At 74.3% G+C, this 56,141-nt stretch carries 53 protein-coding genes and 1 riboswitch (1 of these 54 cut by a window edge); of the genes, 34 read left to right on the top strand and 19 right to left on the bottom strand.

Annotated elements, in window-relative coordinates; all coding sequences use genetic code 11:
• The 4 genes from hpnH to ACSMX9_RS26205 all read left to right on the top strand — a co-directional run.
• Positions 1-876, top strand: partial view of an adenosyl-hopene transferase HpnH gene (hpnH, locus tag ACSMX9_RS26190; protein ID WP_445397545.1) — the 3' portion only. The gene continues 147 nt to the left of window position 1, outside the view; only the last 876 of its 1,023 coding nucleotides appear in the window; the start codon falls outside the window, past its left edge; it ends in the stop codon at positions 874-876.
• A complete protein-coding gene (locus tag ACSMX9_RS26195; RefSeq protein ID WP_445397547.1) occupies positions 873-2,306 on the top strand; it encodes an aspartate aminotransferase family protein in 1,434 nt (477 codons plus the stop codon). The genes hpnH and ACSMX9_RS26195 overlap by 4 nt, the downstream gene beginning before the upstream one ends.
• An 83-nt stretch (positions 2,307-2,389) precedes the next feature.
• Entirely contained in the window at positions 2,390-3,049 is a 660-nt protein-coding gene (locus ACSMX9_RS26200; protein ID WP_445397549.1) for a helix-turn-helix domain-containing protein, read from the top strand.
• The gene (locus tag ACSMX9_RS26205; RefSeq protein ID WP_351244123.1) at positions 3,046-3,225 is read left to right on the top strand and encodes a DUF6126 family protein; all 180 of its coding nucleotides are present in this window, start codon (positions 3,046-3,048) and stop codon (positions 3,223-3,225) included. The genes ACSMX9_RS26200 and ACSMX9_RS26205 overlap by 4 nt, the downstream gene beginning before the upstream one ends.
• Positions 3,226-3,249: 24 nt before the next feature.
• On the opposite strand, the gene ACSMX9_RS26210 is transcribed toward ACSMX9_RS26205, so the two are convergent.
• Positions 3,250-4,047, bottom strand: coding sequence for a tyrosine-protein phosphatase (locus ACSMX9_RS26210; RefSeq protein WP_445397551.1), 798 nt, complete (start codon positions 4,045-4,047; stop codon positions 3,250-3,252).
• A 498-nt stretch (positions 4,048-4,545) separates the two neighbouring features.
• Positions 4,546-4,664: riboswitch (cyclic di-AMP (ydaO/yuaA leader) on the top strand.
• Positions 4,665-4,666: 2 nt separating this feature from the next.
• On the opposite strand from ACSMX9_RS26210, the gene ACSMX9_RS26215 reads away from it, so the two are divergent.
• The gene (locus tag ACSMX9_RS26215) at positions 4,667-5,656 is read left to right on the top strand and encodes a M23 family metallopeptidase (RefSeq protein WP_445397553.1); all 990 of its coding nucleotides are present in this window, start codon (positions 4,667-4,669) and stop codon (positions 5,654-5,656) included.
• A gap of 204 nt (positions 5,657-5,860) precedes the next feature.
• On the top strand, positions 5,861-6,652 hold the full coding sequence (locus tag ACSMX9_RS26220) for an SGNH/GDSL hydrolase family protein (protein WP_445397555.1): 792 nt from the start codon (positions 5,861-5,863) through the stop codon (positions 6,650-6,652).
• Positions 6,653-6,671: 19 nt separating this feature from the next.
• Here ACSMX9_RS26220 and ACSMX9_RS26225 read toward each other — a convergent pair whose 3' ends face one another.
• The 5 genes from ACSMX9_RS26225 to ACSMX9_RS26245 are packed head-to-tail and all read right to left on the bottom strand — an operon-like array spanning position 6,672 to position 11,909.
• Entirely contained in the window at positions 6,672-7,568 is an 897-nt protein-coding gene (locus tag ACSMX9_RS26225) for an STM4011 family radical SAM protein (protein ID WP_445397557.1), read from the bottom strand.
• On the bottom strand, positions 7,565-8,947 hold the full coding sequence (locus tag ACSMX9_RS26230) for an STM4012 family radical SAM protein (protein WP_445397559.1): 1,383 nt from the start codon (positions 8,945-8,947) through the stop codon (positions 7,565-7,567). The genes ACSMX9_RS26225 and ACSMX9_RS26230 overlap by 4 nt, the downstream gene beginning before the upstream one ends.
• Positions 8,948-8,963: 16 nt before the next feature.
• Positions 8,964-9,785 (bottom strand): STM4013/SEN3800 family hydrolase, encoded by an 822-nt coding sequence (locus ACSMX9_RS26235; protein WP_351244159.1) that lies wholly within the window; start codon positions 9,783-9,785, stop codon positions 8,964-8,966.
• Between the two features lie 16 nt (positions 9,786-9,801).
• Positions 9,802-10,947 carry an STM4014 family protein gene (locus tag ACSMX9_RS26240; RefSeq protein ID WP_445397561.1) on the bottom strand — a complete coding sequence of 382 codons (1,146 nt, stop codon included), beginning with the start codon at positions 10,945-10,947 and terminating at the stop codon, positions 9,802-9,804.
• Between the two features lie 2 nt (positions 10,948-10,949).
• Positions 10,950-11,909 (bottom strand): STM4015 family protein, encoded by a 960-nt coding sequence (locus tag ACSMX9_RS26245; RefSeq protein WP_445397563.1) that lies wholly within the window; start codon positions 11,907-11,909, stop codon positions 10,950-10,952.
• Between the two features lie 202 nt (positions 11,910-12,111).
• Here ACSMX9_RS26245 and ACSMX9_RS26250 point away from each other — a divergent pair, with 202 nt between their 5' ends.
• Both ACSMX9_RS26250 and ACSMX9_RS26255 read left to right on the top strand, forming a co-directional pair.
• Positions 12,112-12,438 carry a hypothetical protein gene (locus tag ACSMX9_RS26250; RefSeq protein ID WP_351244107.1) on the top strand — a complete coding sequence of 109 codons (327 nt, stop codon included), beginning with the start codon at positions 12,112-12,114 and terminating at the stop codon, positions 12,436-12,438.
• A gap of 138 nt (positions 12,439-12,576) precedes the next feature.
• Complete coding sequence (locus ACSMX9_RS26255; protein WP_445403104.1) at positions 12,577-13,647, top strand: DUF6745 domain-containing protein; 1,071 nt, start codon at positions 12,577-12,579, stop codon at positions 13,645-13,647.
• Positions 13,648-13,669: 22 nt separating this feature from the next.
• Here the strand turns inward: ACSMX9_RS26255 and ACSMX9_RS26260 are convergent, their stop codons facing one another.
• From ACSMX9_RS26260 to ACSMX9_RS26270, 3 genes are all read right to left on the bottom strand, one after another.
• Entirely contained in the window at positions 13,670-14,302 is a 633-nt protein-coding gene (locus ACSMX9_RS26260; RefSeq protein WP_445397565.1) for a TetR family transcriptional regulator C-terminal domain-containing protein, read from the bottom strand.
• A gap of 86 nt (positions 14,303-14,388) precedes the next feature.
• Complete coding sequence (locus ACSMX9_RS26265; protein WP_445397567.1) at positions 14,389-15,546, bottom strand: Glu/Leu/Phe/Val dehydrogenase dimerization domain-containing protein; 1,158 nt, start codon at positions 15,544-15,546, stop codon at positions 14,389-14,391.
• A gap of 329 nt (positions 15,547-15,875) precedes the next feature.
• Positions 15,876-16,421: a carboxymuconolactone decarboxylase family protein gene (locus ACSMX9_RS26270; protein ID WP_445397569.1), complete on the bottom strand. Its 546-nt coding sequence runs from the start codon at positions 16,419-16,421 to the stop codon at positions 15,876-15,878.
• Positions 16,422-16,641: 220 nt separating this feature from the next.
• Between ACSMX9_RS26270 and ACSMX9_RS26275 the strand changes: the two genes are divergently transcribed.
• Entirely contained in the window at positions 16,642-17,862 is a 1,221-nt protein-coding gene (locus ACSMX9_RS26275; protein ID WP_445397571.1) for an MBL fold metallo-hydrolase, read from the top strand.
• 16 nt (positions 17,863-17,878) lie between these two features.
• Here ACSMX9_RS26275 and ACSMX9_RS26280 read toward each other — a convergent pair whose 3' ends face one another.
• On the bottom strand, positions 17,879-18,658 hold the full coding sequence (locus ACSMX9_RS26280) for an alpha/beta fold hydrolase (RefSeq protein ID WP_445397573.1): 780 nt from the start codon (positions 18,656-18,658) through the stop codon (positions 17,879-17,881).
• Positions 18,659-18,936: 278 nt separating this feature from the next.
• On the bottom strand, positions 18,937-19,782 hold the full coding sequence (locus tag ACSMX9_RS26285) for a methyltransferase domain-containing protein (RefSeq protein ID WP_445397575.1): 846 nt from the start codon (positions 19,780-19,782) through the stop codon (positions 18,937-18,939).
• Between the two features lie 348 nt (positions 19,783-20,130).
• Between ACSMX9_RS26285 and ACSMX9_RS26290 the strand changes: the two genes are divergently transcribed.
• From ACSMX9_RS26290 to ACSMX9_RS26300, 3 genes are all read left to right on the top strand, one after another.
• The gene (locus ACSMX9_RS26290; RefSeq protein WP_445397577.1) at positions 20,131-22,266 is read left to right on the top strand and encodes an APC family permease; all 2,136 of its coding nucleotides are present in this window, start codon (positions 20,131-20,133) and stop codon (positions 22,264-22,266) included.
• 442 nt (positions 22,267-22,708) lie between these two features.
• The gene (locus ACSMX9_RS26295; RefSeq protein ID WP_445397579.1) at positions 22,709-23,974 is read left to right on the top strand and encodes a nucleotide sugar dehydrogenase; all 1,266 of its coding nucleotides are present in this window, start codon (positions 22,709-22,711) and stop codon (positions 23,972-23,974) included.
• 146 nt (positions 23,975-24,120) lie between these two features.
• Positions 24,121-24,651: an EF-hand domain-containing protein gene (locus ACSMX9_RS26300; protein WP_351244089.1), complete on the top strand. Its 531-nt coding sequence runs from the start codon at positions 24,121-24,123 to the stop codon at positions 24,649-24,651.
• 153 nt (positions 24,652-24,804) lie between these two features.
• On the opposite strand, the gene ACSMX9_RS26305 is transcribed toward ACSMX9_RS26300, so the two are convergent.
• The 6 genes from ACSMX9_RS26305 to ACSMX9_RS26330 are packed head-to-tail and all read right to left on the bottom strand — an operon-like array spanning position 24,805 to position 30,588.
• Positions 24,805-25,227: a DUF6917 domain-containing protein gene (locus tag ACSMX9_RS26305; protein ID WP_445397581.1), complete on the bottom strand. Its 423-nt coding sequence runs from the start codon at positions 25,225-25,227 to the stop codon at positions 24,805-24,807.
• Positions 25,224-26,183 (bottom strand): Gfo/Idh/MocA family protein, encoded by a 960-nt coding sequence (locus ACSMX9_RS26310; RefSeq protein ID WP_445397583.1) that lies wholly within the window; start codon positions 26,181-26,183, stop codon positions 25,224-25,226. Before ACSMX9_RS26310 ends, ACSMX9_RS26305 begins: the two co-directional genes overlap by 4 nt.
• Positions 26,180-27,310, bottom strand: coding sequence for an Ldh family oxidoreductase (locus ACSMX9_RS26315; protein ID WP_445397585.1), 1,131 nt, complete (start codon positions 27,308-27,310; stop codon positions 26,180-26,182). The genes ACSMX9_RS26310 and ACSMX9_RS26315 overlap by 4 nt, the downstream gene beginning before the upstream one ends.
• Complete coding sequence (locus tag ACSMX9_RS26320; RefSeq protein WP_445397587.1) at positions 27,307-28,665, bottom strand: M20/M25/M40 family metallo-hydrolase; 1,359 nt, start codon at positions 28,663-28,665, stop codon at positions 27,307-27,309. Before ACSMX9_RS26320 ends, ACSMX9_RS26315 begins: the two co-directional genes overlap by 4 nt.
• Positions 28,662-29,543 carry a sugar phosphate isomerase/epimerase family protein gene (locus tag ACSMX9_RS26325; RefSeq protein WP_445397589.1) on the bottom strand — a complete coding sequence of 294 codons (882 nt, stop codon included), beginning with the start codon at positions 29,541-29,543 and terminating at the stop codon, positions 28,662-28,664. The genes ACSMX9_RS26320 and ACSMX9_RS26325 overlap by 4 nt, the downstream gene beginning before the upstream one ends.
• Positions 29,536-30,588: a Gfo/Idh/MocA family protein gene (locus ACSMX9_RS26330; RefSeq protein WP_445397591.1), complete on the bottom strand. Its 1,053-nt coding sequence runs from the start codon at positions 30,586-30,588 to the stop codon at positions 29,536-29,538. The genes ACSMX9_RS26325 and ACSMX9_RS26330 overlap by 8 nt, the downstream gene beginning before the upstream one ends.
• A 318-nt stretch (positions 30,589-30,906) precedes the next feature.
• On the opposite strand from ACSMX9_RS26330, the gene ACSMX9_RS26335 reads away from it, so the two are divergent.
• From ACSMX9_RS26335 to ACSMX9_RS26425, 19 genes are all read left to right on the top strand, one after another.
• Positions 30,907-32,136 carry a DegT/DnrJ/EryC1/StrS family aminotransferase gene (locus ACSMX9_RS26335; protein WP_445397593.1) on the top strand — a complete coding sequence of 410 codons (1,230 nt, stop codon included), beginning with the start codon at positions 30,907-30,909 and terminating at the stop codon, positions 32,134-32,136.
• Positions 32,133-33,320, top strand: coding sequence for a DegT/DnrJ/EryC1/StrS family aminotransferase (locus tag ACSMX9_RS26340; protein WP_445397595.1), 1,188 nt, complete (start codon positions 32,133-32,135; stop codon positions 33,318-33,320). Before ACSMX9_RS26335 ends, ACSMX9_RS26340 begins: the two co-directional genes overlap by 4 nt.
• A gap of 75 nt (positions 33,321-33,395) precedes the next feature.
• The gene (locus ACSMX9_RS26345) at positions 33,396-34,370 is read left to right on the top strand and encodes a UbiA family prenyltransferase (protein ID WP_445397597.1); all 975 of its coding nucleotides are present in this window, start codon (positions 33,396-33,398) and stop codon (positions 34,368-34,370) included.
• Positions 34,367-35,719 carry a protoporphyrinogen/coproporphyrinogen oxidase gene (locus tag ACSMX9_RS26350; protein ID WP_445397599.1) on the top strand — a complete coding sequence of 451 codons (1,353 nt, stop codon included), beginning with the start codon at positions 34,367-34,369 and terminating at the stop codon, positions 35,717-35,719. Before ACSMX9_RS26345 ends, ACSMX9_RS26350 begins: the two co-directional genes overlap by 4 nt.
• Complete coding sequence (locus ACSMX9_RS26355) at positions 35,706-37,274, top strand: class I adenylate-forming enzyme family protein (protein WP_445397602.1); 1,569 nt, start codon at positions 35,706-35,708, stop codon at positions 37,272-37,274. The genes ACSMX9_RS26350 and ACSMX9_RS26355 overlap by 14 nt, the downstream gene beginning before the upstream one ends.
• Positions 37,275-37,299: 25 nt before the next feature.
• A complete protein-coding gene (locus tag ACSMX9_RS26360) occupies positions 37,300-38,103 on the top strand; it encodes a methyltransferase (protein WP_445397604.1) in 804 nt (267 codons plus the stop codon).
• A complete protein-coding gene (locus ACSMX9_RS26365; RefSeq protein ID WP_445397606.1) occupies positions 38,100-39,794 on the top strand; it encodes a CoA transferase in 1,695 nt (564 codons plus the stop codon). The genes ACSMX9_RS26360 and ACSMX9_RS26365 overlap by 4 nt, the downstream gene beginning before the upstream one ends.
• Positions 39,791-41,473 (top strand): class I adenylate-forming enzyme family protein, encoded by a 1,683-nt coding sequence (locus tag ACSMX9_RS26370; RefSeq protein WP_445397608.1) that lies wholly within the window; start codon positions 39,791-39,793, stop codon positions 41,471-41,473. The genes ACSMX9_RS26365 and ACSMX9_RS26370 overlap by 4 nt, the downstream gene beginning before the upstream one ends.
• Positions 41,474-41,547: 74 nt before the next feature.
• On the top strand, positions 41,548-42,159 hold the full coding sequence (locus tag ACSMX9_RS26375; RefSeq protein ID WP_445397611.1) for a TetR/AcrR family transcriptional regulator: 612 nt from the start codon (positions 41,548-41,550) through the stop codon (positions 42,157-42,159).
• Positions 42,160-42,169: 10 nt separating this feature from the next.
• Positions 42,170-43,345, top strand: coding sequence for a GDSL-type esterase/lipase family protein (locus tag ACSMX9_RS26380; RefSeq protein ID WP_445397613.1), 1,176 nt, complete (start codon positions 42,170-42,172; stop codon positions 43,343-43,345).
• Between the two features lie 121 nt (positions 43,346-43,466).
• Positions 43,467-44,501, top strand: coding sequence for a methyltransferase (locus ACSMX9_RS26385; protein WP_445397615.1), 1,035 nt, complete (start codon positions 43,467-43,469; stop codon positions 44,499-44,501).
• A 117-nt stretch (positions 44,502-44,618) separates the two neighbouring features.
• Positions 44,619-45,470, top strand: coding sequence for an alpha/beta fold hydrolase (locus ACSMX9_RS26390; protein ID WP_445397617.1), 852 nt, complete (start codon positions 44,619-44,621; stop codon positions 45,468-45,470).
• A gap of 237 nt (positions 45,471-45,707) precedes the next feature.
• A complete protein-coding gene (locus ACSMX9_RS26395) occupies positions 45,708-47,792 on the top strand; it encodes an ATP-binding protein (RefSeq protein WP_445397619.1) in 2,085 nt (694 codons plus the stop codon).
• A 48-nt stretch (positions 47,793-47,840) separates the two neighbouring features.
• Positions 47,841-48,281 (top strand): roadblock/LC7 domain-containing protein, encoded by a 441-nt coding sequence (locus ACSMX9_RS26400; protein ID WP_351244050.1) that lies wholly within the window; start codon positions 47,841-47,843, stop codon positions 48,279-48,281.
• Positions 48,278-48,655, top strand: a complete 378-nt coding sequence (locus tag ACSMX9_RS26405) for a DUF742 domain-containing protein (protein ID WP_351244048.1) — start codon at positions 48,278-48,280, stop codon at positions 48,653-48,655. Before ACSMX9_RS26400 ends, ACSMX9_RS26405 begins: the two co-directional genes overlap by 4 nt.
• The gene (locus ACSMX9_RS26410; RefSeq protein WP_351244046.1) at positions 48,633-49,232 is read left to right on the top strand and encodes a GTP-binding protein; all 600 of its coding nucleotides are present in this window, start codon (positions 48,633-48,635) and stop codon (positions 49,230-49,232) included. The genes ACSMX9_RS26405 and ACSMX9_RS26410 overlap by 23 nt, the downstream gene beginning before the upstream one ends.
• Positions 49,229-49,810: a GAF domain-containing protein gene (locus ACSMX9_RS26415; RefSeq protein WP_445397621.1), complete on the top strand. Its 582-nt coding sequence runs from the start codon at positions 49,229-49,231 to the stop codon at positions 49,808-49,810. Before ACSMX9_RS26410 ends, ACSMX9_RS26415 begins: the two co-directional genes overlap by 4 nt.
• Positions 49,811-50,003: 193 nt before the next feature.
• A complete protein-coding gene (gene tdh / locus ACSMX9_RS26420) occupies positions 50,004-51,032 on the top strand; it encodes an L-threonine 3-dehydrogenase (protein WP_445397623.1) in 1,029 nt (342 codons plus the stop codon).
• A 40-nt stretch (positions 51,033-51,072) separates the two neighbouring features.
• Positions 51,073-52,293 carry a glycine C-acetyltransferase gene (locus ACSMX9_RS26425; protein ID WP_445397625.1) on the top strand — a complete coding sequence of 407 codons (1,221 nt, stop codon included), beginning with the start codon at positions 51,073-51,075 and terminating at the stop codon, positions 52,291-52,293.
• An 8-nt stretch (positions 52,294-52,301) separates the two neighbouring features.
• On the opposite strand, the gene ACSMX9_RS26430 is transcribed toward ACSMX9_RS26425, so the two are convergent.
• The gene (locus tag ACSMX9_RS26430) at positions 52,302-53,315 is read right to left on the bottom strand and encodes a MerR family transcriptional regulator (RefSeq protein WP_445397627.1); all 1,014 of its coding nucleotides are present in this window, start codon (positions 53,313-53,315) and stop codon (positions 52,302-52,304) included.
• 6 nt (positions 53,316-53,321) lie between these two features.
• On the bottom strand, positions 53,322-53,981 hold the full coding sequence (locus tag ACSMX9_RS26435) for a HEAT repeat domain-containing protein (RefSeq protein ID WP_445403105.1): 660 nt from the start codon (positions 53,979-53,981) through the stop codon (positions 53,322-53,324).
• A gap of 129 nt (positions 53,982-54,110) precedes the next feature.
• On the opposite strand from ACSMX9_RS26435, the gene ACSMX9_RS26440 reads away from it, so the two are divergent.
• The 3 genes from ACSMX9_RS26440 to ACSMX9_RS26450 all read left to right on the top strand — a co-directional run bounded on the left by ACSMX9_RS26440 (position 54,111) and on the right by ACSMX9_RS26450 (position 56,125).
• The gene (locus ACSMX9_RS26440; RefSeq protein WP_445397629.1) at positions 54,111-55,037 is read left to right on the top strand and encodes a LysR family transcriptional regulator; all 927 of its coding nucleotides are present in this window, start codon (positions 54,111-54,113) and stop codon (positions 55,035-55,037) included.
• Positions 55,038-55,168: 131 nt separating this feature from the next.
• On the top strand, positions 55,169-55,717 hold the full coding sequence (locus ACSMX9_RS26445; protein WP_445403106.1) for a GNAT family N-acetyltransferase: 549 nt from the start codon (positions 55,169-55,171) through the stop codon (positions 55,715-55,717).
• A 48-nt stretch (positions 55,718-55,765) separates the two neighbouring features.
• On the top strand, positions 55,766-56,125 hold the full coding sequence (locus ACSMX9_RS26450) for an MmcQ/YjbR family DNA-binding protein (RefSeq protein WP_445397631.1): 360 nt from the start codon (positions 55,766-55,768) through the stop codon (positions 56,123-56,125).
• Positions 56,126-56,141 lie beyond the last annotated feature (16 nt).

Below are 56,141 nucleotides of genomic sequence, written 5' to 3' on the forward strand. Positions count from 1 at the left end.
CACCCGGCAGGGGTGTTGAAGCAACGGATGCCGGTCGCGCAGGCTGTCGGGGCGGTCCTGGAATCCGGGGCCCCGATGGTCTCCATCGCGGGTGGCGAACCCCTGATGCACCCGCACATCGACGAGATCGTGCGCCAGTTGGTGGCCCGGAAGAAGTACGTCTTCCTGTGCACCAACGCCTTGCTGATGCGCAAGAAGATGGAGAAGTTCACCCCCTCCCCGTACTTCGCCTTCGCCGTGCACATCGACGGACTGCGGGAGCGTCACGACGAGTCGGTGGCCAAGGAGGGCGTGTTCGACGAGGCGGTGGCGGCGATCGAGCAGGCCAAGGAGCGCGGCTTCCGGGTCACCACCAACTCGACCTTCTTCAACACCGACACCCCGCAGACCGTCATCGAGGTCCTCAACTACCTCAACGACGACCTCGGGGTGGACGAGATGATGATCTCGCCCGCCTACGCCTACGAGAAGGCACCGGACCAGGAGCACTTCCTCGGCGTGGAACAGACCCGCGAACTCTTCCGGAAGGCGTTCGCCGGCGGCAACCGCCGCCGCTGGCGACTCAACCACTCGCCGCTGTTCCTCGACTTCCTGGAGGGCAGGGTCGACTTCCCCTGCACCGCCTGGGCGATCCCCAACTACTCCCTCTTCGGCTGGCAGCGCCCCTGCTACCTGATGAGCGACGGTTACGTCCCCACCTACCGGGAACTCGTCGAGCAGACGGACTGGGACGCCTACGGCCGGGGCAAGGACCCGCGCTGCGCCAACTGCATGGCCCACTGCGGTTACGAACCCACCGCGGTCCTCGCCACCATGGGATCGCTCAGGGAGAGCCTGCGCGCCGCCCGCGACACGGTCTCGGGCAACCGCGCGTGACGGCACCGCCCCCCGGACCTGCGACGGAGGGAACGGAGGGCCGTCCGCGAGAGGCGTTCGACCTCGGCGCACTGCTCTCCCAACGCGGCGATGAGCGGTACGCGTTGCACTCCCGCCACCTCAACCACCAGCTTCCCCGCATGCTGCGCACCATCGGCTTCGACAAGGTCTACGAACGGGCCGAGGGCGCGCACTTCTGGGACGCGGACGGCAACGACCACCTGGACATGCTGGCCGGGTTCGGGGTGATGGGCGTCGGCCGGCACCACCCCGTGGTGCGCAAGGCCCTCCACGACGTGCTGGACGCCTCCCTCGCCGACCTCACCCGCTTCGACTGTCCGCCGCTGCCGGGGCTGCTCGCGGAACGCCTGCTCGCCCACAGCCCCCATCTGGACCGGGTGTTCTTCGGCAACAGCGGCACGGAGGCGGTGGAGACCGCGCTCAAGTTCGCCCGCTGCGCCACCGGCCGGCCCCGGGTGCTGTACTGCACGCACGCCTTCCACGGGCTCACCGCCGGTGCCCTCTCCGTCAACGGGGAGTCCGGCTTCCGGGACGGCTTCGGGCCCCTGCTGCCCGACACGGCGGTGCCGCTCGGCGACCTCGATGCGCTCGCCCGGGAGCTGGCGCGCGGCGACGTGGCCGCGCTGATCGTGGAGCCGATCCAGGGCAAGGGCGTCCACGAGGCCCCGCCCGGGTACCTACGGGGCGCCCAGGAGCTGCTGCGTGCGCACCGGGCGCTGCTGATCGCGGACGAGGTGCAGACCGGGCTGGGCCGGACCGGGGACTTCTACGCCCACCAGCACGAGGACGGGGTGGAGCCGGACCTGATCTGCGTGGCGAAGGCCCTGTCCGGGGGGTACGTCCCGGTCGGGGCGACCCTGGGGCGGGACTGGATCTTCCAGAAGGTGTACGCCTCCATGGACCGGGTCCTGGTGCACTCGGCGAGCTTCGGATCGAACGCGCAGGCTATGGCGGCGGGGCTCGCGGTGCTCTGGGTGCTGGAGTCCGAGCACCTGGTGGAGCGCGCCCGTACCGTCGGGGAGCTGCTGCGTTCCCGGCTGGCCGCCCTGGTGGACCGCTACGAGCTGCTGAGCGAGGTGCGGGGCCGGGGACTGATGATCGGGATCGAGTTCGGCCGCCCCCGGTCGCTGAAGCTGCGGGGCGGCTGGACCATGCTCCAGGCCGCCCGCAAGGGCCTGTTCGCGCAGATGGTGGTGGCCCCCCTGCTCCAGCGGCACCGCATCCTCACCCAGGTGTCCGGGGACCGGCTGGAAGTGATCAAACTGATTCCGCCGCTGGTGGTGGACGAGGCGGACGTGGACCGCTTCGTCACGGCCTTCACCGCCGTGATGGACGACGCGCACCGGGGGGGTGGCCTCATGTGGGACTTCGGGAGGACACTGGTGAAGCAGGCGGTGGCCGTCCGCTGAGCGGTGGAGCGACCGCGATCCCGGTTTTTTACCCCTCGGGCAAGAAATTTGCCCGAGGGGCATTTTTCTGGCTCAATCGAAGCATGAGCCACCCAGAGTCCGTCCCTCCCGAGGAACCACCCGCCGCCTCGGCCCCCGCCGCGGAGACGGAGGTCCCCCTCGTCGCCCCCCGGCTGCGGGAGCTCCGGCGCGGCGCGGGGCTCACCCTGGAGACGGCTGCCGCCGCGGCCGGGTTGTCCCCGGCGCACCTGTCCCGGCTGGAGACCGGTCGACGGCAGCCCTCCCTGCCGATGCTGCTGGCGCTCGCCCGGGTGTACGGCACCACGGTCTCCGAGCTGCTCGGCGAAACGGTCGTCGACCGCGACGCCGTGGTGCAGGCCGCCACCATGGAGCCCACCCGGGCCGGCGGCTGGACGTACTGGCAGGCCGGCGCCTCCGGCCGGGGGATGCAGGCCCTGCGGGTCCGGGTGCCGTACGGCACCCAGGGCGACATCGTGCGGGTCCACCCGGGCGAGGAGTGGCTGTACGTCCTGTCCGGGCGGTTGCGGCTCAGGCTCGGGGACAGCACCCACCTCCTCGGCCCCGGTGACAGCGCCCACTTCGACTCGCTGACCCCGCACCGGATCGGCGCCGCCGACGAGGACGGCACCGACCTCCTCTTCGTGCACACCCTGTTGCAGAGTCCGACCGCCGCGCTGTGCCTCGGCCCGGCGGACGGCCACACCCCGGGAGACCTCCGATGACCGAACCCGTACCCCCCACCGACCCCGCGGCGCCTCCGGTCGCCCCGCGGACCTCCACGCCCCGCATGGAGGACAAGATGCCGCCGAGCATCTGGATCCGACTGGTCATCTACGTCGCGGTCGGCCACCTGGTCGCCGCCTTCATCTGGCTGCTGTTCGAGGTCGGAGCCAAGTGACACCGCCGGCGGCCGGGTACCGGCTCAGTCGAGCAGTCGTCCGCGCAGCCGCTCGCGCAGCCCGGGGGTGAGACCGAGGGCCCGGCGCAGATAGGTGTCGGTGTCGCCCCAACATCGGTCGATCGTCTCGAAGGCGGCCGCCAGGTACTCGACCCGGGCGTCGAAGAGGGGGCTCAGCAACTCCATGGCCTCGGGCGCGGAGCCGTCGACGGCGTCCGCGTCGCGGCGCACCCGGTACCGCCGGTGCGCCGCGTTGGACTTGAGGTAGTCCTCCTCGATCGCGCTCCGCTCGACCCCGAGGGCCAGCAGCGCCACGGCCACGGTGAGTCCGGCCCGGTCCTTGCCCGCGGCGCAGTGCAGCAGGGCCGGCACGCTGTCCTCGGCGAGCGCGTGCAGCACCCGGGCGTGCTCCGCCGTCCGCTGCTCGATCATGACCCGGTAGGACGTCACCATCTGGTCGACGGCGCGCCCCCCGGCGAGCAGGGCGCGGAGTTCGGTGAGGTCGCCGTTGCGCACCAGGTGCCAGAACGCGGCGCCGTCGGCCGGGTCGCTGAGCGGGATGTTCACCTGGCGCACCCCGGGGAGCTCCACGTCGTGGCCGTCGAGGGCGCGGTCGGCGTCGTTGCGGAAGTCGAAGACGGTGTGCAGACCGAGCGAGTCGAGGTACCGGCTGTCCCGTGCCGTCGCGCGGGCGAGGTGGCCGCTGCGGAACAGCACCCCGTGGCGGATCCGGCGACCGTCCGCGGTCGGCAGTCCTCCCAGGTCCCGGAAGTTGCGCACGCCGGTCAGTTCGGGCTCGGTGGACGGGATCTGCTGCGTCACGGGGCTCCTCCGGTTCCCCCGCCGGCGCCGTCGGACGGCGGGCCGGTTCAGACGATACGACATCACATCGTCCGACAATCGGGATGTGATGGGCTTTTCTTGTGAAACACGGAGGGCGAGCCCTGGTCGCTATGTCCTGCAATGGTAATTTTTGTCGCTTTCACGAACCTTGGTGGCCCTCATCCCAACTGGGCCGGGAATAAAGCCGCCTGGGGAAGCCGGTCGTGACCGGGATCATAGAGGTCACCGAACGTGGTGGCCGGCCGTGCTCCGCCTGCCGTCCACAGCCCGGGAATTGAGTTCCGCGGCCCCCGCCGTCGTCGACGCAGGGTGACCGGGAAATCCCGCAAGGATCAAGGAATACCTGGTCATCGACGTGCTCGCGGTTGTCCGGGCCGTTCCGGCTCGCCTAGCGTCACGCTCACTCCGGGCGGACGCCGAGTCCTGCCACCGTCCGGCACCCACCGTCGTACCGACATCGGCAGGAGCGGGGAACCCACACGCAGTACGCCGAGTCCGGGCGACCGGACCGGCTCGGGGTGAAGCCGCGCGAGCGCGGCCGGGCACCTCCCGCCCGAATCCGACAGCTCACCTCGTAGGCGCCGGAGAGGAACGCACCATGCCCGCGACGGGTAAGCACCGCCGTCCCACGTCCGCCCGGCTCGTCCGCGCCATCGCCCTCACCGGGTCCGGTGGCGCGGCCGCCCTGGCGCTTCCGCTGATGGGCGCCGCCCAGGCCCACGCCCAGGCCGGGGAGGCCGCCCCCGCCCCCAAGGGTTCCGCCGCCGTCACCGCCCCGGCCGCCCCGCAGGCCCCCGCGGAGCGGACCGCCACCCCCCGCGCCGAGGTCACCACGTACTCCGTGAAGATCGGCGACCACCTGTCGAAGATCGCCGACGAGCAGGACGTGCGCGGCGGCTGGCAGCGGCTGTACCAGGACAACCGGGCCGCGGTCGGCGCCGACCCGAACCTGATCCGCCCCGGTCTGGAGCTCGCCATCGGCGCCCCGGCCGCAGCCCCGCAGTCCGCGGCCCCGAAGCAGGCCGCGCCGAAGGCCGCCGCGCCCGAGGCCCCGGCCCCGAAGGCCGCCCAGCCCCAGGCGCCCGAGGCCCGGCAGGCAGCCCCCGAGAAGGCACCGGCTCCGAAGCCCGCCGCCCCGAAGGCCGCTCCCGCGGCGGCCGAGGTGCCCGCCGCTGCGAACGCTTCCGGCTTCACCCTGCCGGTCGCCAGCGGGGTGGGCACCCCCTACCGGGCCTCCGGCAGCATGTGGTCCAGCGGCTACCACACCGGCGTCGACTTCAGCGTCCCCGCCGGCACGCCGCTCAAGGCGGTCGGCCCGGGCACCGTCGTCTCGGCGGGCTGGGCGGGCGCCTACGGCAACCAGGTGATCATCCAGCACGCCGACGGCAAGTACTCCCAGTACGCCCACCTCTCGCAGCTCGGCGTCAGCGCGGGACAGTCCGTCTCGGGCGGCCAGCAGATCGGCCTCGCCGGTTCCACCGGCAACAGCACCGGGCCGCACCTGCACTTCGAGATCCGCACCTCGCCGGAGTACGGCTCCGACATCGACCCGCTGACCTACCTGCGGTCCAAGGGCGTCTCCGTCTGATCCGTCCGGCGACCCGCCGGGAGCTCCCGCACGCGGGGCCGCATCCTCCGATGCGGCCCCGCGTCGCGCTGTACGCGGCCGGGCCGTCCCCCTATTCCCGTGTCGCGCCGGTCGACCGCATGGCCTTTCTCACGTCCCGTCAACCCCCTGGAAGGCATTGTTACGGTGGCGTAGGTCACGCCGGGCGAGGAAGGATGGGTCGATGTGACAGCAGAGTCGACGTTCCTCCCCCCTGACGGCATCCGGTCCTACGCGGCGCTCGGCGACAGCTTCACGGAGGGCGTCGGTGACCCCGGGCCCGACGGATCGTTCGTGGGCTGGGCCGACCGGCTGGCCGTCCTCCTGGGCGACCGGCTCCCCGAGCACGCCTTCCGCTACGCCAACCTCGCCGTCCGCGGGCGGCTCCTCGACCAGATCGTCGAGGAGCAGATACCCCGGGCCCGGGAGCTCGCCCCCGACCTGGTGACCTTCTGCGCGGGCGGCAACGACATCATCCGCCCCGGCAGCGATCCCGACGAGGTGGCCGAACGCTTCGAACGCGCCGTCGCCCACCTCGCCTCCACCGTCGGCACGGTCATGCTGACCACCGGGTTCGACACCCGGGGCGTCCCCGTCTTCCGTCGCCTCCGCGGCAAGATCGCCACCTACAACGGCCATGTGCGGGCCATCGCCGACCGCTACCACTGCCCGGTCCTCGACCTGTGGTCCCTCAGGACCGTGCAGGACCGCCGGGCCTGGGACACCGACCGCCTGCACCTCTCGCCCGAGGGGCACACCCGGGTCGCGCTCCGCGCCGCCCAGGTCCTCGACGTCCAGGTGCCCGCCGACCCCGACCAGCCCTGGCCCCCGCTGCCGCCCCGCGGCGTCCTCGAAGAACGGCGCGACGACATCCACTGGGCGCGCGAGTACCTGGTGCCCTGGATCGGACGCCGACTGCGCGGGGTGTCCTCCGGCGACCGGGTCGAGGCCAAGCGCCCCGATCTGCTCCCCCTCTGAACGGCCGCTGGCGCCGGGGTCAGTCCGGATCGCCCGGCGGCGGTAGCCACACCGGCCCGGACCGTGCCGGAATCCGCTCCAGCACGCCCCCGGCGAACACGTCGTACAGCGGCAGGGACTCCAGGTGCACGTACCCGATGTGGCAGTCGCACCGCGCCAGCGGGCACGGCCGCGGCGCCAGCGCCGCCCGGTACGAACCGTCGTAGAGGTTGCCCAGCACGGACGGGACGAAGTGACAACGCCGCACCGTGCCGTCCCCGTCGACCGACACCACCGACGCACCCGTCCGGCATGGCAGCCCTCCGCTGCGGTGCGGATGACGGCTGAACGGGAACAGCGGATCCACCTCCGTCCAGGCCGCGGCCTCCTCGTCGGTGTACACGTGCCTCTCGGCCGCGTTCACCCACAGGTACACCCGTTCCGGCAACGCCGCACGCAGTCGCCGGGCGTGCTCCAGGTGCTCCGCGAGCCCCACCACCCCGACGCTGAACCGCACCCCGCGCTCGGACAGGGCGCGGCACTTGTCGAGGAACCGCTCGTAGGGCGTCTGGCCCGGGTGGTACGTGCACCACAAGGCCACCGTGTCGAGGTCAGCCGCGTCGAGCCAGTCGGTGCGGCAACTCAGGTTCGTCTGGATCGCCACCCGCTCCACGTGCTCCTGCCGGGACAACTCCACCAGGGCCCGCCGGTACCAGGACCGCACCAAGCCCTCGCCCCAGGGGGTGAACAGCACCGACAGCCGGCCGTCCCGGTACCCCGTCGCCCAGGCGGTGAACCGCTCCAACGCGGCCCGGTCGGCCCGGAGTTGCTCCCGGCTGTCCCGGCGCTTGGCGAACGGGCAGTACGGGCAGTCGTAGTCGCAGGACGCCAACGGACCCCGGTACAGCACCGTGAGGTCGGCGCCCACGGCACTCACCGCGCCTCGTAGGCGGCCATTGCTGCCCGCACCTCGGGGGAGAAGAGCTCCGGGCCGACCGCGTCGGAGTGCGCCAATCCCTCCGCCGACAGCCGCAGCACCCCTGCCGGGGCCGCCGGATCGAGCCAGCCCCGGCGTGCGAACCGGGCCAGCTCGCCCGGGAAGTCCTCCTCCGGTTCGGCGCCGAACCGGGTGCGGTACTCCTCCCGGGCCATGCCCGGGGCCTGGAGCAGCGACTGGAGCAGATGGCGGCGCCGCGCCTCCCCGCCTCCTGCGCCCCCGGCCACGTACCGGCCGTGCACCGGCCGGCCGAAGTCCTCCGTCGTGGTGTACGCGTCGATGATGGACCGCACCTCGCGCTCGTTCACCGCGTAGTCGAAGGAGTAGTGCAGCGTCGAGGTGTACGAGCGGGCCCCGCAGCCCAGACCCACCATGCCGTCCGTCTGGCAGGCGTGGTCCTCGGGTCCCTCGGCCGGGGCGTCCGCCCGCCGGAACATCCGCATCGACCGCTGCTCGTAGCCCCGGGCCAGCAGGTGGTCCCGACCCGCCCGGTAGAGCCGCAGCCGTTGCTCGTCCCACGCGCGCTGCGCCACGTCCACCCTCCGGTGCAGCCCGGTGAGGTTCCGCACGTACAGCGGGTACAGGTACAGCTCCTCCGGGCGCCAGGCCAGGGCGGCGTCCAAGGAGCCCAGCCAGGACTCCTCGGTCTGCCCCGCGATCCCGTAGATCAGGTCGATGTTCAGCACGGGTATCGCGGCCTCCCGTATCCGTCCGAGGGCCGCTTCGACGTCCGCCCGTCGCTGGGGCCGCACCGCCGCCCGCGCCTCCTCGGGCACGAAGCTCTGCACCCCCAGGCTGAGCCGGGTCGCCCCGCGCTCGGCCAGCACCGCCAGGCGGTCCGCGGTGGCCGTCGCCGGCGACGCCTCCACCGACAGCGGCACCGACCGCAGGTCCGCGCCCATCCGCGACTCGGCGAGGTCGCACAGCCGGCCCAACTCGTCCGCGGTCAGGTACGTGGGCGTGCCCCCGCCGAACGCCGCCGTGGCGAAGCGCACCGGACCGTCCCCGTCGAGCGCCTCCCGCACCGCGTCCGCCTGCCGCTCCAGGGCGTCCAGGTAGCGACGCGTCAACTCCCCGGGCGCGCCGATCCGCGTGAACAGGTTGCAGAACCCGCACCGGACCTCGCAGAACGGCACGTGCAGGTAGAGCGAGAGCGCGTCCTTCGGCTCCCCGCGCCACAGCTCCGCGAGGCGGGGGCCGCGGGCGGGCAGCGGACGGTACGCCGTCTTGTGCGGATAGGCGTAGACGTAGTGCTGGTACGGGCGCGGCGGTGCCGTCTCCCGCGCCGTCGGGACCTCGGTCGGGAAGGTGGTGCTCATCGGGTGCCTCTCGGACTCACGGCGCGTCGGCCGGGGACGACGGCGGTAGGAAGAAGTGGGCGTAGGGAACGGTCCAGACGACGTCGTGACCGAGGCGGTGACCCGTGTAACCGTCCTCGCCGTACGCCGTGCCGTGGTCCGAGCAGACGATCGCGAAGCACCGGCGGCGGCTGCTCATCGCGGCGAACAGCCGGCCGACGTGCCGGTCGACGTACTCCAGCGCGGCGGCGTGGGTGCCCCGGTCGTCGCCCGCCTCCCGGGTCGCGCCCGGCAGGTGGAACCAGTTGGGCTGGTGCAGCGCCGACACGTTCAGGAACAGGAACAGCCTCTGCCCTGCGGGCAGTTTGGCCACCACCTCCTCCGCCCGGGCGACCTGGGCCTCGAACGAGGTCGGGGAGGCGACCCCGAACGCGGGCTCCCAGTGGCTCTCCTGGAACATCCCGGGCAGCACGTCCCCCAGGGCACCCCGCTTGTTGAAGAACCCGACCCCACCGATGCACACCGTGCGGTAGCCCGCCCCGGCCAGACCCGCGACCAGGTCCGGGGCGTCGTACACGAACGTGCCCCGCTCGGTCGTCTCGCTGCCCGCGAACCGGGCCGCGAACAGCCGGGGATGCCGACCGGGCGCCGCCGGAGTGGGCAGGAAGCCGGCGAACATCGCCTGGTGCGAGGCGTAGGTGAAGCTGCCCGGTGCGTGCCGCCGCTCCCACCTCCCGCCCGGCAGGTGGGCGGCCAGGTTCGGCAGCCGGCCCGCCGCGGCGAGCTCGGCGGCCACGTCGTGGCGCAGGGTGTCGAGGGTGACGAGGAGCAGGTCGTCCCGTCCGACCACCTCGTTCATGTCCGGGTTCTCCACCTCAGGGTCCTTCCGGGTACGCGCTCGGTGCGGGGACGGCGGTCGAGGCGCGGGTGCCCCCCACGGCGGCGACCTGGGCACGGTAGGTGTCCCAGCCCTCCGCGCCGCTGCCCGCGAGCCCCGTCAGGCCCGGCAGCAGATCGCCGAAGGCGTTGACCTCGCCGACCGCGAACCGGCGCCAGCCCACCGCGGGCAGCAGGTCCACGCCCACGCACAGGGTGCGGGGGAAGCAGGCGGCGGCCCGTTCGCAGACCGCCAGCAGGTCCCGCCAGTCGCCCCCCGCCCCGGCCACGGCCTCCCGCACCCGCGCCAGGTCCCCCCGCTCGCCCCCGAGGTGCAGATTGGTCATCGGCGAACGGCTGGTGCGCACCACGGCATGGGTGGCCCGACCGGCGACCACCACCACCCGCAGGTCCACCGCCCGGTCCCCGAACGACGCCTTCGGTAACCACCGCTCCACGTGCAGACCGTCCGGAGCGAGGGCGTCCACCAACGCCCCCACCTGGCGTTCCGTGCCGTACCGGCGCACCCGCAGCGAGTTGAACAACCCTTCGGGAGTGCCCTCGACGGAGGTGACCGCCCGGACCCGACCGGGGCCCGCGGTCTCCACCGCCACCACCCCCGACGCGGACGAACCGTGCGCGAGCTTCACGAACACCCGGGGCATCCGGTGCTCCCGCATCAGGGTCCGCAGGTCCTCCCAGCCCCGCACCGGGGCATGACCGTCGGAGGTCGGCGAGGCCGGCACGGGCACCCCCGCCCGGTCCAGCACCGCATGGCACCGCCGCTTGTCGAACAGCTCGGCGAGTTCGGCTGGGTCGTCCAGGAGCCGGCAGCCGGCCGCCCGGGCCTCGGCCGCCACCTCCCGGACGGACCGGGTGAACCGTTCGTACCACCGCGCCGTCCCCTCCACGCGCGCGGGATCGTCCGTGCCGCGCAGCACCCGCTCCACTTCGGCGTCCTCCCCCGGGGAGTCGATGCGCACCGTCTCCCCGGGCTCGAAGGCGGTGGCGCCGCGGAGCACCTGACGCCAGGGCAGCACGCGGGCCGGGGGAAGCCCGGCGGCGCGCACGGCGTCCAGGAAGAACGCGGTGCGCCGGTTGTCGGGGTTCCCGACCACCACGAAACGGGGGGACTCGACGTGCACGGCTACTCCGACACCGCCACGTAGCGCCAGACGTCGCCGTCGCCCTGGTCGTACTCCTCGGCGTCGTCCTGGTCCACGTCCACCGTCACCCCGGCCGGCTCCAGCGCCCGGCGCACCCGCTCCCGCATCTCCTCGCCGAGGTAGTTGTGGTGCAGGTCCAGGGTGGCGAGGTGGGTCAACGGCTGCCCGGACAGCAGCGCCGCGGCGCCCTCGTCGGTGAGCACCCCCATCGACAGGTCGAGGACCCGGAGCTGGGCGACGACCGGTGCCGTGGCCGTGGCCGCGGCGATCTCGTCCTGGATCTCGCTGTTGCGCAGGGCCAGGTGCCGCAAGGCCGGCAGCCGGGCCCCGGACAGGATCGGCGCGACGTCCGCCACCGTGCCGTCCCCGCCGTACTCCGAGGTGCCGAGCCACAGGTCGAGCTCCTCCAAGGAGGGGAGGTCGCTGCCGGCGACCCCCTGGACCACCTCCCGGGGCAGGCCGCCGGCCTCCAACCTCAGCCTGACCAGGCCCTCGTGCCGCACCGGGGCGAACTCCAGCCCGGAAGCACCGCGGACGGTGAGCGCCCGCAACCGGGGGAAGGCCTCCAGCAGCGGGTTCACGGAGGTGTGGGTGATCCAGGAGATCTCGCACTCCTCCGAGGACATCTCGCCCAGGAACAGCGAGCGCAGCTCCGTGAGATCCTCCCCGGCCCCCACCAGCGCGTCTATGACGGACCGCGGGCTGGTGTCGTACGGCTCCTCCCACGCGCCCACGATCAGGGCGACCACCCCGCGCAGGTCGACGGCCGCGCGGAACCGCTCGAACGCCTCCGCCCACGTCTCCTCGTTGTCGTACGAGGCGACCGCGACGCGCCAGGTCACCGACCCGGCCTCCGGGTACACCGCCGGAGCGTCCTCGCCCTTCCGGGGGAAGTCGAAGACCGGCAGACCGAAGTGCGTTTCCTGGTAGGACGAGATCATGCGCTGCTCCTGGAGGGAATCCGGACGACGGGTCGAGGGCCTCGGGCCCGATGTGCCTGAAGTTGTACCAAGTCCCACTGACAGGACGTGCTGACGGGGTCGGCGAAGCGGACCGGACGGCCGGTCGGACCCCGTTGTCAGACCCCGCCCCTACGGTCGGAACCGGGTCGTCGCACCGGGCGGCGGAACGGAGGGGAGAGCCATGTACCGGCAGGGAGACGTGCTCGTCGTACCGGTGCGGCCGGAGGCCGTGCCGACGAACGCCCGCGAGGCGGCGGGGGAGCCGAGGGACGCGCGGGGCCGGCTGATCCTGGCGCTCGGCGAGGTCACCGGCCACGCCCACGCCGTCGTGGGACCGGGTCGGTTGGTCCGGGAACCGGGGCCGCTCGGGCCGTTCCTGCTGCACCTCCCGGACGGGGGCCGGGTGGTGCACGAGGAGCACGCGGCGATCCCGCTGCCCAAGGGCTGGTACCGCGTGGTCAGGCAGCGGGAGTACGCACCGGACGCCGTGCGCATCGTCGCGGACTGAACGCACCCGGCACCACCGGCACCACGAGAACCCGAGAACCCGAGAACCCGAGAACAGAACCGAACACCAGGAAGCGGGCGGCGGAACATGACAGCGCAGGTGGCCGAGGCGGCAACGGACGGAACGGGCGGGGACGTGCTGGAACGCGTCGCGCGGTGGCGGGCCGCGGCCGCGGCGACGGGAGCCGCCGACCGGCCGTCCGCCGAGGCCGGGGTGCGCCTCGCCTACCGCAACGCCGGGCTCGCCGAGCCGGCGCGGATCGTGTGGGCGGACTCGCCCCACCACGCCGTGCACCTGATCGCCCGGGGTGCCGACGCCCTCGGCGGCGAACCCGGGCCCTGCGTGCGCGACACGGTCCGCAACGTGCCCTGGGCAGCCGAACGCGCCCGCCTGCTCGACGCGCTCGGGCCGCTCGGCTGGTCCGCGCACTGGGCCACCACCGGCGGACAGTTGGGGGAGTCCGCCGACCTGTTGGTCCGACGCCTGCGCCAGGGCCTGATCGAGGAGGCCGCCCCGACCGGCCCCGCCGGCCGACGGGAGACGGCACCGGACGCCCCGGCCCGCCGCGCCGAACGGGTGCGCAAGGAGGGCGAGCTGCGGCTGCTGCTCCTCGACGCGGTGCTCGGGCAGCACGACGCCGCCTGGCTCTGCGCCTTCGACACCGAGGGCCCGCTGGGCGGCATCGCCGCCGTCGCCCGCGCGGCCGGGTGGTGGTGGCCGTACGAGAAGGTCGCCGTGGTGTGCGAACGCCCCCTGGTGCTCCACCGCGACGAGGCCGGCCGCCTCGACCGCGCCGACGGCCCGGCCGTCGCCTACCCGGACGGCTTCGCCCTGCACTCCTGGCGCGGCATGCCCGTACCGGGCGCGTTCCTGGACGAACTCGCCGGACTCACCCCGGAGCGCATCAGGACGGAGGAGAACGCGGAGCTCCGCCGGGTGATGCTGGAGCACTTCGGCTACGAGCGCTACCTCGCCGAGTCCGGCGCGGTGCCGCTGCACCGCGACGGGACGGGCCGGCTCTGGTCGATTCCCCTGGTCGGCGACGAGGACGTGGTGATGGTCGAGGTGGTCAACTCCACGCCCGAACCCGACGGCACCAGCCGCACCTACTGGCTCCGGGTGCCGCCGAGCACCACGACCGCCCGCGAGGGCGTGGCCTGGACCTTCGGCCTCACCGCCGCGGAGTACGCACCGCTGCGCGAGACCTGACCGGTGCCCGTCTGCCCGGCGGTCAGGCCCGGGAACGGCGCGGGATGGCCGCCAACTCCCCGGCCGTGAGCCCCAGCTCCCGGGCCAGTGCCTCGTCCACCCACTGCTGGAGGCGGGCCCGGGAGACACTACCCGTGTAGACCGCTGCCTGGACCGCCAACCCGTCCAGCAGCGCGGTCAGGCGCAGGGCCGTCGCCCGGGGGTCCGCACAGACGAACTCCCCGGCGGCGACGCCCTCCGCGATCACCTCGGCGATCGCGGACTTCCACTGCCGGTCGAGGTCCCGCGTCACCGCGCGGAGCGCGGGCTCCCGCAGGGAGACCGCCCACCCCTCGATCCACAGCCGCCACCCCTTGGCCTGACCGGTGGGCGCGTACCACCGCACGGCTGCCCGCAGCCGCCGCACCGCGCTCGTCCGACGGGCCAGCGAGGCGCGCAGCCGCGCCAGATCCGCCTCGGCCGCGTGCGTGAACGCGGCGGCGACCAGCTTCTCCTTGGAGGCGAAGTGGTAGAGGACGAGCGCATTGCTCACCCCGAGGGCCGCGGCCACGTCGGCGATCCGCACGGCCGCCACGCCCCGCGCCTCGATCTGCTCGATGGCGGCCAGCACCAACTCCTCGCGCCGCTCGCCGACGCTCAACCGCACTCTCGCCACCCCCCAACCTTATGTGTTCATGACGCACCCGGCGGACCGGCCGGGGCCCACCCGGCCCCGGCCGGGGTCGTCGTCACGCCCGAGGCTCAGTCGTACGCCCCGAACCGTTCCGTGATCTCCGCCAGGTTCTCGCCGGCCAGGGCGTGCGCGGCGGCCCGGGCACTCGTGCCGTCGGCCTCCGCCCGGGCCAGCACCCGCCCGATCGACTCGCGCACCGAGGTGCGGACCCGGGCGAACACCGCCTCCGGCTCCGCCGCGAGGTCGCCGGAGAGGGTCCACCACCACCACGCGTGGGTCGCCGAGTTGGCCACCACGTCCGGCAGGACGGCGATCCCGCGCCCCGCCATCAACGACTCGGCCGCCGGAAGCACGGGCATGTTCGCGGCCTCGACGATCCACCGCGCCGTCACCCGGTGCTGATTGGTCCCGTCGATGACGTGCGAGAGCGCGGCCGGGACCAGGACGTCCGCGTCGACGGAGAGCCAGGCGTCACCGCCGGGCATCTCCCGATCGCCCTCCCGCAGCGCCGACCGGTCCACGGTCCCGAAGCCGTCGCGCGCCGCGAGCAACGCCTCCACGTCCAAGCCGGACGGATTGACCAGGGCTCCCCGGTCGTCGCAGACCGCGACCACCGTCAATCCGGCCCGGGCCAGGAAGCGCGCCGTCGCCCCGCCCATCGTGCCGAACCCCTGGACGGCCACCCGGGTGCCCGCGTACGGCGTCCGGCCGTGGTCCAGTGCGGTGAGCACCGCCTCGGCCACCCCGCAACCGCCGACCAACTCGGCCAGCCCGATCCCGTCGACCTCGACCGCGCACGCGTCCGCCAGCCGCTCGTGTCCGCCGCCCGCGTCGTCCAACAGCGGGTACACCGCCTGCACGCTCGACACCAGCCCCGCCTCGTTGCTGGCCCGGTCCACGGTCTCCTGGCTCAGGCCCAGGTCCTCCCCGGTCGTCCAGCACCGCTCGACGTAGGGGCGCACCGCCCGCAGGAACCGCACCAGCACCCCGTACGCCGCCGGATCCCGGGGATCGCAGTCGATGCCGCCCTGCGCGCCGCCCAGGGGCACGGAGCGCGCCTTCGGGTCGTAGCGCAGGGCCTCCTTCACGGTCATGCCGCGGGCCAGCGCCGTGACCTCCTCCGAGGTGCACCCCCGGCGCATCCGCAGGCCGCCGCTCGCCACCCCGCGCACTAACCGGTCCACCACGAAGTACCCCCGCCGGGAGGTGACGTGGTCGGTCCACACGAGGGATATCAGGGGGTCTGGCCGGGACGGGAGACTACACACGCGCACTCCTGGGGCTGGGGCGGATCACGGGGACCGTGGCGGCCCACGACAGCCCGAGAGGGAGGCAGGGCACGGGCCGGCCGTCCCCGAAGGAACTGAAGTGCCGGTCAGTATCGGGACCCCGTCAGGGGCCTGTCAACGCGACCTGATCAGCCGTCCGGGCGGGATTCCGGAGCCCCCGTGCCCCTCCCGAGACACGGACCGCCGGGCCGCCCGCCGGAACCGCCGCGCGTCGAACGGCGGGAGCCGTGCCCGGGCCTCCGGCACCCCGGAGGCCCGGGCACGGCTCAGGACCCCGGCGGGGGCGGGACCTCACAGGAGTCCTTGAACCCCTGACTGCTCAATCCGAGCGCCGCATTCGTGCGCGACCGCAGGTTCTCCAGCGCCACCACCGCGGTCAGCTCCACGAAGGCGGCTTCCCCCAACCCGTCCCGCAGCCGGTCGGCCAACTCGTCCGTCACCGCGGGCGGAGTCGCGGTCATGGCCTCCGCGTACTCCAGGACGTCCCGCTCCACGGTGGTGAACACCTCGCTCGTGCGCCAGGACGGCACCGCGCGCAGTTTGGCCGCGGGCACGCCCCGGCGGCTGCTCTCCCAGTAGCCGAAGTCCACGCACCACGAGCAGCCGATCACGGTCGCGGACCCCATTTCCGCGAGTGCCTTCACCGTCGGGTCGAGCCGGTTCCACTTCGCGGCGGACCGCTCGAAGCCCAACACCGCCCGCAACACCCCCGCATGGTGTCCCGCGGCACGCACCGGGTCGAGCACCCGACCGTACGACCGCTTCGCGTACCACTCGACGGCGCGGTAGAAGGGGGTACGGGGTGGATTCATCGAAACGCGGGTCATGGTCATCGCCCTCCGGACGTACGGGGTGCAGGCTGTCTCACCCGTACGACGGATGGGCCCCCGCCGGATGTGACATCCCGGCCCGCGCGGTCCCGGCCGGGGCCGCGCGGGAGACGCCGGCCGGGCCGTGGACGCGCCGACCCTCCCGGACGCACCGGGGCCCCGCCCATAATGGGAAAGCCGACCGCATGCCCGAGGAGACCACATGACCCCACCGCCCCCCGCGCGTTCCCTGCGTTCCGGACTGCGCGCCCTGCGGCCCGCGGCCTTCGGCGCGGACCCGTCGGGGGAGCGGCTGGCCCGGATCCACCGCTCGCCGCACTTCGTACGGGGGGCGTTCCGCAATCCCGAGGAGACCCGGACGCGTCCCTCGGGGTCCGCGAGGGGCTTCGCGAAGGTCTACTTCGACAAGGAACAGCGCGTCCTGCGCGCCCCCCGCGGCCCGATCCCGATCCACCGGGACACCGCCGCGCGACTCTCCCGCCCTCCGGAGTCCGGGCTGCGGATCACCTGGATGGGACACTCCAGCGTGCTCGCCGAGATCGACGGGCACCGGGTGCTGTTCGACCCGGTCTGGGGCGAGCGCTGCTCCCCGTTCGCCTTCGCCGGTCCCAAGCGGCTGCACCCCCTCCCGCTACCGCTGGCCGCGCTGGGCGAGGTCGACGCGGTCGTCATCTCCCACGACCACTACGACCACCTGGACATGCCCACGATCAAGGCGCTGGCCGGCACGGACACGGTGTTCGCGGTGCCGCTCGGAGTCGGCGCCCACCTGGAGCGCTGGGGCGTGCGGCCGGACCGGCTGCGCGAACTGGACTGGACGGAGTCCACCCGGATCGGCGGCCTCACCCTCACCGCGACCCCCGCCCGCCACTTCTGCGGCCGTGGCCTGCGCAACCGGCAGCACACCCTCTGGGCCTCCTGGGTCGTCGAGGGCGACCGCCACCGTGCGTACCACAGTGGTGACACCGGGTACTTCGAGGGGTTCCGGGAGATCGGCGCGGCGCACGGTCCGTTCGACGTGACGATGATCCAGATCGGCGCCTACAGCGAGTTCTGGATGGACATCCACATGCTGCCGTCCCAGGGCGTGCGCGCCCATCTGGACCTCCAGGGCGGCCGGCCGCACGGCGTGCTGCTGCCGATCCACTGGGGAACCTTCAACCTGGCCCCGCACGCCTGGGCGGAGCCGGGGGAGTGGACCGCGGACGCGGCCGAGGAGGCGGCGCAGCCCGTGGCCCTGCCCCGCCCGGGCGAGCCCTTCGAACCGGCCGGGGACCTCCCCGTGGACCCCTGGTGGCGTGCCGTGTCACCCCCCGTGGTGCGCTCGTGGCGCGGGACCGGCCCGGCTCCCGCCCGGGCGGCCCGCCCGGAAGCCCCCGCGCCGCGACTGGCCGGCGACACGGGAGCGTCCGGTACGAGCTGACTTCCGTCGGCGCGGGTCAGCCGAGGATGTCGCGGAGCAGTCCCAGCATCTCGTCCGGATTCCCGATCCAGTCCATGTGGCCCTGCTTCTCCAGCTCGATGAGCTTGCTGCCGGGAATTCCGGCGTGCAGTTGCCGTGAACCCTCGACGGGAATCATTTCGTCCTGACCGAATCCGATGATCGTGGTCGGAGCGGTGATCTTCGGCAGCAGGTCGCGGACGTCGCTGTGGAGGCCCACCTCGACCTGGCGCGCGATGCCGGGCTCGGGCCAGGCGTGGTTCTCCAGCGAGGCGGCCAGCCCCTCGTCGCCCCAGCCGTTCACCGTGGCCGGGCTGAACCCGGTCAGCGTGGTGAACCGCCTGAACAGGTCGACGTCGGCGGTCAGCAACTTGGCCCAGGTCTCGAAGTAGAACCGGTGCCGGGGGTCGGGGTACGCCCAGGAGCCGACCAGGACGAGTCGGTTGACGAGCTCGGGCCGGGTGGCCGCCAAGGTCGCCGCCACCGCTCCGCCCAGGGAGAATCCCAGCACGTCAGCCGGTCCGTCCGTGCTGGCCTCCAGGGCGCCGGCCACCTGCTCGGCGAGCTGCTGGAGGACCAGCGGACCGCCTCCGTCGGTGGTCTCCCCGCTTCCGCTGAGGTTGGGGCGCACCACGGTGTGCTCCCGGGCGAGGGCCTGGACGACGGTGCCGAAGGCTCCTTCGGCACTGCCGCCGACTCCGTGGATGAGGGCCAGACCCGGGCCGCTTCCTTCGACCTCGTAGTGGACGGAGCCCTGGGGGTGATCGGCGTACGGCATGGGGCACTCTTCTCTGCGCGGGCGGTGCGTCCTCGCGCGCGGGCGCTGCGGCCGATTCGGTTGCAGTGGTGCGCGGAGAGACGTTCCGAGGGGAACGAGGGAATTCAACGCGTCGAATGGGGCGACTTTCCTGCCGAGATTACCGGGACGTTTCCGTGAATCATGCACGAATGTCGCTGATACCTTGGTCCTAGTCCTTATTGCGGAATGGCGACCGGTCGGGGGAACGGTGAACCGCCGGCCGTTTCGTGGTCGCCGGTGCCGTGCGCGGTGTCCGGTCACCGCGGTCGGTAGGCGGTGGCCAGGACGGAGACGGTGACCTCCCGGGGCAGGGCGCCGCCGTCCACCGGCGCCGCCGGGTCGAGGTGGCGGGCGCCGGGCGTCATCCCCACCAGGTCCAGGGCCAGGGCCTCGGTGAGGGGCAGCACGTACTCCACCGGCACGGTCGCGATGGACTCGAAGGACGGGTCCAGCGCCCGGTGCAGCCGGTCCTCCTTGACCGGGTCGACGCGGGGCATCGCCGTCAGCCGTCGACGCAGTTCGCCCAGGTGTCGCGGCGTGGGGCGGACGACGACCAGCCTTCCGGCGGGGCGGAGCACCCGGTGGAACTCGGCCGGGTTGCGCGGGGCGAAGACGTTCAGGACCACGTCGACCACCTCGTCGGCCAGGGGGAAGGGACGGAAGGCGTCCCAGGCCGCGGCGGCGGCCCGCCCGTGTGCGCGGGCCGCCGAACGCAGTGCGCGCGCCGAGGTGTCCAGACCCAGGCCGTGCGCGTCGGGCAACCGGTCGAGCACCCCGGCCAGGTAGTGGCCCGTGCCGCACCCCACGTCCAGGACGGCGGCCCGTTCCGGCCGGGGCTCTGCGGCCAGGGCGGCCACGGCACTGCGGACGGGGGCGTACCCGCCGCCGGCCAGGAACCGGTTCCGGGCCCGGACCATGGCCGCGTCGTCGCCACTGGTGGCACGGGTGCCCGCGAGCAGAGCGGCGTAGCCGTGGCGGCCGATGTCGAAACCGTGGCCGGCGGGACAGCGCAGCGCGCCGCGTTCGGGGTGGAGCCGGGACGTGCGGCAGAGGGGGCAGCGCAACACGTCGAGGAAGAGTTCGAGGGCAGGGCGAAGCAACACGGCACTCCTGGTCGGGGCGGTGGGAAGGGGGCCGTGCCCATGTGCGGGACCGCACCGGACGCTCCGCTCGGGCGGATCGCGCGGCCGGTCGTGCCGCGGGCACGCCGAGGAGGGCGATGCCGTTCGGCGTCGCCCTCAGTGCTCTCCGGTCACAGGAAGCAGTGCGGAACGCTCGTGAATGCCATTACGGCAGCTTACAAGCGCCGGGCACGTGCATCGGCGGTCCCCGGGTGTCGCTGACGGACCAGGTCGGGGTTCGCGTCCACGATGTCCGGTGTGACAGACGGGCGCGGTGGCCGGAGCGGCGACACGGCGGGACCTCCGGGTCCGGCGGCGGTGCTGCCGGGCATGAACGAGGAGCAGGTGCGGGCGCTGCGCCGGCTCGGACGGGCCTGGGGGCGGGTCTCGGCTCAGCCCGCGGTGTGGCGGCGGGCCCTGCCCCTGGAGCCCGACGTGGGCCGCTTCCCGGTGACGGCCGAGGCCGCACCGGCGTGGTTCGGGCGGCTGGTGCCGCTCCCCCCGTTGCGTACGCGCGCCGGGGACGGGCGGACCGCGGTCGAGCAGGGGGCTCCGGTTCCCCCGACCGCGTCCCGGGCCCGCCGCGTCCTGCTGGGCGCTCCCCTGGCGAGTTCGGCCTTCGTGACGGAGCGGATGCGCAAGCTGGTGGCCCTGCCCGTGCTCTCCGCGGACGCCCTGTCCTCGGTGGCGTACGGGCCGGAGGCGATGCTGGCGGTCCTGGTGCTGGCCGGAACGGTGGGCCTCGGGTACTCCCTTCCGGTCGCCGCGGTGATCGTGTTGCTCATGCTGGCCGTGGGCCTGTCGTACCGTCAGACGATCCGGGCGTATCCGCACGGCGGCGGTTCCTACATCGTGGCGGGCGACAACCTGGGGCCGGTGCCCGGGCTGGTCGCGGCAGCCGGGTTGATGACGGACTACGTCCTCACCGTCGCCGTGTCGATCGCCTCGGGGGTGGCCGCCATCGCCTCGGCGCTCCCGGGACTGACGCCCTGGAGGGTCCCCCTGGGGGTGGCGGTGATCCTCGTGCTCCTCGCCGGCAACCTGCGCGGCATCCGCCAGGCGGGCGCCCTCTTCGCCGCCCCCACCTACGCGTTCGTCGCCGCCGTGGGCGCGCTGATCGCGTTCGGCCTGGTGGACGCCGCCCGGGGCGGCTTCGCCGCGGCCCCCGCCCCCCGGGTCCCGGCCGCCGAGGCGGTCGGGCTGTTGCTGATCACCCGTGCGTTCTCCTCCGGGGCGACGGCCATGACCGGCATCGAGGCCATCTCCAACGCCGTCCCGGCCTTCCGGCCGGTGGAGTGGCGCAACGCCCGCACCACCCTGACGTGGATGGTGGGGCTGCTGATCACGATGTTCGCCGGCATCGTCGTCCTGAGCCACCTCGCCGGAGTGGTCCCCCGGGGGCAGGAGACGGTCCTGTCCCAACTCGCCCACCTCTCCTTCGGGCAGGGCTGGGGTTACGCGTACGTCCAGGCGGCCACCGCCGCGGTGCTGCTGCTGGCCGCCAACACCGCGTACAACGACTTCCCGCGGGTGCTCTCCCTGTTGGCCCGCGACGACTACGCGCCCAAGGTCTTCCTGCGGCTCGGCGACCGCCTCGCCTACAGCAACAGCATCGTGCTCCTCTCCCTGGCCGCGGCGGCGGTGTACGTCGCCTTCGACGGCCGCACCGGGGCCCTGATCCCGCTCTACGCGGTCGGGGTGTTCCTCGCGTTCACGCTCTCCCAGACCGGGATGGTCGTCCACTGGTGGCGTCGGCGGGACGCGCACTGGCGCAAGAGCCTGGTCTTCAACGCCACCGGGGCCGTGCTCTCCGGGCTGGTCCTGTTGACCGCGGGCCTCAGCAAGTTCACCTCCGGGGCCTGGGTGGCGCTCATCGCGATCGCCCTCTTCCTGTGGGTGACGACCTGCATCCAGCGGCACTACGCCGTCGCCCGGGAGGCGCTCCGCCTGCGACCGCACGCCGTCGACATCCCGGCCGCCACGGGCGCCGGGCCGCTCGCCCCGGCGGTGCGCGGCGGTGGCGCCCGCGAGGACCTGGAGGCCGAGGAGATCCCGGAGGAGGTGCACCACCTGTCGGTGGTCGCGATCGCCACCCTCGACCTCGCCGCCATGCGCACCCTCGCGTACGCGGCGTCCCTGGCGCAGCCGGTCCTGACCGTCCACATCAGCACCACCGACGAGGAGGCCCGGCGGTTCCGCGCCTACTGGGAGCTGTGGGGCGACCACCTGCCCCTCCAGATCGTCCTCTCCCCGTACCGCGCCGTGGTGGCACCCCTCGTGCACTACATCGAGACCCTGCACCGCCTCCACCCCGACCTCACGCTCACCGTGCTCCTCCCCGAGGTGGTCACCCGCCGCCGTCGCCACCGGTTCCTGCACAGTCGCACGGCCACGCGGCTGCGACGTGCCCTGCGTCGGCTGCCGAAGATCGTCATCACCACCGTTCCCTTCCACCTCCCCACCTGAGGGGCCCCGGATCGCTGCCGCTCCTCGCCGGGATGCGGAGCCGAGGGATTCTCCGTGATAACGGACGTCATCTGACGCGCGTCCAGAGCCAGTTGACATTCCGGCCCGGGCCCGTTGGCCCATGACGTGTGGTCATGAGTTCGAAACGAGTCCTCTTCGCCCCCCTCTCATTTCGAACAGTTCGTTAATGCCGTCCGGTCAAGATCACTCGTTCGTGGGAACGGCATCAAGAATCGAGAGGACCGTTCCGGTGGGGGTCGACACTTGCCTCACGCGGAGCCGAAAGGATCTTCATATGTGCGACACGGGTCGGTCGCAGCGTCCCGTCGCCGTGCAGATCGATCCGCTCCGCCTCGGTCCCGCCCCCGTCGTGGTCCCCGGAAACGGCAGTCCTTCTGCCTGACCCGCACCCCCACCGCTCACGTCCTCCTGGAGCACTTCCTTGCGAAAGTCCGTCGATCTCGTCGTCGTGGGCCTGGGCCACGTCGGGCTCCCCCTGGCACACCGGGCCACGGAGGCCGGTCTGCGCACCGTGGGCCTGGACGTGTCCGAGACGGTGGTGAACGGGCTGTCGGCCGGCCGGTCCCACGTGGGTGGAGTCGACGACGCAAAGGTGGCGGCCATGCTCGGCGCGGGCTTCGAGGCGACCGTCGACCCCACGGTGCTGGGTGCGGCACGGACCGTGGTGATCTGCGTGCCCACCGGCCTCGCCCGGGACGGAACGCCGGACCTCTCCTCGGTGGAGGCGGCGACCCGGAGCGTGGCGACCGAACTGCGTCCCGGCACCCTGGTCGTGCTGGAGTCCACCAGCTACCCGGGCACCACGCGCGACCTGGTGCGTCCCCTGCTGGAGGACGCCAGCGGCTTACGGGCCGGCGAGGACTTCCACCTGGCCTACTCGCCCCAGCGGATCGACCCGGGCAACGCGCACTGGACCGTCCGCAGCACCCCCAAGATCGTCAGCGGGCACACGCCCCGCTGCGCCAAGCGTGCGACCGCCTTCTACGGACGGCTCGTGGACAACCTCGTCGTCGCCCGGGGCACCCGGGAAGCCGAAATGGCGAAGCTGCTGGAGAACACCTACCGGTACGTCAACATCGCCCTCGTCGACGAGATCGCCCTGTTCTGCCACGAGAGCGGCATCGACACCTGGGACGTCCTGCACTGCGCGGCCACCAAGCCGTTCGGCTACGCGCCGTTCACGCCCGGGGCCGGAGTGGGCGGCCACTGCATCCCCGTGGACCCGCACTACCTCGCGGCCGGAGCCGCCGCGCAGGGCTTCCCCTTCCGCATGCTCGCCGCCGCGCACGACGTCCTGGGGCGCATGCCCGGGCACGTGGTCGAACGTGCGCTCCGTCTGCTGACCGAGGTCCGCGGCGATCCGCGCGGCGCGCGGGTGCTGCTGCTGGGCGTCTCCTACAAACCCGGGGTAGCCGACGTCCGGGAGAGCCCCGCCCGGCCCGTGGCCGCAGGACTGCGTGCAGTGGGGGTGGAGGTCAGCTACCACGACCCGTACGTGGACGGCTTCTCGGTGGAGGGGCGCCCCCTGTCCCGTGCCACGGAACTGGCCACCGCCCTGGACGGCAGCGACCTCGCCATCCTGCTCCAGGAACATCCCTGCTACGACATGGGCCAGTTGGTCCGGGCCCGTTGCGCGCTCCTCGACACCCGGGGCAGAGCCGCCGGCCGCCGCGTCACCCTGCTCTGACGCCACCCCCTCGCGGCCCGTCGAGGCGCCGCCGCCTCCGCGCACCGCGGGGGCCCACAGTCCCCGTGCGGTCGAAGAACGAACCGTGCGGACGGGGGAGACCGCCGGTCCCTCCCGCGTCACCACTCATCCGCTAGGAGACCATCATGAGCACCGCCATCGCCAACGCCCGCCTGGAGAAGCGCTTCCAGCGGTGGGACACCGACGGCAACGGGCTGCTCGAAGCCGGTGACTTCCAGGCCGAAGCCTCGCGGATCGCCGAGAACATCGGCCGCAGCGACTCGCCGCAGGCGGAGGCCCTCACCGCCGCGTTCGTCGGTCTCTACGAGCACCTCGCCGGGCTCGCCGGGGTCCCCGCCGGACAGGGCCTCACCCGGGAGCAGTTCCTGGAGGTCACCGGCGCCCTGCTCTTCAGCGAGGGCGAGGCCAGCTTCAACCGTGCGCTCTCCCCGCTGGTCAAGGCGATCATCGGCATCTGTGACGACGACCACAACGGGCAGATCGACGCCTCCGAGTTCCGTTCCTGGCTGGTCGGCATCGGCCTGCCGGCCGGTGAGAGCGAGGGGCTGTTCGACAAGGTGGACACCGACGGAAACGGTCTGCTGTCCGAGGACGAACTGCTGCGCGTCCTGCGGGAGTTCCACTTCGGTCGGCTGGACGTCGAGCTGCTGGGCTGAGCATCCCGGACCCTCGCCGTCCCCCTGCACCCGGCCCGTGGTGCCGTACCACGGGCCGGGCGGGGGACGGCGGGGCACGGCCCACGAGCGGGCCGGACGGCGTCAGCGACCTTCCGGCCCGCTCGTTCGCGCACGCCACGGCTTCCCGGGCGCCTACCGCCGTTCCACGGGGGGCCCTTGGCGGAAGACCACCGGAGCCTCTGGCCCCAACCCCAGGTCGGAACCGGTGAGCGGGGCACGGGTGCGGACGAGGACGTTGAGGTGGTTGGGCAGGTGACAGCCGTCGAAACCGAGGACGGTGCCGATCTCGACGCCGTCGACCGTCACCGTGTCACCGCGGTCGATGACCCCGCCGTGCTCCAACTCGGCGAAGCCCAGGAACCCCACCCGGTCGATCCTGGCCCCGGGAGCCGTGTCCCCCTGGTCGGTCGTGACCAACTCGTGCACCTCGCCCCGGCGCACACAGCGGGACGCGTGCTCCTGGAGCCGCATGCCGCGGTCGGTGCGGCGGTGGACCAGCACCTTCACCACCCGCCCGATGACCGTCCGCTTGGGGCCGTCCTCCACGGGGTTCACCGGTCCGCGCCCGTGTTCGCCGTCGCCGGGTCGGCCCCCTCGGACCGCTCGGCCGCGAGGGCGTAGGCGGCCTCCACCAGTTCCAGGGCCGCCAGGCCGCCGTGCGCGCCCCGGTCCGGGGCCGCACGCCCCTCGACCAGGGCGGCGAACTCGGCCAGCAGGGCCTCGTACTCGTGCCACAGGGAGCCCTTGAAGCCGGTGTGCCCGGCGAGCACGTCTGCCCGGAGCGTCGACGCGTCGGCCAGCACGACCTCCAGGTCCTTGCGTTCCCCCGGGTACGACCAGTCCAGCTCCACCCGTGCCGATGCGGCGCCGGCGCGCAGCTCGACCACCGCCTGCCGGTCGGTCCCCGAGGCGTCGCGCCGGACCTCCGCCGCGGCCACCGAGAGGGGCACGTCGGGAAGCAACTGCCGCACCAGGTCGAAGGCGTTGGGGCCGTTGTCGGCGAGACAGCCGCCGCCGCACCGGGCCGGGTCGAGGTACCAGTCCTCGCCGCCCAGGTGCTCCTCGATGCGTTCCAGGTACCGCACCCGCACCGAGCGGACGGGGCGGCCGCCGATCCGGTCCAGCAGATCGTGCACCGCCGCGTTGTAACGGCGGTGGAAGGCCGTCATCAGCGCAACCGCCCGGACCGTCGCCAGGTCGACCAGGGTGCGCCCCTCGGCCGCGGTGAGCGCCAGGGGCTTCTCCACGCAGACCGGCACCCCGGCGAGCAGGGCGTCCCGGCACACCTCCAGGTGCGCGTGGTTGGGGACGGCGACGACCACCGCGTCGGGTCGGACCCGGTCCAGCAGTTCGCGGTGGTCGCGGAAGTGCGGGGCGTCGAGGTCCGGACGGGCCGGGCGGGTGTCGCAGACCGCGGCCAGCTCCCAGCGCGGGGAGCGCTCGGCGGCGGCGAGGTAGTAGGGGGAGATCGCGCCGAGGCCGATCACGCCCAACCGCAGGGGACGCGTCACCGGGCGCCTCCCGTCGCGGGGGCGAACAGCCCGAGGGCGGTGAGCTCCTCGTGGACGTGTCCGGGCAGGGGGATCCCGTCCCGGCGGCGCAGACGGGCGCGTTCCGCCTCGTGCCAGCCCGGGTAGCGCACGGGGGGTCGGCCCGGCCGGGGCGGACAGTCGGTGAGGGCGGTGAACAGGGACCGGGCCTCGGCCGGGGTGTCGGCGCCGGGGCGCAGCACGTCGGGGGCGAGGGCGAGGAGGAGGAAGCCGATGTCGTCGTCGCGGCCGTGCGGGCCGCCGTCGCCGTCGAGGGCGGCGGGCGCGGGACCCCGACCGGCGCCGGAGGCCACCGCGGCCAGCAGCTCCACCGCGAGCCCGAGCCCGTAGCCCTTGTGGACCCCGTCGTCCGGGGTGCCGCCCAACCAGCGCAGGAACGCTTCGCCGCGGTCAAAGGCGGCCGGGTCGGTGACCGGGTTCCCCGCCGTGTCCTCCAGCCAGCCGCCCGGCACCGGCCGGCCTTCGCGGGCGGCCAGCCGGACCCGCCCGGACGGGGCGGTGGTGGTCGCCATGTCGAGGAGGAAGGGGTGTCCGGGCAGGGCCGGCGCGGCCACGCTCAGCGGGTTGGTGCCCAGCATCGGCAGCGCGCCGCCGGGCGGACAGGCGATGCGCTGTCCACCGCAGTTGCTCATGACCACGCCGATCATGCCGGCCTCGGCGGCGCGCGCCGCGTGGAAGCCGGCGCACCCGAAGTGGGTGGCGCCGCGCACGGACACCAGTCCCACCCCGTGGCGGCGGGCCCGGGCGACGGCGTCGTCCATGGCCTCGGCCGCAGCCCACAGGCCGAGCGCCCGTTCGGCGTCGACCAGGGCGCAGGCACCCAGGTCGGTGAGGGTGCGCGGGGTGGCCCCCGGGTCGCACCGGCCGGACTCCAGCAGGGGCAGGTAGAGCCGGGCGAGGTTGAAGACCCCGTGGGAGGCGTGGCCGGTCAGATCGCCGTGGCAGAGTGCGTCGGCGGCCAGTTCGGCGCGAGCGGACGGCAGGCCGTGCCGGGCGAAGAACTCGGTGAGGGCGGTGCGCAACCGTGGATGGTCCACGAGGACGGGAGCGTTCCCGTCGGTCGGGGCGGGCGCGAGCGGTGTGGTCATGGTGATTCCTGGGAGGGGCGAGGGGATGACGGTCGGACGGGGGCCCGCCGGGGCCGGCCGGTGTCGCCGGTGTCGTCCCGGGGCGGCAGGCTCTCGGCGTACAGCGTGGTGAGTCGGTGGACGAGGTGGGCGTAGGCCTCCAGGTCGTCCAGGTCGATGAACTCGCCCTCGGCGTGCGCCCGGTTGGCGTCGAGCCGGCCGGGGCCGAGCACGGTGGTGTGGGTGTCCTCCAGGCCGGCGGCCCAGATGGCGTCGCAGGTGAAGCCCGGGTCCTGTGGCGGTGCGGGCAGGGCGCCGGCCCGTGCGAGCAGTCGATCGGCCCACGGTCGGGGGTTGTCCAGGGCGGGCAGGTCCCGCTTGTCCCAGTCGAGTCGCGTGATGCGCGCGGCGTCCCGGGCGGTACGGCTGAACTCCCGGGTGGCGCCGAAGGCTTCGCCGAAGGCGTGCAGCCCCGCGTCGAGGTGCTCGGCGACCGCGTCGGCCAGACGGGCGCCGCCCCGGGTGGTGCGGTAGGAGAGGTTCAGCAGGAGGGTGCCGGTGCCGTGCACACGGTTGTGGAGGTGACCGGTGTGGAGTCCGGCGACACAGACCCGGGTGCCGGGCACGGCGCCGTCGAGACCTCGTGCCAGGTGGTGGGCGAGGAAGCCCAGCAGCACGCTCGCGTTGTGCCCGGCGTCCGGGCGGTCGTCGATCGCGTCCCGACCCGTGACGGTGATCCGGGCGGTCATGGCGGCGGTGGCCCGGGGGAGCGCGACCAGCCCGGTGGGTTCGCAGAACACGTTGAGGCGTCCGTAGTGTCCGGCCTCGATCAGGGGGCGCGTGCCGTAGGTGCCGAGGGCACCACCCTCCTCTCCCGCGACCGCCTGGACCAGGACCGAGAGCGCGGACCCCACCCGCGGGTGGGCGGCTGCCGCCCGCAACCCGGCGAGCAGGGCGACCGCGGGTCCCTTGGCGTCCGCCGAGCCGCGTCCGGTGAACCGCACGCCGTCGAAGGCGACCGGTTCGGCCCCGGCGACGGTGTCGAGGTGGACGTTGAACATCAGGGTGCGGGCGGGGGGCTGCGGGGGGCCGAGGCGCAGCAGCAGGCTGGGCTGGGCGGCGAGGAAGTCGGGGTCGCGGGCGGCGCGGAGGACCGGCGCGGGCACCCCGGGGCGCTCCAGCACGGTCGGGGGCGGGCTCGTGTGGAGCACGGTGCGCAGGCCGGTCGCCGCGGCGGCTGCCGCGTACCTCCGCTGGGCTTCGGCCAACGCCCCCGGGGAGGCCGCGCCTTGGGGGCCTTCCAGCGGGTTGACGGTCCGCAGGCGCAGGAGCGCGAGCAGGAGCTCGCGGTCACCGTCGGTGAACAGGGTGCTCATTCCGGCCTCCCGGCGGGTTGCCGGTCGGCGGCCAGCAGTCCGGTGAGCGCCCGTCCGGCCCTGACGAAGAGGTCCGGGGAGTCCTCGCCGTGCCGGAGCAGGTCGGCGTGCGGTTGGATCGCGAGGTGCGGTTCGAGGGAGAGGGCGCCGCGGTAGCCGTGTGCCGCCAGGACGCGCAGGCAGTCGGCGACCTGCGCGTCCCCGTGGCCGGGCAGGGTGTAGAGGGTGGTGCCGTCCGGGGCGCGCACGGCGTCCTTGACGTGGACGTGGACGACGTGGGGTGCCACCTCGCGCAGCAGGGCGAGGGCGTCGTAGCCGTGGGGGACGCCGTTGCCGATGTCGAACAGCAGCCGTAGCGCCGGGTTGTCCACGGCCTGCACCAGGCGCAGCGCCCGGTCGGCCCGGTCGGCGGCCCAGCCCGCGCAGTTCTCGTGGGCGAGGACGAGGCCCGCCGCGGCGGCGCGTTCCGCGAGGCGGGCCGTGCGGTCGAGGACGCGGTCGGCCCAGTCGGCTTCGTCGAGGCCGTCGTTGGGGTACGACATGATCCGTACGATGCGGCAGTCCAGGGCCGCGCACCGGTCGGCCAGGGCGTCGAGCTCTCGCAGGTCGAGGTCGAAGTCGCCGGTGACGGGCCGGGACCAGTTGCCGATCCGGGAGGCGACCGCGGCGACGCCGATCCCGGCGTCCGACAGCCGTCGGACGAGGGCGCGGAAGGCGGTGCGGTCGAGGTCGGCCAGGGCGGTGCCGTCGACGTTGCGCAGTTCCAGGTGTCGCCAGCCCAGTCGGTGGACGGCCGCGATCTGGTCGGGCAGGGCGTGGGCGGCCTCGTCGCCGATGCCGGTCAGGGGGCCGAAGCAGTGCGGTGCGGGGTCAGTCATGGGTCCCGGTCGGGTCGTGGGGCGTGGCGCAGCGCTCCTTGGCCTCGCAGAGCAGGCGAGCGGCGTCGTGGGCGGCGGGGAAGTCGGTGCGGGGGCCGGACGCCGGGCTCGGACCCGTCGCCCCGGGCGATCGGAAGGCCCGGTAGGCGTGGGCGAGGAAGTCCGTGAGGGCGTCGTCGTGGAGGACGTGGTGATCGGCGCCCGCGGCCCCCTCGCCGGCGGTCGGAGCGGGGTCGAGGACGAGTTGGGCGTGGTGGTCGTCCTCGCTGAGCGGGAAGTGGGCGGTGGCCGTGCCGTGGTCGAAGGCGCACACCACGCTGCGCTGTCGGACGGGCGCCCCGAGGTCGGAGCGCAGACGGGTCAGGACGCCGTTGTGGTGGCGGAGTTCGACCCGGGCGCCGCCGAGCCGGGGCAGGGTGCGGTCCGGGCACCGCAGGTCCCAGCAGTGCGCGGTGTGCAGGTCCGCGGGGCCGGCCAGGTCGAGCGCCAGGCCGAGGCCGTGCGGGATCTCGACGTCCAGGGCGCTCGGATGGCCGTGGTTGGCCAGGGACCGGGCGAACCGGGGCTTGTGCTGGTCGACGGTGATGCCGCGCAGGGTTCCCAGTCCGTGGGAACGCACCAGCGCGCGCAGCCGTGCGGCCAGCTGCGAGGTGGTCCAGTGCGCCACGACGACCAGGTGGAGGGCGGCTTCCTCGCGCAACCGCACCAGGGCGTCGAGTTCGTCCCGGTCGGCGGCGAGCGGCTTCTCGACGAGTACCCGCCGGAAGCCGAGCTCGGCCAGGGTGCGCAGGGCGGGCAGGCGTCTGCCCGGGGGAGTGCACAGGTGGACGACGGTGTCGGTCGGGTCCAGGCGGGACCGGGCGTCCTCCAGGGTGGGGACGACGAGGAGGTCGGGGGAGTCGAGGGCGAGGTCGGCGGCGCGGGGGTCGCAGCCGACCGCCGGTAAGCGCACCAACGGGGCGGGGCGGCGGGCCAGTTTCCGAAGGGTCCGCAGATGGAGCCCGACACCGGACCGACCGAGTCCGACCAGGAGCGGTTGCAGCATGTGACCTCCGTCAGGGGGGCGGGCGGTGGGGCCGGCCGAGGGCATGGGTCGCGGCCCCGCTCGGGACGGGCGGCGGCGAACCCGCGGCGAACCGCGTCCCCGCACGGGCCCCACGGGATTCCGTCCCCGGCGCGGGGCGGACGGATTCCGGTGCCGCCAACAGGGAGGCGCCCAGGGACTATTGCCGTACGGAACCGGGAACGTCAAGCCTTTCGAATTCATATAACCCGCACGTGTGAACATGATCCTTTTGTTTTCCCCCTCCCGCGCCGAGCTGACTAACGTTCCCGGTCTGAGTTCCGAGGGGGTGGGCGGGAAGTGGCCGGTGTCAGGGATTCCCTGTCGAGTCGGGGGAGCGCGGACGCGTCCGAGGAGGGCGGGGGCGCCGCGATCCCCTTCTTCTCCCAGGCGTCGTCGTTCGAACGCTTGTGGCCGTTAATCGAAAGCCTGTTGGGGGAGGTGTTCGACAACGGAAAGTTCTCGCACGGAAAACAGGTGGGCGCGTGCGAGGAGGCGCTCGCCGCGTACACCGGCGCGCGCCATGTGATCGGCGTCAACAGCGGGACCGACGCCCTGGTCCTGTTGCTCCGCGCCTGCGGGCTGCGGCCGGGCGACGGCGTCCTGGTGCCCGCCTACTCCTTCTTCGCCACCGCCTCCGCGGTCGTCCTCGCGGGCGGACGGCCCCAGTTCGTGGACATCGACCCGGAGACCTACGCCATGGACCCGGACGCGCTGGCCGCGGCGGTGACCCCGGACAGCCGCTTCGTGATGCCCGTCCACCTCTTCCACACCATGGCCGACACCGCCGCGATCACCGCGGTGGCCCGGCACCACGGGCTGACCGTCGTGGAGGACAGCGCCGAGGCGATCGGGATGCGCCGCGCCGGTGTGCACGCCGGCCTGCACGGCGTCGGCGGCGTGCTGTCCTTCTTCCCCTCCAAGACGCTCGGCGCCCTGGGGGACGCCGGCGCGGTGCTCACCGACGACCCGTCGGTGGCGGCGACCGTCGACGCCCTGCGCCACCACGGACGCGGGGGCCGCACCCTCGACGACTTCCCGGCGGTCGCCACCGAGAGCGCCCTGCCCGGAGTGAACAGCAAGATGGACGACGTCCAGGCGGCCGTGCTCCTGGCCAAGCTCTCCGTGCTGGAGGAACAGATCGCCCGCCGGGCCGAGTTGGCGGCCGAGTACACCGCCCGTCTGCGCGGCCTGCCCGGCCTGCTGAGGCTCCCCCGCTCCCTGGCGAAGGAGCCGGGCGACCGCGACGTGTTCTACGTGTACCTGATCGAGAGCGAACGGCGGGACGCCCTGGTGGAGCACCTCGCCGACCACGGCATCGAGACCGAGGTGTACTACCCGCTGCCCCTGCCCCACCAGCCCGCCTTCGCCGAACTGGGCCACCGGCTGGGGGAGTTCCCGCACGCCGAGGCGGCAGCCCGCCACGCCGTCGCCCTGCCCTTCCACCCCGACCTCGACACCGCCGGGCTGGAGCGCGTCTGCGCGGCCGTCCGCGACTTCCACTCCACCCCGACGGACAGGACCCGATGACCCCGGACCCCGTCCGCCGCGCGGACGCCCCCACGGCCCACCACGGCGCCCCCGACACCGTCGACTTCTTCCCGCCCGGACTCTTCGAGGAGGACCGGCAGGCGCTGATCCGCCTGGTCCGCGAGGTGGGGCTCGACCCCGAACAGCGGTTCATCCTCGGCCGTCGCACCGCGGCCTTCGAGGACCTCCTGCGCACCGCGCTCGGCGCCGCCGACGTGATCGCCTGTTCCAGCGGCACCTCGGCGCTCACCCTGATCCTGTCGGCGATGGGGATCGGCGCGGACGACGAGGTGATCGTGCCCGCCTTCGGCTGCGCACCGCTCGCCGCCTCCGTGATCCGGGCCGGTGCCGTACCCGTCTTCGCCGACGTCCGCCCGGACACCCTGACCATCGACCCGGACCGGGCCGAACGCCTGGTGACCGCCCGGACCCGGGCGCTGATGCCCGCCCACATGTTCTCCGTGATGGCCGACATGCCCCGCTTCGTCGACCTCGCCGCCCGCCGGGACCTGCGCCTGGTGGAGGACTCGGCAGTGGCCCAGGGCGGCACGCTGCGCGGGGTGCCCGCCGGACTGTGGGGCGAGGCCGGGGTGTACTCCTTCGTCCAGGTCAAGACCTGCGGCATGCCCGGCGAGGGCGCCGTGATCACCACCCGCGACCAGGAACTCGGACACCGACTGCGGATGCTGCGCAACCACGGCCAGCGGCCGGGGCAGCGCTTCGTCCACCACGCGGTGGGCGTCAACAGCCGCTTCGACGAGGTGCAGGCCGCGTTCCAGACGCACCGCTTCCCCGGCTTCGCCGACCGGTTGGCGCGCCGCGCGGAGATCGCCGCCCACTACACCGAGCGCTTCGCCCCGCTGGCCGAACACGGGGTGCACCCGCCGGTGCCCGACGCGGACGGCCGCTGCTTCTACGTGTACGCCGTCCTCGCCGAGGAACGGGACGCCCTCGCCGCCCACCTCGCGCAGCGGGGCGTGGCCACCCACGTCTACTACCCCCGACCGCTCCCCGAGCACCGTGCCTTCGCCCCGTACGCCCGGGCCGGAACCCACTGGCCGCACGCGAGCGCCGCCGCCGACCGGCACCTGGCCCTCCCGGTCCACCACCTGCTGACCGACGCCCAGGTCGAACGGGTCGCCGAGGGCGTCGTCTCCTTCGTCCGCGGGCGGGCCCGCGCCTGAGCAGCACCGCGAACGCGGTCCGTCATCCGGGCCCGCGCGCCGCGCGCACCCTCCCGACACACCAGAGAGGTCACCTTGACGGACAGCGTCGCCGCCGGCCCCCGGCCGGCCGCGGAACACCGCGAAAGCCCGCTGCGCACCTACGCGCGGCTCGGGAAGCTCGATGTGTACGACTACTACCTGGGCGTCTTCATGGTGCTCGCCGCCGTGGCCTTCCCGCTGGCGGCGTTCACGGGCCGGGACGCCCTGGTGCTCGTGCTGTTCACGGCGGGCTCGGTCGGCGTGCTGATGGCGATGGTCGCCCTGGACGACGTGACCGGCTTCCGCGACGGCAGCGACCTCACCAACTACGCCCCCGACGACCGGCTGCGGGCCAAGGCCCGCAAGCCGCTGGTGGCCGGCACCCTGACGGTGCCCCAGGCGCTGCGCTTCGCCGTGGCGTCGGCGGTCGGGGGCGCCGCGCTGTGGACCGCCGCGGTGCTGTGCGCCCCGCACCGGCCCGGCTGGGCGTTGGTCGCGGCCGGCGCCCTCTTCGTGGTGTCGCTCCAGTACTCCTACGGACTCAAGCTCAGCTACCACGGGTTCCAGGAGGTGTTCCTGGTCGCCCTCGGCGCGGTCCTGGTGATCGTTCCGCACGCCCTGCTCACCGGCGGCTTCTCCGGCTTCCTGATGACGCAGGCACTGCTGTTCGGCTTCGGACCGCTGATGTTCGGGGTGTACTCCAACACCAACGACGTGGCCGGCGACCGGGCTGTGGGGCGCCCGACCGTGGCCGCGCTCACGTCCGAGCGGGGCAACACGGTCTTCATCGCCGCCCTGTGCGCCACCGAGTTCCTGATCGGCGCCCTCGCCTCGGCGACCGGAGTCGCCCCCGTCTGGTTCGTGCTGCTGATGCTGCCGGCCACCGCGCTGCGCACCCACCAGTACCGCACCGGGTTCGTCCGCGGCGACATCATGACCGCCCGCCGCCTCGGCTTCCGCGTCCACCGGCTCAGCGTGGTGCTGATGGTCGCGGCCAACGTCCTGGTCGGAGCGGGGGCCGCCGGATGAGCGCCGCACCCGAACTGGACGTCGCCGTGGTCGGGGCGGGCCCGGCCGGGCTGACCGCCGCCCACGAACTGCGCCGGGCGGGCTGTCGCGAGGTCCGGGTCTACGAGCGGTCGCCGCAGGTGGGCGGCAGGATGCGCACCCTGCGCCACCGGGGGTGGACGGTGGACACCGGGGCCGAACAACTCTCGGCACGCGGCTACCACGCGACCTGGGAACTGCTGCGCCGACTGGACGTCGCACCCCACGACGTCACCCGGGTCGGGGCCGGGCTGGCCGTGTGGCGCGAGGGCCGCGCCCGGTACGGCGTGGGCGAACCCACCGCCCCGCTCACCGGGGCCGGACTGGCCCCGCGGGCCCGGCTCGACCTGCTCCGCCTCCTGACCGGGGCGGCCCTCGCCCGCCCCGGCGCCGCCACCCTGCGCGACCTGACCCACCGCTACCACCCCGACCTGCACGACTACCTCTTCCAACCGGTCGCCGGCTGCTTCTTCGGCTGGGACACCGCCCGATCCGCGGCGGCCCCCCTGCTCGACATCCTGGGGGAGTGCGGCGCCCCCTCGGCCTGGCTCACCTACCGGGACGGGATGGACTTCCTGACCCGCCGCCTCGCCGCCGACCTCGACGTCGTCACCGACCGCACGGTGCGCGAGGTGGTCGACGAGGGCGACCGGGCCGTGCTGCGCTTCGCCGACGGCGACGCCGTCACCGCCCGGGCCGTGGTGCTCGCCGTCCCCGCCCCGGTCGCGGTCGCGCTGCGTCCCGAACTCCCGCCGGACGAAGTCCCGTTCCTCACCGCGAGCAGCTTCACCCCCATGCTGAAGGTCAGTTGCCTGCTACGGCGTCCCCTCGCCCCCGCCGGCGACCGACCGGTGCACGTGCTGCTCACCCCCGCCGTCGAGGAGGCCGAGCTCTCCGGGGTGGTCGTCGACCACGCCAAGCACCCCGGCCGGGCCCCCGCCGGACACGGGCTGATCAGCCTGGTCGCCGCTCCCGCACGGGTACCCGAACTGCTGGCGGCACCCGAGGAGGAGGCGGCCCGCCGACTCACCCGGGCCGCCGAGCGCTACGTCCCCGGGCTCGGCGAACCCGACGCGGTGGTCCGCCACTTCGTGCACGCCTTCCGGCACGGACTGCCCGAAGCCCGGCCCCGGGCCCTGCACGAGCGCCCCGCGTTCCTGGCCCGCCCGGCGCGCGCCGTGGAGTACGCCGGCGACTGGGTGATGCTGCGGCCGGCCGCCGAGGGCGCGGTGCGCTCCGGAGCCCTCGCCGCCTCCCGCGTCCTGAGCCACCTCGGGCGGCCCGTGCCGTCCGGTACCGAACGAACGGAGCCGAACCGTGCGGCCGCATGACATGGGCACCCTCTTCGACGAGGCGGTCGCCCACGGCGCCCGCACCGTGGTCCACCTGGACCGGCCCTTCGACATCGCCCCCGACGCCGGCACCCGGTGGACGATGCGCGCCCTCGCCGGACTGGTCCGCACCACCGCCTCCCGGCTGGCCGCCGCCGGGGTCCGGCCCGGTGACCGGGTGGCCCTGGTCAAGGACAACCACTGGGACTACGACCTGCTCGCCTGCGCCGTGGTGCGGTTGGGCGCCGTCCCCGCCCAACTCTCCGACCGGCTCGACGACGACGCCCTCGCCGTGCTCCTCACCCGGCTCGCCCCGGCCGCCCTGGTCACCACCGTCGACGTCCTCGCCCGCTGCCCCGCCCGCACCGTCCCGATCCGCGTCACGGTGGACGGCCCCGCCCCCGCCGCCACCCACCTCGCCACACTCGATCCCACCGGCCCCTGCGACCCGGTGCGCCGCCACGACGACGAGCCGCTGGTCATCCACCACACCTCCGGCACCACCGGCACACCGAAACTCGTGGTCCACTCCACCCGCACCCTGGTGCACAAGCTCGCCCGCTTCGAGACCACTCCGCTGCCCCGGATCGGGGTCGGCGCCCGGGACGTGCTGCTCAACGCGAGCGCCTACGCCCACGGGCGGACCTTCTGCTGGACGGCGGTGATGGTGTCCCGGGCGCCGGCCACGGTGGTGATCCTCACCGGCGACGACCCCGACCGCGCGGACCCGCTGCTGCGGGCGCACCGCCCCACGGTCGTGGAGGCACTGCCCTCGACCTACGTACGGCTGCGGCCCCTCACCACCCGGTTGGACAACCCCTTCCGCGCGGTACGGCTCTACATCAGCACCTACGACGCCGTGCACCCACCGGTCCTACGGGACTACCTGACCGCGGCCCGGGCCGCCCGCCCCGTCTGGATGCAGGGCTGGGGGCAGACCGAGACGGGTCCGCTGACCTTCCGGTTCCACACCCGCCGCGCCGCCCTGGGCCCCGCGAGCGACGCCCGCCGACTGGGGCGCCCCGTCCCCCTTCGCACCCGGCTGCGGGTGGTCGACCGCGACACCCTGCGCCCGGTGCCCCGGGGCAGGCCCGGGCTGCTCCAGGTCCGGACGGCGGCCCTCGCGCTCGGCTACGTCGAGGAGCCGCAGCGCTGGAACGCCAAGCGCCACGGCGGCTGGTGGTCCACCGGCGACCTGGGGGTGCACCACCACGACGGCAGCGTCACCCTGCTGGACCGGGAGGTCGACAGCGGACCGGAGCTCAGCTGCCTGGGCACCGAGGACGAAGTGGAGGCACGACTCCCGCAGGCCCTGGAGTGCGTGGTGCTGGCCGTCCCCGACGGGCCCCCGCTGCCCGTCGTCGTCACCGATGACGGCGAACTCGACCCGGGGGAGTGGAAGCGGGCCGTCGCCGAGCTGCCGGAGCTCGCCGAACCCGTCGTGCTGCGCTGGGACGAGGTGCCGCGCACCGGAACCGGCAAGGTCCGCCGCGCGGTGCTGGCCGAGCGCCTCACCGGCGTCGGCGCGCTCCTCGGCACCGGCCGCTGGACCTGACCCCCTTCCCGCCCAGGAGAACCCGATGCCCCCGTCCGACGACCGCGTCTTCGGCAACGGAACCGCGCACAGCCGGGACCAACAACGCTGGCTGGCCGCCGCCTACGACCCCGTCACCCTGCCCCGTCTGGCCGCGCTCGGCGTCGGTCCCGGCTGGCGCTGCCTGGAGGTCGGGGCCGGCGGCGGCAGCGTCGCCCGCTGGCTGGCCGACCGGGTAGCCCCGGGCGGCAGCGTGCTCGCCACCGACGTCGACCCGCGCGACCTGAGCCCGGGCCCGCACCTGGAGGTGGCGGCCCTGGACCTGGCCGTCGACCCGCTGCCGGAGTCGACGTACGACCTGGTCGTCGCCCGGCTGGTCCTCCAGCACCTGCCCGCGCGCGAGGCCGTGCTCGGCGTCCTGGTGCGCGCGCTGCGGCCCGGCGGGGTGCTCCAGGTCGATGAGATCGACGCGTCCTACGAGCCCCCGCTGCTCACCCCGGACCGCGCGTCCGGGGCGCTCTACCGGCGCTTCCTGACGGCGAAGACCGCGGCGATGCGGGCGGCCGGCGGCGATCCGCACTGGGGCCGCCAGGCCCCCGCGGCGATGCGGGCGGCCGGCCTCACCGACATCGACGTGCAGATCCACCTGACGGTGCGGCAGGCCGGAGAACCCGGTCTGGGCCTCCAGCACAACCACACCCACAACCTGCGGGACCGGCTACGGGCGCAGGGGCTCACCGACGAGGACCTGACGCGGGTGCGCACCCTGATGCGCGACCCCTCCTTCCGGGCCGCCTCCAGCCCCTTCTACTCGGTGCAGGGCCGCCGGCCCGGCGGAGGGCCACGGTGACGACGACCCCGACCGCCCTCCGGCCGCAGGTCGCCCGGCAGGTGGCCGCCCGCCTCCTGCACCGCGCCGCACCCGACCAGGAACCCGTCCCGTACGAGGTCGACTGGGCCGGACCGGTACGGGCCGAACTGACCGACGAGCGCTCGGTGCAGGCGGTGTGCGGCATCATGCACGTCCACGGCCGGGCGACCGGCGGGCCGCTCCCCCTGGCCGTGGAGTACGCCTCGGTGGTGGCCGGAGCGCTCGCGGCCCAGGGCGCCACCGCCGTCCTGCTCGCCCGGGCCAGGGGCCTCGCACTGAGCACGGTGCGCACCTCGGTGGCCCAGGGCGCGCTGGTGGCGCTGACCCAGTATCTCGCGGCGGCCACCGCCCGGCACCCGGACGACGCCGAACCCCCCGAGCGGCCGGGTACGGCGACCCTGGTGTCGGCGGACGGCGTCCGGGTGGAGATCGAGACCCTGGACCCCGACGCCTGGCGGGACTTCTGGACCCGGCTCGGGCTCCCGGCCGGTACCGCGGGCCGGGGCTGGCGACCCTTCCAGCAACGGTTCGCCACCGCCGTGTGCCCCCTGCCGTCCGCCCTGCGCGCCACCGCCGCCGGCACCCCGTCGACCGTGCTGCGGGCCGTCGCGGAGGCCACCGGGGTCAGCCTGCTCGTCGTCGGGGACGACCCCGCGCCGATCAGCGGGCCCGAGCCCTGGACCCTGCACCCGACGGCCCCCGCGCCCCGGCGCCCCCGCACCCGGCCGGCCGGCGGTACGGCCACGGCACCCCTGCACGGACTGCGCGTGGTGGAGTCCACCCGCCGGGTCCAGGGCCCGCTCGCCGGACACCTGTTGCGGCTCCTGGGCGCCGAGGTCGTCCGCATCGAACAGCCGGGCGGCGACCCGATGCGCTGGCTGCCCCCGATGGTCGGGGAGTGCTCCGCCCGGTTCGCGGCCCTGAACGCCGGCAAGCGGGTCGTCGAGGCGGACTTCACCACCCCGGCCGGTCGGGCGACGGTGCGGGAACTCGCCGCCGACGCGGACGTCTTCCTGCACAACTGGGCACCGGGCAGGGCCGAACGGCTCGGCCTCGACGCCCCCGCACTGACCGCCGACAGTCCCGGCCTGGTCCACGCCTGGGCCTCGGGGTTCGGCTCCGCGCTCGGTGACCGGCCGGTGCTCGGCACCGACTACCTGGCCCAGGTCCACGACGGGCTCGCCGCGGCCGTGCGCCCCGCCGGCACCCCGCCGGCGCCGTCCCTGATGACCCTCACCGACGTGCTCGGCGGTCTGGTCTGCGCACAGGGCGTGCTCGCCGCGCTGCTCGCCCGGGAGCGGACCGGACGCGGCGCCCGGGTCGAATCCTCCCTGGCCTCCGCCGCGGCACTGGTGCCCCGCCCCGCGCGGCGGGCCCGCTGGACGCCCCGGGACCTGCCCCTGCCCACCGCGGACGGCTTTGTGTACCTGGGCCGGGAGGCCCGTTCCCGACCGGGGGGCCTGCCGCGCCTCCCCGCCCCCGGCGACACCCTGACCAGTGCGGAACTGGTGGCGCACCTCGCCTCGTCCGGCCTGTCCGCGGTCCCCGTCCGCACGGACCTGGCGGCCCTGCCGCAGGACCCGGACTTCCGCTCGGCGGTCCTGCCGGCCGAGCCCGACGCCCGCCCACCGGTCCCCGCCCGACCGGCCACCCCCTGGGAGTTCGTGTGAGCCCGACGGCACGGCCGCTCCACGAGGACGCCCCCGCCGCGGCCCCGGCCGCGGCGTGGACCTCGCGGGCCGGACTCGCCTTCCCGGATCTGGTGCCCCGGGCCCGGCGCGCGGCCTGGGCGAGGGCGGGCCTGTGCCCGGACGACGACCTGTACACCCTGTTCGTCCGGCGGGTCCGGGCCCACCCGGACCGGGACGCCCTGGTGGATCCGGTCGGGGTCCTCGACTACGCCGCCCTGCACGACCTGGTCCTCCGGTGGACGGCGCGGTGGGCGCGGGCCGGGGTGCGCCCCCGGGACGTGGTGGCGCTGCGGCTGCCCAACGGACGGGACGCGGTCGCGGCGGAGTTGGCGGTGTACGCCTGCGGCGGGGTCGCCCTGCCGGTGCCGCCCGGCGGCGACGACCGGGACCTGCGCCGACTGGTGGAGCGCAGCCGGGCGCGGGCCGTGGTCCTCCCGGCCGACGAACGGGCGGCGCTCGCGGCACCGCTCCTACCGTGTGCGGTCCTGGTCCCCGGCGCCGAGGACGCCCCCGGGACCCCTTCCGCCCCTCCGCAGCGGTGCGTCGACCCCTACGGGCCGGCGCGCATCCTGGTCTCCTCGGGTTCGGAGGCCGAACCCAAGATGGTCGCCTACAGCCATCAGGCCCTGGCCGGGGGGCGGGCCCGCTACGTCCGTGCCCTGCACCCCGAGACCTCTGTGCCCCCGCGCCACCTGGTGCTGGTGTCGCTGGCCTCGTCCTTCGGCTCGCTCGGCACCCCCGTCACCCTGGCCGTGCTGGGCGGCACGCTCGTCGTGCAGGAGTCCTTCGACCCGGGCGACGCGCTCCGACTCGTCGCCGCGCACCGCCCGACGCACCTCTTCGGGGTGCCGACCATGCTCCGTCGGATCGCCGACCTGCCCCGCACGGCCGGTGAGGACCTCTCGTCCCTGCGCGCAGTGGTCTCCAGCGGTGCTGCCCTGCCCGCGTCGACGGCCCTGCTGTGCCGGTCCCGCTTCGGCCGTCCGGTGATCACGGTGTACGGGTCCTCGGACGGGGTGAACTGCCACACCGCCGGCGAGCGCGTCCCGGTCGCGGGCAGTACCGGCACCCCCGACCCGGAGGTCGCCCGCATCCGGATCACCGCCCCGGACGGCCGGGTGCTGCCGCGGGGGCGGGCGGGACAGATCGAGGCGCTCGGCCCCATGACCCCCCTGTGCTACGTCGACGCCCCCGAGCTGGACGCCCGTTACCGCAGCCCGGACGGCGGCTGGGTGCGCACCGGGGACCTGGGCAGGTTGGACGCCCTGGGGCGGCTGCACGTGCTGGGACGGTCGAAGCGGATCGTCGTCCGTGGCGGCCGGAACATCAGCGCGGCGGAGGTGGAGGCGGAGCTGGGCACCTGCCCGACGATCGCGGAGGTGGCCTGCGTGCCGGTGCCCGATGCCGACCTCGGCGAGCGCCTGTGCGCCTGCGTCCGCCCGGCGCCCGGCGCCGCGGCGCCCACCCTGGACACGGTGGTCGCCCATCTGCGGGCCAGGGGACTGGCCCGGCACAAGCACCCGGAACGCCTGCTGCTGGTCGAGGAGATGCCCCTGGGGCCGACCGGCAAGGTCTCCTACCGCGCCCTCGCCGAGCGGGCCGCCTCGCGGCTGCTCTGCGGAGTCCCGACCGGCGCGCCGGCTCCGGGACGGCGGTGACGGACACCCCCTCCGCGCTTGCCTAAAGGCTTTAGCCACATGCATGATGGCTTTCGCCTAGAGGGAGAAGGTTCATGGTCCGAGCCGGATTGTCCGTGGAGCGCCTCGTGCTGGCGGGGGCCGAACTCGCCGACGAGGTCGGATTCGACCAGGTGACCGTCTCGGCGCTGGCCCGGCGGTTCGACGTCAAGGTCGCCAGCCTCTACTCGCACCTCAAGGGCTCCCAGGACCTCAGGACCAGGATCGCCCTGCTGGCCCTGGAGGAACTCGCCGACCGGTGCGCCGACGCCCTGGCCGGCCGGGCCGGCAGGGACGCGCTGGCGGCCTTCGCGGCGGCCTACCGCGACTACGCCCGGGAGCACCCGGGCCGCTACGACGCGGCCCGGCTCCGGCTCGACCCCGAGACCGCCGCGGCCAGCGCCGGGGTGAGGCACGCCCGGATGGCCCGGGCCGTCCTGCGCGGCTACGACCTGGGCGAGCCGGAACAGACGCACGCGGTCCGCCTGCTCGGCAGCGTCTTCCACGGCTACATCAGCCTGGAGGCGGCCGGCGGCTTCGCCCACACGGCCGTCGACGCGCGGGAGTCCTGGGCCTGGATCGTGGACTCCCTGGACGCCCTGCTACGCACCCGGGGCGGGGCCCCGGCCCCCGGGCACGCGGCACCACACCCCCGACCGAGGGACTGAGACGCGCACGATGACCACCGACCACGCCCGGATCACCACCCCGATCACCACCGACCTCCTGCGCGGCCACCTCGACGCGGAGACCACCGCGCACGGCCTGCTGCCGCACCGGCTGCCCGCCCGGGCCCGGCGACAGATCCCCGACGACCAACTGGCCACCGCCGAGGCCCAGCCCTCCGGCGTGCGGCTGGTCTTCCGCACCCGGGCCACCACCGTCGAGGTGGACGTGCTGCCCACCAAACGGCGCTACCGCGGTCTCCCGGACCCGGCGGACGGGGTGTACGACCTGCTGGTGGACGGTCGGCTCACCGCCCGCACCACGGTGGCCGGCGGCAACCTCCGCATCCTCGACCCGGCCTCCTCCTCGGTGGAGGTGCGCCCCGGCCCCGCCGGCACCGCTCGCTTCACCGACCTGCCCGCGGGGGACAAGGACGTCGAGATCTGGCTCCCGCACACGGAGATCACCGAGTTGATCGCCCTGCGCACCGACGCCCCGGTCGAGCCGGCCCCGGACCGCGGGCGCCCGGTGTGGATGCACCACGGCAGTTCGCTCAGCCACGGCTCGAACGCCACCCACCCCACGGCCACCTGGCCGGCCCTCGCCGCCGCCCGGGCCGGCGTGGAACTGGTCAACCTGGGATTCGGCGGCGGAGCCCTGCTCGACCCGTTCACCGCCCGCGCGATGCGCGACGCCCCCGCGGACCTGATCAGCGTGAAGATCGGCATCAACGTCGTCAACACCGACGCGATGCGGCTGCGCGCCTTCGTCCCCGCCGTCCACGGCTTCCTGGACACCCTCCGCGAAGGGCATCCGACCACACCGCTGTTGGTCGTGTCCCCCCTGCTCTGTCCGGTCCACGAGGACACCCCGGGCCCCCTCGCCCCCGACTTCACCGGGGGCACCCTGCGGTTCAAGGCCGTCGGCGACCCGGCCGAACGGGCCGCCGGCCGGCTGACGCTCACCGTGATCCGCGAGGCCCTCGCCCGGATCGTCGCCGAGCGGTCGGACGAGGACCCGCACCTGCACCACCTCGACGGGCGCGCGCTCTACGGGGAAGCGGACCACGAGGAGTTCCCGCTGCCGGATGCCGTGCACCCCGATCCGGCGGGACACCGGCGCATCGCCGAGAACTTCGCACGGCACGCCTTCGGCGCCGGCGGGGCCTTCGCCGCCCCGTCCGGCTGACGGACCGGGGCGACCCACCCGCATCGGGTCGCACGCGTGTTCGTCGGGGTCGCCGCGGATGGCGGGCCACCGGGAGGGGAAGGGCAGGGACGGACCGACGAACGAGACCGCGGGAGGCGCGATGACGGAGCGTGCAGGAGATGCCGGGAGCGCCGAACGGCGGCTGCCCGGCATCCGGTTGCTCGACGAGGTGCTCGGTTACGTGGTGCCGGCCGCACTGCGCGCCGTCGCCTCGTGCAAGGTGGCGGACCACCTCGCCGGGGGACCGCTGACCGCCCCCGAACTGGCCGCGGCCAGCGGCCTGGACGCGGACGCCCTCCATCGGGTGCTGCGCCTGCTGGCCACCCGCGGCGTGTTCACCGAGGACCCGCAGGGGCGGTTCGCGCTGACCGAGGAGGGGCGGTCGCTGTGCGGCGGGGAGGACGGATCGCTGCGCGACGCCGTGCTGATGCTCACCGACCCCGCCTTCTGGGATCCGGCCGCACGTCTCGACCACTGCCTGCGGACCGGGGAGTCCGTCTTCCCGGAGGTCTTCGGCCGGCCCTTCTTCGACCACTTCGCGCAGGACCCGGCGACCGCGGCCGTGTTCCACGACGGCATGGCCGCCATGTCCTCCGTCGAGGACGGACCGATCGCGGACGCCTACGACTTCCCGGCCACCGGCACCGTGGTCGACATCGGCGGCGGCCGAGGCGGGTTCCTCGCCGCCGCGTTGCGCCGCGCCCCCGGGCTGACCGGTGTCCTCCACGACCGCGGACACGTGCTCGCCGGCCACCGGCTGGCCGGGGAGGCGGCCCTCACCGGCCGGTGGACGACCGAGGAGGGCGACTTCTTCCACGCGGTGCCGACGGGGGACCTCCTCGTCCTCAAACGGATCCTGCACGACTGGCAGGACGACCAGTGCGTACTGGTGTTGAGCCACTGCCGCCGGGCGCTCGCCCCCGGTGGCCGGGTCCTGGTCGTCGACGCCGTGGTGCGGTCCGACGGGCGTCCCCACCAGGCCAAGGACCTGGACCTGCTGATGATGGCCTCGCTGGTGGGCCGCGAACGCACCCGCGAGGAGTTCCGGGCCCTGTTCGCCGCGGCCGGGCTGCGGTTGAACCGGGTGGTGGACACCCCGACCGTGCTCAGCGTGGTGGAGGCGGTCGCCGCCTGAGGAGGTGTCCGGAAGGTGGCGTCCGACGGGCCTCGCCGCCCGGTCACCGATAGCGTGTGGACGTCAGGGCGTTCACGGGGGCGGCCGGAGCCCCCGGGTCGTGAGGGGGAGGGCCGCATGGCTCGGGTGCTGTTGTCGGCGGGGACGGTGGAGTACACGGACAGCGGCGGCGACGGGCCCGTCGTCGTGCTGTTGCACGGGGTCGCCATGGACGGCACGCTGTGGCGGTCCGTGGTCCCCTCGCTGACGCCCGACCACCGCGTGGTGGTGCCCACCCTCCCGCTCGGCGGTCACCGCACACCCGTGCGGGAGGACGCCGACCTGTCCGTCGCCGGGGTCGCCGGGCTGGTCGCGGAGTTCCTGGAGGCGCTGGACCTCCGCGACGTCGCCCTGGCCGTCAACGACTGGGGCGGTGCGCTCGCCCTGGTGGCCCTCGGCCGGGACGAGCGGATCGGCCGCCTGGTCATCACCTCCTGCGAGGCGTTCGACAACTTCCCGCCCGGGCTGCCCGGGGCGAACCTGGTCCGTTCGGCCAAGGTGCCCGGCGGTCTGCGCCTGGCGTTCGCCGCCCTGCGGTGGCGTCCCCTGCGTCGGCTTCCGATGACCTGGGGGTGGATGTCCAAGCGGCCGGTGGAGCCCGAGGTGATGGACGCCTGGTTCCGTCCCGCGTGGACCACCCCCGGCGTCCTGCGGGACCTGCGCAGGTACGTCCTCGGCGTCCCGTCGAAGGCCGAACTGCTGCGGTGGACGGATGCGTTGGCCGGGTTCACCGGCCCCGCCCTGGTGGCCTGGGCGGCCGAGGACAAGGTGATGCCCCCCGCCCACGGCCGGCGGCTCGCCGAGATCCTGCCGAACGCCCGCCACGTGGAGATCGCCGACAGCTACACCCTCATCCCCGAGGACCAGCCGGAGGTCCTCGCCGCCCACATCGGCTCCTTCCTCCGGGACACCGGCCCCCGCCCCGACTGACCGCCCCTCGAACACGCTCCCGAACCAGGGAGGTTGGCGATTTCGGATGTCCGTGCGGAGCCTCATACCAGAGCGGGACGTTCCGCGCCGGAGTTCTCCAACTACGGGACGCGGCCGCACGAAGGGCGACTACGGTGTGTGGTCGCCGGGTGACGAAACGGAGCGCGGGCGGGCGTGGTCCCGTCCTCGTGCCCGTCCCCGCACCCGGCAGTCCAGCTGGACCCGAGAAGGACACCGATGCCACACCTCCGCGCACCGGCCGTACGCGCAGACCGCCGGGACGACACCGGACACGGCGGGCCGGGCGGCACAGCCCTCCCCCTGCCCGAGCCCCACATACGGGCGCAGTTGCTGCGGATCGCCGTGCTGCCCGCCGTCGCCGTCGCCCTCAGCGCCACCGCCGCCGTACTCTTCACCGTACGGGCCTCCACCACCCCCACCGGGATCACCCTCTGGGCCGTCCTCGCCGGGGCGCTCTCCGTCGCCCTGACCGGGATCGTCATCGCCGCCGTGGCGGCTCGCCGCGCCGCCCGCGCCCTCGGCGACCGGCTGGGCGCCCTGCGCAGGACCAGCATCGAGGGCCGGGAAGCGGTCCGGGAGCTGGTGGCGGCGCTCGACCGGGGGGAGGTCACCCCCGAACCGCCCCCGCTCACCGACGCCCCGGATCCCGAAGCCACCTCCGCCGACGACGAGTTCACCCGGCTCGCCCGCGAACTGGCACACGCCCGCGCCACCTCCGAACGGGCCGTGCACCACGCCGCCCACCTGTCCGGCCGGGCCGGCAGCGAACAGAAGGTGGAGGTGTTCGTCAACCTCGCGCGCCGACTTCAGTCCCTGGTGCACCGCGAGATCACGATCCTCGACGATTTGGAGAACGAGGTCGAGGACCCGGAGCTCCTCAAGGGCCTCTTCCACGTCGACCACCTCGCGACCAGGATCCGCCGCCACGCCGAGAACCTCGCCGTCCTGGGCGGCGCGGTCTCCCGCCGGCAGTGGACCACCCCGGTCTCCCTGCACGAGGTGATGCGCTCCGCCGTCGCCGAGGTGGAGCAGTACGCGCGGGTGCGGCTGGTGCCCCCCCTCGACGGCACCCTGCGCGGCCACGCCGTCGCCGACGTCGTCCACCTGATGGCCGAACTCGTGGAGAACGCCACCGTGTTCTCCGCCCCGCACACCCAGGTGCTGCTGCGGGTCGCCCCGGTCGCCTCCGGCATCGCCATCGAGGTCGAGGACCGCGGGCTGGGAATGCCCGTCGAGGAACAGGCCCGGATGAACGACCTGCTGTCGGCCCCCGACCAGCTCAAGGTCGCGAGCCTCCTCCAGGACGGACGCATCGGTCTGCTGGTGGTCTCCCAACTCGCCCATCGGCACGGCATCGTCGTCCGACTCCAGAGCAACATCTACGGCGGCACCCAGGCCGTCCTGGTGCTGCCCCAGGACCTGCTGGGCGCCGGCGGCGGCACCCCGGCCCCGAGCCTCCCGTCCGGCACCGGGGGCACCACCGTCCCCACCGGACGGCCGTCCTCCCCCGGGGCCCTGCGACCCGGCTCCCGGGCCGTGGTGCCCGTTCCGCCCCCCGGCACCGGCGGAGCCGCTCCCCGGCCGCCGCGCGGCGGCTCGGGCTCCCTCCCGGTCCGGGACTCCCGGTCCCGCCCCCGGATCCCCGCCGGTCCCGCGCCCGACGGGCACGCGACCCGCTCCCGCCCCGTCCCCGGGGACCCGGCCGCCCTCCCCCCGGCCCCCGCCCCCGGGGGCGCCCCTCGACCGCGGGGCGACGACTTCGCCGAGGAGCGCCCCACCCGACGACTCGGCTCGCGGACGGCCCCCGCACCCGCGCCGGACCGCCCCCACCTGCCCCGGCGCCGTGCGCAGGAGCACCTCGTCCCGCAACTCCGGCAGGCCCCGAGCCGTCCCGCCCCCGGCCCGTCGGCCGAGGCCGACCCGGGGTTGATGGCCGCCTTCCAACGCGGGGTGGACCTGGCCGAGGCCCAGCACGCCCAACGCGTGCAGGACGAGGCCCGCCTCCCGGCCGCCCGGGCCGTTCCGCAAGCCCGCCACACGTCCGCCCCCGCCCCCGCGGCCGGCCGGCCACAGCCCCCCACGGCCCGGGACCACCCCCCGGTGGACCACGCGTCGCCCACCAAGCCGGCCGTGCTGACCGCCCTGGACGTCCCCGCCCACGAACTGCCGGCCCTCACCCGCACGCCCATCCACGACCTGGCGCTCAGCGCCTTCACCGCAGCCCAGTCGGCCGCCCCGCCGGCCGCTGCCGGGACCCCCCGGCCCGCGCCCGACCAGGGCCCCCCGCCCCCCGGACGCTGACCCCGCACCCCTCTTCGTACCGTTTGTACCCCAAGGAGCCCAACCACCATGGCGAGCGATGTGCAGTCCGGCCAGACGACCGACCTCGACTGGCTGATGAGCGGACTGGTCCAGCGGGTGCCGCACACCCGCAGCGCGGTCCTGCTGTCCTCGGACGGACTGGTCAAGTCGGTGCACGGCCTCGAACCGGACGGCGCCGACCACATGGCCGCACTGGCGTCCGGCCTCTACTCGCTCGGCCGCAGCGCCGGCATCCGCTTCGGCGACGGCGGGGACGTCCGGCAGGTCGTGGTCGAACTCGACGACACCCTGCTGTTCGTGTCCGCCGCCGGATCGGGCACCTGCCTGGCGGTCCTCGCCGACCGCAGCGCCGACGCCGCCGTCCTCGGCTACGAGATGGCCATGCTGGTCAAGAGCGTGCGCCCGTACCTCATGACCGCCCCGCGCCAGACGGCCTCCGCCGTCGTGCCCACCGGGACACCGCGTTGAGCACCGTCGCCCCCACGGACGGGCCGTGGCTCGACGAGGCGGCCGGACGGCTGGTGCGCCCCTACACCGTGAGCAACGGCCGCACCCGGCCCTCGACCTCCTTCGACCTGCTCTCGCAGGTGATGACCACGGGCGCCCGGCCCCTCGGCTACCTCGGGCCCGAGCACACCCAGGCCCTGGCGCTGTGCGACGCGCCCGTCTCCGTCGCGGAACTCGCCGCCCAGCTGAGACTGCCGGCGGCCGTCACCAAGGTGCTGCTCTCCGACCTCGTCGACTGCGGGGCCCTCACGACGAAACCGCCCGCCTTCTTCCACAACCCCACGGACCGGTCCCTTCTGGAGGCAGTGCTTGATGGACTACGACGGCAGCTGTGACCCCTTCCCCACGGCCCTCAAGATCCTCGTCGCGGGCGGCTTCGGAGTCGGCAAGACGACCTTCGTCGGCGCCGTGAGCGAGATCTCGCCGCTGAGCACCGAGGAACTGCTCACCACGGTCAGCGCGACGACCGACAGCCTGGAGGGCATCGAGAACAAGACCGAGACGACCGTCGCCATGGACTTCGGTCGGATCACCCTCGATCCGCAGCACGTGCTGTACCTGTTCGGCACCCCCGGCCAGGAACGGTTCTGGTTCATGTGGGACGAACTCTCCGAAGGCGCGCTCGGCGCGGTCGTCCTCGCGGACACCCGCCGGCTGGAGGAGTGCTTCCCGGCCGTGGACTTCTTCGAACAGCGCGGCCTCGCCTTCGTCCTGGCCGTCAACGAGTTCGACGGCGCCCACCGCTACAACCCCGAGGAGGTCCGCGCCGCGATCGACCTGGACCCGCAGGTCCCGGTGGTCCGCTGCGACGCCCGCATCTCCAGCTCCGGCATCCAGACCCTGCTGACCCTGGTGCGCCACCTCCTCGTGTACGCACCCGCCCACCCGACGGGCCACGAGGCCCGCGCATGAGTCACGTACCGGCCGCCCGACCCGTTCCGTTCCTGCTCACCCCGGTCGACCGGGAGGCACCCGAACGGGCGCGGCGGCTGCGGGCACTGGGGCTCGGCGGGCTGCCCGACCCGGTGTTCGACGCGTTCGCGGACCTGCTCGCCGAGACCACCGGGTCCCCGTTCGCCCTCGTCAACTTCGTGGACGAACACCAGCAGTTCCTCGCCGGCCTGCGCACCCCGGGCGGGCGCAGCGCGCTCCTGCTGGGCGCCGGAACCGGGGCCGGGGCGTCGTCCCCCGGCCGCCGGATGGGCCGCGAACGGGGCTACTGCCCGTACGTGGTCGTCCGGCGCCGCGCCCTGGTGCTGGAGGACGTGCGGGACTTCCCGAGGTTCGCGGGCAACCCCCTGGTGGACGAGGCCGGGGTGCGCACCTACCTGGGTGCGCCGGTGCTCGACCGCACCGGGATCGCCCTCGGCACGGTCTGCGTGATCGACACGGAACCCCGCCCCTGGGGGCGGGCCGGACTGGAGACCATCAAGAGCCGGGCCGCGGAACTCGCCGCGGAGATCCGGCGCCGGGAGGCCGACTTCCTGTGACCGCCCGCCACCTGTAGCAAACCTGCGGCTCCGGTTAAGAAATCCTCGATGGACCCGGACCCCGCCGTACGGCAGATTCGTCCCGTCGGCGTGCGGGCCCCAGCGTCCGCCCGCCGGTCAACCACCCCTCCACGGACGGCGGAGCCCTGCTCCGCCGTGCCCTGGTGTGCGACGACGACAGGGAGCCGTGGCGATGAAGGCACTGGTCAAGGACCGAGCGGAACCGGGACTGCGGCTCATGGACGTGCCCGATCCCCGGATCGGCCCCGCCGACGTCCTCATCAAGGTCCAGCGCACCGGCATCTGCGGCACCGACCTGCACATCCGGGCCTGGGACGGCTGGGCGCGCAGGACGATCCGGACCCCGTTGGTCGTCGGGCACGAGTTCGTCGGCGAGGTCGTCGAGATCGGCCGGGACGTGCGGGACGTCGCGGTGGGGGACCGGGTCAGCGGCGAGGGACACCTGGTCTGCGGCACCTGCCGCAACTGCCTGGCCGGACGCCGCCACCTGTGCCGCGCCACGGTCGGCCTGGGCGTGGGCCGCGACGGGGCGTTCGCCGAGTACGTCGCGCTGCCCGCCACCAACGTGTGGGTGCACCGGGCCCCGGTGGACCTCGACGTCGCCGCCGTCTTCGACCCGTTCGGCAACGCCGTGCACACCGCGCTGACGTTCCCGCTGGTCGGCGAGGACGTGCTGATCACCGGTGCGGGGCCGATCGGACTGATGGCCGCGGCCGTCGCCCGGCACGCCGGCGCCCGCAACGTGGTGGTCACCGACGTCAGCCCCGAGCGCCTGGACCTCGCCCGCAAGATCGGCGTCAGCCTCGCCCTCGACGTCTCCGCCGCCACCGTCGCCGACGGACAGCGGGCACTGGGCCTGCGCGAGGGGTTCGACGTCGGCCTGGAGATGTCCGGCCGTCCCGAGGCCCTGCGCGACATGATCGCCAACATGACCCACGGCGGCCGGATCGCCGTCCTCGGCCTGCCGACCGAGGAGTTCCCCGTCGACTGGGCCCGGATCGTCACCTCCATGATCACGCTCAAGGGCATCTACGGACGGGAGATGTTCGAGACCTGGTACGCGATGTCCGTGCTGCTGGAGGGCGGCCTCGACCTCGCCCCGGTCATCACCGGCCGCTACGACTACCGCGAGCACGAAGCCGCCTTCGCGGACGCCGCCAGCGGACGCGGCGGCAAGGTCATCCTCGACTGGACCGCCTGACCCACCCCCTCCGCCGCCCCTACGAAGACTGGACCCGACGATGTTCGACTCCGTGCGTGACGACCTGCGTGCCACCCTCGACGAGATCCGGGCCGCCGGGCTGCACAAGCCCGAACGCGTGCTGGCCACCCCGCAGTCCGCGACGGTGGGCGTCACCACCGGCCCCGACGGGACCCCGGCCCGCGGCGAGGTCCTGAACTTCTGCGCCAACAACTACCTGGGGCTGGCCGACCACCCCGAGGTGGTCGCCGCCGCGCACGGCGCCCTGGACCGCTGGGGCTACGGGCTCGCGTCGGTGCGGTTCATCTGCGGCACCCAGGAGGTCCACAAGGAGTTGGAGGCCAGGCTCTCCGCCTTCCTCGGGCAGGAGGACACGATCCTCTACTCCTCCTGCTTCGACGCCAACGGCGGCGTCTTCGAGACCCTCCTCGGCGAGGAGGACGCGGTCATCTCCGACGCCCTCAACCACGCCTCCATCATCGACGGCATCCGGCTCTCCAAGGCCCGCCGCCTCCGCTACGCCAACCGCGACCTCGCCGACCTGGAACAGCAGCTCAAGGCCGCTTCCGGGGCGCGCCGCCGCCTGATCGTGACCGACGGCGTGTTCTCCATGGACGGCTACGTGGCCCCGCTGGCCGAGATCTGCGACCTCGCCGACCGCTACGACGCCATGGTCATGGTCGACGACTCCCACGCGGTCGGCTTCACCGGCCCCGGCGGCCGGGGCACCCCCGCCCTGCACGGCGTCGAGGACCGCGTCGACATCGTCACCGGCACCCTCGGCAAGGCCCTCGGCGGCGCCTCCGGCGGCTACGTCGCGGCCCGGGCCGAGATCGTCGCCCTGCTGCGCCAGCGGTCCCGGCCGTACCTCTTCTCGAACACCCTCGCCCCGGTGATCGCCGCGGCCTCGCTGACCGTCCTGGACCTGCTGGAGTCCGCGGACGGCCTACGCCGGCAGCTGGTGGAGAACACCGCCCGGTTCCGTACCCGGATGGCGGCCGAGGGCTTCGACATCCTGGCCGGTGACCACCCGATCGTCCCGGTGATGATCGGCGACGCCGCCGAGGCCGCCCGGATGGCGGAGCTGCTGCTCGACCGGGGCGTGTACGTGATCGGCTTCTCGTTCCCGGTCGTCCCCCGGGGCGCGGCCCGCATCCGGGTCCAGCTCTCCGCCGCCCACTCCGCCGCCGACGTGGACCGGGCCGTCGACGCCTTCGTGGCGGCCCGGGCGGACCTCGCGGCCGAGCGGGCGGCGCGCTGAGGCGCGCCCTACCGCCGGGTGCGCAGCACGAGCCCGTAGGCGGCGGTCAGCGCGACGGCCCGGTCCTCGTCGTGCGACAGCTCGGTGAGGGCGCGGGCGGCCAGCGGTCCCGGCACGTCGGCGAGGGCCTGTGCCAGCCGTCGACGTGCCGACGGTCCGAGGGCGTCGTCGGCGAGGTGGGCGACGAGTGCGCCGGCGATCCGGTCGGCCGCCGCGGAGTCGACGGCGAGCGCGCCGAGCGCATCGGCCGCGTCGGCGTCGTTGCCCGCCCCGCCCTCCTCGACGATCATCTCGATGAGCGTGGGGACCGCCTCGGTGAGTCCGCGTGCGCCGAGCGCCAGGGCAGCCTGGCCGCGCACCACCGGGTCGGCGTGGTCGAGGGCGGTTCGCAGCAGTGCGGTCGCCTCGTCCCGGGGGAGCTCGGCGACGGTCCGCACGGCACGCTCGCGCACCTCGGCCGCGGGGGAGTCGAGGCCCTCCGCGAGGAGCGCCAGCCCGTCCGCGCCCGATCGTGCCAGCGCCCATCGCAGGGCACCGGCGACGTTCGGGTCCGGCTCCGCCAGCACGGCCTCGACCAGCGCCGCCACCGGCACCGGCCGGTCGTCGACCGTGGACAGCGCCGCGCGCTGCCGGTCCGGCGCGCTCGGCGAACCCAGTGCCTGGAGGAGCGCGACGGTACGGAGGACGTCCTCCCAGCCGGCGGGTTCCGCCGCGGCGATCCGGCCCAGCCGGGTGAGCAACTCCGTCTCCGCCGCGATGCGCTCCCGGGTGCGGTGGACCAGGTCCGCGACGAGCGCCGCGGGGGCGAAGCCCGGGTCGTCGAGGGCCCGGGCGACATCGCGCAGCGACAGCCCCAGGGACCGCAGGCTCTCGATGTGGAAGATCCGCCGGATGTCCTCGTCGGAGTACGCGCGGTAGCCGGAGTCGGTGCGCCGCGTCGTTCCCAGCAGGCCGAGCGACTCGTAGTGCCGCAGCATGCGGGCGCTGACCCCGGAACGGCGTGCGACCTCACCGATCAACACGGTCCGTCACTCCTCCTCACCGGCCCCGCCGAGGGCCACCACGCGCTTCGCCTCCTCGACGGAGAAGTCGAATCCGGCGTCCGGGTCGCGCCGCAGCCGTTCCGTGGCGAGCGCGTGCGCCCGCACCCGGGGGTCGGCGGCCGTCCTCGCCTCCGCCAGGACCGGAACCGTCGCCTCCCCGAGCGCGATCAGCGCCCTGCTGAGGCTGAGCTGCGTCTCGCGTTCCCCGCGACCGAACTGCGTGGCCAACCCTACGGCCAGGGCGCCCTCCTCACCTTCGGGCACCAGGGCGACCGCGGCCCGCCAGGCGCTGCGGGCCACCTCCTCGTCGGGGTCCGACCACAACGCCGGTGTGATCACCGGCCAGGCCCGCCGATCGCCGATCTTGGACAGGGTGTGCAGGGCCTGGCTGCGCGCCCGGGCGCCCCCCGTGCGGACCTCGTCGACCAGCAGCGGGACGGTCAGCGAGGCCGGGTGGCGGGTGAGCGCCCAGGTCAGCATTTCGCGCACGGAGAAGTCGGGTTCCTGCGCGCACCGCTCGACCAGCGGACCGACCTGCGCCGGGTCCGGGTCGGTGCCGATCGCCAGCGCCGCCCGCAGCCGCACCGACGCGCTGTCGTGCTCCAACCCCGGACGGGGCGTCCTCGTGTCCGTCTCCATGGCCATCGGGACCACCTCCTGCTGCCACAGTGAAGACCTTGTCACCGTGTCAAGGTCAAGCGGCTCCGGAGCCGGCCGCGGCACCTGCGAGAATCGGACACCTGACCGAGCAGGCAAGACGACCGGGGCACGCGCATGATCGAGGCACGACGGCTGCACATCCTCCGTGCGGTGGCCGACCACCGTACGGTCACGGCTGCCGCCGCCGCCCTGTACCTCACCCCGTCCGCGGTCTCCCAGCAGCTCACCGCGCTGGAGCAGGAGACCGGTCACCGCCTCGTCGAGCGCGGGGCGCGGGGCGTGCGGCTCACCCCGGCGGGGGAGATCCTGCTCCGCCACACGCATGTGGTGCTGGCCCAACTCGAACGCGCCGACGCGGAACTCGCCGCCTACCACTCGGGAGCCGCCGGCACGGTCACCGTCGCGGCCTTCGCCACCGGCATCGGGCTGGTCGTGGCCCCCGCGCTCGCCCGGCTCGCCGCGGACGCACCGGGCATCCGGGTCCGGGTGCAGGACGCAGAGGGGGACGCGAGCCTCCCCATGGTCCTGGACCGGCGCGTGGACATCGCGGTCGCCGTCGAGTACCGGGGCGCGCCCGGCGCGGACGACCCCCGACTGACCCGGGTACCGCTGTACGCCGAACCGTTCGACGCGGTGCTCCCGCTCGGGCACGAACTCGCCGGACTCCCGTCGCTGAGAGCGCTTTCGGAACTCTCCCACGACACCTGGATCGGACCCTACCCCGGCAACCCCTGCCATGACGTGGTGGTCCTGGCCTGCGAACACGCCGGATTCCGCCCCCGTCTCGAACACCAGTCGGACGACTTCCGGGCGGTGGTCGCCCTGGCCTCGGCGGGCGCCGGAGTGGCGCTGGTGCCCCGGGCCGCCCTGCGCGACATGGACCTCGGCGGCGTGGTGGTCCGCCCCCTCGACGGAGCCCCCACCCGGCGGGTGTTCGCCGCGGTGCGCTGCGGCGCCGAGGAGCACCCGCTGATCCGTCCCGTGCTGAGCGCGCTGGACGGCGCCGCCGCGGCCCGCGGGACCGCGCCCGCCGTCCGGTAGCGCCCGCCCCGCACGTCCCGCCGCCCCGGCGACGGGCACCCCCACCGAGCACTGGAGGAGACACCGTGAGCAGCGACCGCACGACCCCGGCGGCGGGCCCGGGCCGGGCCGGCCCCGGACCGGCCGACGAGGTGACCCGACTGCGCACCGGGGCCGAACTGCTGGAACTGGTCGACCCGTTGGCCGACCTCCTCGTCGACACCGTGCACGCGGGGGCCTCCCTCGGATTCCTGGCCTCCCTGGAACCCGCGGACGCGGCCGCCTGGTGGCGCGGGGTCGCCCCCGCCGTCGACGCCGGGCTGCACGCGGTCTGGGTGACCCGCGACGCGGCGGGGCCGACCGGCACGGTGGGCGTGCGGTTCACCGAGACGCCCAACGGCGTGCACCGCGCCGAACTCGTGAAGCTGATGGTGCACCGCAGGGCGCGCGGCCGGGGACTGGCCCGCGCGCTGCTCGCCGCAGCCGAACGCGGGGCCGCCGAAGCGGGCGTCCGGCTGCTGTGCCTCGACACCGAGACCGACAGCCCCGCCGAACGCCTGTACCGGACCGCGGGTTGGGAGGCGGCCGGGACGATCCCGGACTACGCCGCCGACCCGCACGGCACCCTCCGCGCCACCACGCTCTTCTACAAGCGCGTCGACGGTCCGGAGGGCGGCGCGAGGTCCGCGCGGTCCCGGTGAGGGGCGGGCGGAGAGCGGTTGTCAGTGGCGTTGACTACGGTTCGTGCCATGCCAGACGCTGACGACGTACGCCGGATCGCGCTGTCCTTCCCGGACACCACGGAGAAGACCGCCTGGGAGATGCCCACGTTCCGGGTCGCGGGCAAGATGTTCGCCACCCTGCCGGAGCGGGAGACCTCCATCGCGGTCCGCTGCCCCAAGGAGGAGCGCGACGAACTGGTGCTGGCCGAGCCGGAGAAGTTCTGGATCGCCGGCCACGAAGAGGCGTTCGCCTGGGTCCGGGTGCGCCTGGCCGCCCTGGAGGACGAGACGGAACTGGCCGACATCCTCGCCGACTCCTGGCGCCAGGCGGCCCCGACCCGCCTGGTGGAGGCCCACCCCCGGCTGGGGGCCCCGCCCGCACGGTGAAACCGCTTTCGGCGGA

The sequence above is a fragment of the Streptomyces sp. LE64 genome, from assembly GCF_052606915.1.

What these genes read in the sequence shown, in the direction of transcription:
- ACSMX9_RS26200 (WP_445397549.1), top strand. Translation starts at nt 2,390, where the DNA reads ATGAGCCACCCAGAGTCCGTCCCTCCCGAGGAACCACCCGCCGCCTCG.
- ACSMX9_RS26205 (WP_351244123.1), top strand. Translation starts at nt 3,046, where the DNA reads ATGACCGAACCCGTACCCCCCACCGACCCCGCGGCGCCTCCGGTCGCC.
- ACSMX9_RS26215 (WP_445397553.1), top strand. Translation starts at nt 4,667, where the DNA reads ATGCCCGCGACGGGTAAGCACCGCCGTCCCACGTCCGCCCGGCTCGTC.
- ACSMX9_RS26230 (WP_445397559.1), bottom strand. Translation starts at nt 8,947, where the DNA reads ATGAGCACCACCTTCCCGACCGAGGTCCCGACGGCGCGGGAGACGGCA.
- ACSMX9_RS26235 (WP_351244159.1), bottom strand. Translation starts at nt 9,785, where the DNA reads ATGAACGAGGTGGTCGGACGGGACGACCTGCTCCTCGTCACCCTCGAC.
- ACSMX9_RS26245 (WP_445397563.1), bottom strand. Translation starts at nt 11,909, where the DNA reads ATGATCTCGTCCTACCAGGAAACGCACTTCGGTCTGCCGGTCTTCGAC.
- ACSMX9_RS26250 (WP_351244107.1), top strand. Translation starts at nt 12,112, where the DNA reads ATGTACCGGCAGGGAGACGTGCTCGTCGTACCGGTGCGGCCGGAGGCC.
- ACSMX9_RS26270 (WP_445397569.1), bottom strand. Translation starts at nt 16,421, where the DNA reads ATGAATCCACCCCGTACCCCCTTCTACCGCGCCGTCGAGTGGTACGCG.
- ACSMX9_RS26275 (WP_445397571.1), top strand. Translation starts at nt 16,642, where the DNA reads ATGACCCCACCGCCCCCCGCGCGTTCCCTGCGTTCCGGACTGCGCGCC.
- ACSMX9_RS26280 (WP_445397573.1), bottom strand. Translation starts at nt 18,658, where the DNA reads ATGCCGTACGCCGATCACCCCCAGGGCTCCGTCCACTACGAGGTCGAA.
- ACSMX9_RS26290 (WP_445397577.1), top strand. Translation starts at nt 20,131, where the DNA reads ATGAACGAGGAGCAGGTGCGGGCGCTGCGCCGGCTCGGACGGGCCTGG.
- ACSMX9_RS26300 (WP_351244089.1), top strand. Translation starts at nt 24,121, where the DNA reads ATGAGCACCGCCATCGCCAACGCCCGCCTGGAGAAGCGCTTCCAGCGG.
- ACSMX9_RS26315 (WP_445397585.1), bottom strand. Translation starts at nt 27,310, where the DNA reads ATGACCACACCGCTCGCGCCCGCCCCGACCGACGGGAACGCTCCCGTC.
- ACSMX9_RS26320 (WP_445397587.1), bottom strand. Translation starts at nt 28,665, where the DNA reads ATGAGCACCCTGTTCACCGACGGTGACCGCGAGCTCCTGCTCGCGCTC.
- ACSMX9_RS26325 (WP_445397589.1), bottom strand. Translation starts at nt 29,543, where the DNA reads ATGACTGACCCCGCACCGCACTGCTTCGGCCCCCTGACCGGCATCGGC.
- ACSMX9_RS26330 (WP_445397591.1), bottom strand. Translation starts at nt 30,588, where the DNA reads ATGCTGCAACCGCTCCTGGTCGGACTCGGTCGGTCCGGTGTCGGGCTC.
- ACSMX9_RS26340 (WP_445397595.1), top strand. Translation starts at nt 32,133, where the DNA reads ATGACCCCGGACCCCGTCCGCCGCGCGGACGCCCCCACGGCCCACCAC.
- ACSMX9_RS26350 (WP_445397599.1), top strand. Translation starts at nt 34,367, where the DNA reads ATGAGCGCCGCACCCGAACTGGACGTCGCCGTGGTCGGGGCGGGCCCG.
- ACSMX9_RS26360 (WP_445397604.1), top strand. Translation starts at nt 37,300, where the DNA reads ATGCCCCCGTCCGACGACCGCGTCTTCGGCAACGGAACCGCGCACAGC.
- ACSMX9_RS26375 (WP_445397611.1), top strand. Translation starts at nt 41,548, where the DNA reads ATGGTCCGAGCCGGATTGTCCGTGGAGCGCCTCGTGCTGGCGGGGGCC.
- ACSMX9_RS26380 (WP_445397613.1), top strand. Translation starts at nt 42,170, where the DNA reads ATGACCACCGACCACGCCCGGATCACCACCCCGATCACCACCGACCTC.
- ACSMX9_RS26385 (WP_445397615.1), top strand. Translation starts at nt 43,467, where the DNA reads ATGACGGAGCGTGCAGGAGATGCCGGGAGCGCCGAACGGCGGCTGCCC.
- ACSMX9_RS26390 (WP_445397617.1), top strand. Translation starts at nt 44,619, where the DNA reads ATGGCTCGGGTGCTGTTGTCGGCGGGGACGGTGGAGTACACGGACAGC.
- ACSMX9_RS26395 (WP_445397619.1), top strand. Translation starts at nt 45,708, where the DNA reads ATGCCACACCTCCGCGCACCGGCCGTACGCGCAGACCGCCGGGACGAC.
- ACSMX9_RS26400 (WP_351244050.1), top strand. Translation starts at nt 47,841, where the DNA reads ATGGCGAGCGATGTGCAGTCCGGCCAGACGACCGACCTCGACTGGCTG.
- ACSMX9_RS26410 (WP_351244046.1), top strand. Translation starts at nt 48,633, where the DNA reads ATGGACTACGACGGCAGCTGTGACCCCTTCCCCACGGCCCTCAAGATC.
- ACSMX9_RS26415 (WP_445397621.1), top strand. Translation starts at nt 49,229, where the DNA reads ATGAGTCACGTACCGGCCGCCCGACCCGTTCCGTTCCTGCTCACCCCG.
- tdh (WP_445397623.1), top strand. Translation starts at nt 50,004, where the DNA reads ATGAAGGCACTGGTCAAGGACCGAGCGGAACCGGGACTGCGGCTCATG.
- ACSMX9_RS26425 (WP_445397625.1), top strand. Translation starts at nt 51,073, where the DNA reads ATGTTCGACTCCGTGCGTGACGACCTGCGTGCCACCCTCGACGAGATC.
- ACSMX9_RS26435 (WP_445403105.1), bottom strand. Translation starts at nt 53,981, where the DNA reads ATGGCCATGGAGACGGACACGAGGACGCCCCGTCCGGGGTTGGAGCAC.
- ACSMX9_RS26440 (WP_445397629.1), top strand. Translation starts at nt 54,111, where the DNA reads ATGATCGAGGCACGACGGCTGCACATCCTCCGTGCGGTGGCCGACCAC.
- ACSMX9_RS26450 (WP_445397631.1), top strand. Translation starts at nt 55,766, where the DNA reads ATGCCAGACGCTGACGACGTACGCCGGATCGCGCTGTCCTTCCCGGAC.